The following is a 56,538-nucleotide window of genomic DNA, read 5'->3' as shown; positions in this document are numbered from 1 at the left end:
CGGCTGGGGCTGCTGCTGTGCGCACCCGCCGCGATCGTCATGCTGGCGGTCACCGCGTACCCCATCGGGTACGCCGTCTACCTCTCGCTGCAGCGGTACGACCTGCGGTTCCCGCAGCAGGCCCACTGGGTGGGGCTCGCCAACTACGGCGCGGTGCTCAGCTCGCCGTTCTGGTGGCAGGCCCTGTGGGTCACCGTGCTGATCACGGTGGTGTCGGTGGCGATCGAACTGGTCCTGGGCATGGCGCTGGCCCTGGTGATGCACCGCGCGGTCTTCGGACGCGGCACCGTCCGCACCGCGGTCCTGGTCCCCTACGGCATCGTGACCGTGGTCGCGGCCTACTCCTGGCAGTACGCGTGGACGCCGGGGGTCGGCTACCTCGCGGCGCTGCTGCCCGAGGGCAGCGCCCCGCTGACCGACCAGTGGCAGGCGATCGGCCTCATCATCCTGGCCGAGGTGTGGAAGACCACCCCGTTCATGGCCCTGTTGCTGCTGGCGGGCCTCGCCCTCGTGCCCGACGAGACGGTCCGGGCGGCGATGGTGGACGGCGCGACCTTCGGGCAGCGCATGCGGCTGGTGGTCCTGCCCCTGATGAAGCCGGCCATCCTGGTCGCCCTGCTCTTCCGGACCCTGGACGCCTTCCGGATCTTCGACAACATCTACGTGCTGACCGGTGGATCCAACGACACCGGATCGGTGTCGATCCTGGGCTACGACAACCTGTTCACCGCCCTCAACCTGGGGATCGGGTCGGCGATCTCGGTGCTGATCTTCATCTGTGTGGCGATCATCGCCCTCGTGTTCATCAAGGTCTTCGGCGCGGCCGCGCCGGGTGGCGAACCGGAGCGCCGATGAGCGGCAGGTCCCGCACCCTGACCGGCTGGGGCGTCGCCAACCTGGTCGTCGTGCTCTACGCGCTGTTCCCGGTGTGGTGGATCGTGGCGCTCTCGTTCAAGGAGCCGAGCACCCTCACCGACGGCGACTTCATCCCGCGCGAGTGGACGTGGGAGAACTACCGGGGCATCTTCCAGACCTCGGAGTTCACCCGCGCCCTGGTCAACTCGATCGGGATCTCGGTGATCGCCACCACCATCGCCGTCGTGCTCGGCACCATGGCGGCCTACGCGGTGGCGCGGCTGCGGTTCCCGGGGAAGCGGCTGCTGATCGGGGTGTCCCTGCTGATCGCGATGTTCCCGCCGATCTCGCTGGTCTCCCCGCTGTTCAACATCGAGCGGGTGCTCGGCATCTTCGACACCTGGGCGGGCCTGATCATCCCCTACATGACGTTCTCCCTCCCGCTCGCGATCTACACCCTGTCCGCGTTCTTCCGGGAGATCCCGTGGGACCTGGAGAAGGCGGCGAAGGTCGACGGCGCCACCCCCTGGCAGGCCTTCCGCCTGGTCATCGCCCCGCTGGCGGCCCCCGGGGTGTTCACCACCGGGATCCTCGTCTTCATCTTCTGCTGGAACGACTTCCTGTTCGCCATCTCGCTGACCTCGACGACCTCGGCCAGGACCGTACCGGCGGCGATCGCCTTCTTCACCGGGAGCTCCCAGTTCCAGCAGCCGACCGGCTCCATCGCCGCGGCGGCCGTGGTCATCACCATTCCGATCGTCATCTTCGTCCTGCTGTTCCAGCGCCGCATCGTCGCCGGCCTCACCGCCGGCGCAGTCAAGGGATGAGTGCGCCCCACCGGGCGGACCAGGAAGGCGGACCGTGGCCGAGATCGTCCTCGACGGCATCACCAAGCGCTACCCGGACGGCGCCCTCGCCGTCCGCGACTTCAACCTCACCATCGCCGACGGAGAGTTCGTGATCCTGGTCGGCCCGTCCGGGTGCGGCAAGTCCACCACCCTCAACATGATCGCGGGACTGGAGGACATCACCGAGGGCACCCTGCGGATCGGCGGACAGGTCGTCAACGACCGCGCCCCCAAGGACCGGGACATCGCGATGGTGTTCCAGAGCTACGCGCTCTACCCGCACATGAGCGTGCGGGAGAACATGGGCTTCGCCCTGCGCCTGGCCAAGGCCGACAAGGCGACGATCGCGGCCAAGGTCGAGGAGGCCGCCCGCATCCTCGACCTGACCGAGCACCTCGACCGCAAACCCGCCAACCTCTCCGGTGGACAGCGCCAGCGCGTCGCCATGGGACGCGCCATCGTCCGGGACCCCAAGGCGTTCCTGATGGACGAGCCGCTGTCCAACCTCGACGCCAAACTGCGGGTCCAGATGCGCACCCAGATCGCCGCGCTGCAACGGCGGCTCGGCACCACCACCGTCTACGTCACCCACGACCAGGTCGAGGCCATGACCCTCGGCGACCGGGTGGTCGTCATGCGCGGCGGCGTCGTCCAGCAGGTCGGCAGCCCCCAGCACCTGTACGACGACCCCGTGAACCTCTTCGTCGCCGGCTTCATCGGCTCGCCCGGCATGAACTTCCTCGCCGCGACCCTGGAACGGAGCCTGCTGCGCACCTCGCTGGGCGACCTCCCGCTGGACGACCGGAAGCGGCAGGCCCTGGAGCGGGCGGACGCGCCGCGCGACCTCATCGTCGGCATCCGCCCCGAGGACTTCGAGGACGCCTCCCTGATCGACGACCACGGGACCGGCGTCACCAGCACCGTCACCGTCGACGTCCGGGAGTCCGTCGGCTCCGACGTGTACGTCCACTTCGCCGAGGAGGGCGGGCCCGCCCGGACCGAGGAACTCGCCGAGCTCGCCGCCGACTCCGGCCGGGCCGACACGGGGATGCGGGAACACCGCGTGGTCGCCCGGCTGAGCACCGCGACCCGGGCCGCCGAGGGCGCGGCCCTGCGGCTGTGGCTCGACACGGCCCGGATCCACGTCTTCGACCCCCGCACCGGGGCCAACCTGACCCGGCCGGACCGGTCGGGAGCGGGCGGCGGTACGGCATGGCGGTGAGGCGACCGGGGCCCCACCGCCCGGTCGGGCGGGGCCGTTCGCCGGGGGCGCGTGGCGGGTCGGGTGCGTCGGGGGCGGGCGTCCGGGGCGTGTCGGGGGCGGGCGGCGCGGGGCCGGTCCTGCGCCGCCTGTCGGACTACGCGTGGCGGCTGCTGGTCGTCGCCGCGGTGGCGTACCTGGTGTTCATGGTGCTGGGGCGGTTCCACCTGATCACGCTGGCCGGCTTCCTCGCCCTGGTCGTGACGTCGGTGGTCCGGCCGGTGGTGGACCTGGCCGCCCGGGTCCTTCCCCGCGCGCTCGCCGTGGTGGTCGGTCTGGCGGTGGCGCTGCTGGTGCCGGCCGGGCTGCTCGCGCTGATCGGCGAGAGCGTGGCGGACGACGTGTCCCGCCTGGCCAAGGAGTTCCAGGGCGGCCTGGACCGGCTGGAGAAGCTGCTGGAAGGAGCACCCTTCCACCTGGAGCCGACCACCTTCGACGACCTGCAGAAGAAGGTCTCCGACTACGTGTCCTCGCACCGTTCGGCCCTGATCAGCACCGCCGTCAGCGGCGTCGGCCGGGTGGCGGAGCTGGCGACGGGCGCCGCGCTCGCCCTGTTCATGTCGGTGTTCTTCCTGCACTCGGGGGAGCGGATGTGGCGGTGGACGGCCGCCCAACTGCCGCCCGCCGCCGCGGACCACCTCGACCGCGGCGGGCGGGCGGCGTGGCGGACCTTCGCGGGCTACACCCGCGGCATCTTCATCGTCGCCGCGAGCAACGCGATCATGGTCGGCATCGCGCTGCTGTTCCTCGGGGTGCCGCTCGCCCTGCCGTTGACCGTGCTGGAGTTCCTCGCGTCCTTCGTGCCCCTGGTCGGCTCACCGATCGCCATGCTGATCGCCTCCCTCGTGGCGCTCGCCGCCAAGGGCCCGGTCATCGCGATCGTGGTCCTGCTGCTGATCGTGGTCATCGGCCAGATCGAGGGCCACCTGCTCCACCCGCTGGTGATGAGTTGGGCGGTCAGCCTTCACCCGGTCGTGGTCGCGGTCTCCGTCCTCGCCGGGAGCATCGCGGCCGGCGTGATCGGCGCCGTGGTCGCCGTCCCCGCGGTCTCGGTGCTCTGGTCGGTCCTCGTCGAGCTGCGCGGCCCGCGCCCGCCGGCCCCGCCGCGCTGAGTGCTGTCCGGCGGGTCGGAGGCGGCCGGCGGGCCGCTGCGGGGACGCTCGGCCGACCCGTGTCAGCCGGTGGCGACGTGCCGTCCGGGGTGGTCGTCGGCGGGGGTGGTGAGCGGCTGACGGGGGGTCGTCGCAGGGGGCGCTGCGGTGGCCTTGCGGGCGTGGAGGACGGCGGCGTCCAGGGGGAGCGGCGTGTGGCCGGTGAGGGTGAGCCCGGCCTCGTGGAGGAGCCGGGCGTAGTGGTCCGCGTGGCGCTCGCGGCCGCCGACGTTGCACATCATGTGGAGGTCCCACGCGGTGGCCAGCGAGGGCGTGCCGTCGGTCGGCAGGAGCCGTTCGACGATCAGCAGGTCGGCGTGCGGGGGCATGGCGCGGGCGCAGTGGCCCAGGATCTCGCGGCAGCGGTCGTCGTCCCAGTCGTGCAGGACCCGGGAGAGGACGTACACGTCGGCGCCGGCGGGCACGTCGGCGAAGTCGCCGGCCCGGTAGCTGCAGCGACTGCCGTGGCCGGCGGCGTCGAGTGCGCGGCGGGCGGTCTCGACCACGTGCGGGCGTTCGAGCAGGACGCCGTGCAGGCGGGGATGGGCGGCCAGGATGCGGCCGAGGAGCTCGCCGTTCCCGCCGGCGATGTCGACGACGGTCCGGGGGCCGGCCGCCGCGGCTGCCGCGGTGATGACCGGGTGGGCCGGGAGCGGCTCGAACATGCGCGAGCTCGCCGCCATGGACCGGTCGAACAGGTCGGCGAGCTCGGGGTGGCGGGCGAAGTGCTCGAAGTGGTTCTCGCCGTAGAGGTGGTCGAAGGCGGTCTCCCCGGTCCTGACGGTGTGTTCGAGGCCGGCGAAGGAGTGGTAGAACGGGCCGCCGTACATCAGGGCCAGCGGCCGCATCGACCCGGGGGAGTCCGTGCGCAGGAGCGCGCCGAGTTCGGTGAGCCGGAAGCCGTCCGGGTGTTCGGTGACGACCTCCTGCATGGCCAGGTAGCGCAGGAGCGTCGCGAGGCTCCGCGGGTGGGCGCCGACCGCCTCGGCGAGCGACCGGGCACCGGTCGCGGTGCGGGTGTCCATGGCGTCGGGCAGCCGCAGCCGGGCGCAGACGGCCAGGGCCTGGGTCGTCCACGCCCCGGTCATCAGGCGCAGGAGCGTTTCGGCCGGCTGCCGGGTGCGGGGTTCGTCCGGCTGGGCGGTCGGGGTGGTGGCGGCGGTCGGGGTGGTGGCGGCGGTCGTGGCGGTCGTGGCGGTCGCGGCGCCGTGGTGGTCGACAGGATGCGAGGAGGGATGCGAGGAGGGGCGCGAGGAGGGGCGCGAGGCGAGGTGGGAGGCGAGGACGCTGTCGTGGTGGCCGGGGACGTGGAGCTCCACCCGCCGGTAGCCGGCCGTCGAGTCGGCGGGGGCGGTGAAGTAGAGGACGGTGGCGTCCTCGTGCGGGTTGTACCCGCCGCCGTCGGGGGCGGCTCCGTGGCGGGCGAAGACCGCGCACAGTCCGCGCAGGACGAGCGGGTCCGGGCGTTCGACCTCGAAGGCGAGGTGCGCCTCGTGCTGGTGGGCCCGTTCGTGGGCGGCGAGCTCCGTGAGGTCCGAGCCCGGCGGCACCGTGAGCGTGAACACCTCCACCGTCCGGGGTGCCCCGTCGGGGCCGTGGACGGGGGGACGCAGGATCCGCACGTCGAGCCGCGCCGCATCGCGCCGGTGGCGCAGCGCCAGCCGCTGCCGGACGACGACGCTGGGGTGTGCGTCCGCGTCGGTGGCCAGCCCGCAGGCGGCCAGGTCCGCCCGCAGTGCCCGCCGGTCCGGGGGGAGGACGAGCAGGGCGGCGTGCGCGAACCGGCAGTGGCCCGTCAGTGCCCGCCGTTCCGCGGCGTCGAGACCGGGCAGGAGGAGCGGCAGCAGGGAGGCGGTGTCGTGCCGCCTGACGAAGTCGGCGGCCGCCCGCAGGCGGTCCGCGTCGCTCGGTGCGGCGGCCGCGTCGCTCGGAGCGGCAGCCGTGTCGTTCGGGGCGGCCGTGTCGTTCGGGCAGGCGAGATCGGGGGTCGTAGTCATCGGGAGGGGCCCTCGTTCGGTTGGGGCGGGAGGGGGAGGTGTCGTGCGGAGACGGGTGCTCGTGCGAGACGGCCGTCGTGCGAACGGTTCTTCTGCGGGGCGGTGTCGGTGTGTGGGGGGCGGTGCCGGTGCGCGGGGCGCGCCGGCCGCCGGGTCTCAGACGCCGACGTAGTTCTCGGCGAACCAGTCCTGGTGCGTGCGCGAGGTGCGCAGCGACTCGATGCGGGCGCGGCGCAGCCGGCGCTGGAACGGTGACTCGTCGTCCGGTCCGGACGTGTCGTGCAGGAGCTGGATCATCCAGTGCGAGAACTCCTGCGCGCGCCAGATGTGGGTCAGGCACTGCGCCGAGTAGCGGGCGAGTGCCCGGGAGTCGCCACGGGTGAGGTCGTCGATCAGGGCGTCGGCGAGGAGTTCCGCTTCGAGCACGGCGAGGTTCGCGCCCTTCGCGGCGGACGGGCTGATCAGGCTCGCCGCGTCGCCGGCCAGCAGGAGTGCGCCGTGGCGCAGCGGTTCGAGCACGTCGGAGCGCAGGTCGATGACGTCGCGCCGGAGGATCGGGCCCTGGTGCAGCGGCCCGTGGTCGGCGGCGCGCATCCGTACGGCGAGTTCGTGCCAGATCCGTTCCTCGGACCACGCGTCGGCGGCGGTGCCGGGCTCGCACTGCAGGTAGTAGCGGGTGACCTCGGGGGAGCGGGCCATGTGGCCGGCGAAGCCGCGGCGGTGCAGGGCGTACCCCACGGCGTCGAGGCTCGGCGGGGCCTGGGCGAGCACGCCGAGCCAGGAGACGCCGTGGTCGCGGTGGTGGCGGCGGACCGAGCCCGGTGGGAGTGAGCGCCGGGTGGCCCCGTGCCGACCGTCGCAGCCGGCGACGTACCTGGCCCGCCAGAGCCGGGGGCGGCCGTCGGCCTCGCGCACCGAGACCGAGGGCCGCTGACCGTCCGCGCCGAGCACGGCGAGTGCCTCGGTCTCGAACCGGATCCGGCCGCCGGCGTCCAGGAACCGGGCCAGCAGGTCGGAGACCAGCTCCTGCTGCGGGTAGACGGTGTGCTGCTCGCCCCGGCCGAGGCCGCCGTAGTCGAGGCGGAAGCTGCCGTCCTCGGTGCGGAACTCGCAGCTGCCGTGCGGCCGGCCGTGCCGGTGCAGGCCCCCGGCGAGGCCGTGCCGCTCCAGGATCCGGACGGTGTTGGCGGCGAGGAAGCCGGCGCGTGCCCGGGTCTGGACGTGGGTGCGGGTGGCGCGTTCGAGGACGACGCAGTCGACGCCGTTCGCGTGCAGGAGGTTCGCGAGCACCAGCCCGGCCGGTCCCGCGCCGAGGATGACCACGTCGGCCGTGTCACGTGCTGTTCTGGGTTGTTGACGTTCCGTCACAGGAAGTGGATCATAATCGCCGCGAGATACACGGACCGGCGAGAATCACCCGAATGGACGCGGGGGTGTGTCGGGGCGATCCGGGGGCGCGGGCGCAGGCGCAGGATCCGGCGCTTGGCGCGTGGGCGCCGGCGCGGGATCCGCGGCGTACGTACGCGTGCGCCGGTTCAGGGCGCGGTGGCGAACGGACCCTCCTCGGTGAAGCGGCGCAGGGCGCGGGCGAACGCCCGGGCCTCGCCGGGAGGCCAGGTGGCGAGGGTGTCCTCGATGCTGGCGGCCAGGCGGTGGCGCATCACGGCGACGGTCCGCTCGCCGTCCTCGGTCAGGGCGAGCAGGGTGGCACGCCGGTCGTCGGGGTCGGCCGTGCGGCGCAGCAGGCCGGCCTCTTCGAGGCGGGTGGCGCGGCGGCTGACTCCGGAGCGGTCGAGGCCGATCTCGGCGGCCAGGTCGGCGGCGCTGCGCGGGCCGGTGCGGGCGAGGCCGCTGAGGACGGGGTAGGTCACGTCGTCCACGGCCTCGCCCAGGCCCTCGGTCAGTCGGCGGTGGAGCGCGGCGCGGGTGCTGCGGCGCAGGAGGGTGCCCAGGGCCTCGGCGACGGCGTCGCCGAGATCGCCGGCGGGGGGCAGCGGGCCCGAGGAGGCGGCGGGGGGCAGCGGGGCCGAGGAGGGGGCGGCGGGGGAGGGGGCTTCCGGGTCGCTCGGGGAGATGGCGGATTCGTTCACCGCCTCATCGTAGCGTGCGCAACGCACGCATCCTGGGGTATGGTTCCTGTCATGAAGCGTGCGCCGCGCACGCATCTCGTTTCGGGAGGAGCCCGCCATGTCCGTTGACACCCCCACCACCCCCCGCACCACCATCACCGCCGCACTGACCGATCTGCTCTTCACCCCGGGGCTCGACCTCGACACCGCGATCGAGCGCCACTTCACCCCGGACTACCGCCAGCGCACCGACGGCAGCTGGGCCGACCTCGCCGGCTTCACCGAGCACATCCGCCACCTGCGCGCCGTCGTCGCCTCCGGCCGGGTCGAGGTCCACGACGAGCTCGCCGTCGGCGACCGCAGCGCCGACCGGCACACCGTCGAGGTCGTGAAGACCGACGGTGCTCGGGTGCGCATGGAGGTCTACCTGTTCGCCGAGCACGGCCCCTGCGGGCGCTTCCGGCGGATCGAGGAGACCACCCTGCTCCTCGACGGCGACGAGGCCGACCGCGACCTCGGCTCCGCCCGCTGAGCGACCGTCACCCCGTCGGCGTCGGGGCCACCCGTCCCGGACCGACCGCCGCTCCCGGCGGCGGCCGGCCCGGGGCCGTGGTCGCGTCAGGGCCGGTGGCCGCCGCCGCGGGAGCCCCGCCGCCGGGTCAGGGTGAAGCGGCCGACGGGGACGAGGTCGCCGTACGGGCCCCGCACGGTGGCTTCGGCCGCACCGAGCAGGCCTCGACCAGCACCTGTCGCGACGCCGCGTCCGGCACCGCGGGGCGGGTCCACCACGCCCGGCTGACCAGCCTGGTCCCGGACACCGACTACGTCTACGCCGCGGTCCACGACGGGACCACGCCGGAGCCCGGCACGCTGCGCACCGCTGACGGGGGGGGGTGTCCACTGAAGCGGTCTTGACGGCCAGCCTGGCCGGGCGAAGGTGAACCGCGTGAGGCCCCCGACGTGAACTCCCCACCGACGAGGCCCGGGCAGGCCCCGCCCGTGCCCTCGGGAATACGGATGCGCGCGGCCGGGAAGGTAGGACGGTATGACCGCTGCCGGGAACGGGTGTCCGCCAGCGGATATCTCGACACCGAACGGCACCACACTCCGAAGGGGGGCGATCAGTGCATGACCACGGCTGAGAGCGCGCGGCACGACTACGACGTCGTCATCAGCGGGGCCAGCCTCGCCGGCTGCGCCGCGGCGATCCTGCTCGCCCGGCGCGGTGTCCGCGTCGCCCTGCTGGAACGCCGCTCGGACCCCGGCGCGTACAAGGCGCTCTGCACCCACTCCATCACGGCCAACGCCTACCCGGTGCTGGACGAGCTCGGCCTCGTCCCCGCCCTGGAGAGGGCGGGAGCCGTCCGCAACGAGGCCCGCTGGTACACCCGCTGGGGGTGGATCGAGCCGAGGCCCGCGCCGGCCGGCCCCGAGCTGCCGTACGCGTACAACGTCCGGCGCAGCACCCTCGATCCGATGATCAGGTCCCGTGCGGCGGAGACCCCCGGCGTCGATCTGCTCCTCGGCCACCGGGTGACCGGGTTGGTCCGGGAGGCCGGGCGGACCGTGGGGGTGCGCGCGTCGACACCGCAGGGCGAGCGCGACCTCCGGGCCCGGCTGGTGGTCGGCGCCGACGGCAAGGACTCGGCCGTGGCGAAGCTCGCCGGGATGCCTGCCCGGCGGTACGAGAACGCGCGGTTCGGCTACCTGGCGCACTTCCGCAACCTTCCGCTGCACGGCGGGATCGGCCAGACCTGGTTCCTCGAACCCGACATGGCGTACGCGTTCCCGAACGACGGCGGGGTGACGGTCCTCGCGGTGCTCCCGGGCAAGGAACGGCTGCCGGCCTTCCGGGAGGACCTGGAGGGCAGCTTCCTCGCATTCGTCCGCGGCCTGCCCGACGCGCCGCCCGTCGACTCCGCCGAGCGCGTCACGAAGATCACCGGCGCGGTCGACTACCCGCTGCACAGCCGCAGGCCGACCGCACCGGGCATCGCGCTCATCGGGGACGCCGCCCTGACCGGCGACCCCCTGTGGGGAGTGGGATGCGGGTGGGCCCTGCAGTCCGCGCAATGGCTGGCGGAGGAGGTCGCCGCGGCCGCGGCCGGCCGGGGCGACCTGGACAGGTCGCTCGCGGTGTACGCGCGCGGACACCGGCGGCGGCTGAGCGGTCACCAGTACCTGGCCGCCGACTTCGCCAAGTGCCGTCCGTTCAACCCCCTGGAGCGGCTGATGTTCGCGGCGGCGGCGCGCGACGAGTCGGTGGCGCGGCACATGCACCTGTTCGCCTCCCGGCTGATCGGTCCGTCGCGCTTCCTGAACCCCGTGGCCCTGGCCAGGGCCACGGCCGTCAACCTCAGGCATCGCGGGGCGTGAACGACGCCGTCCGCGGAACTCTCCCGAGCGTCAGGGGTGATCCGGCAGGCCCTCGCGGACGGTCGTCAGGAGGTGGGCCACCAGGGGGTTGGGGTCGTCCTCGCGCCAGGCGACGGCGACGCGGGTGCGGGCGGTGGCGGGCGTGATGCCGCGGAAGGCGACGCCCTTGAGGCGGATGCGGCGGATGCTCGCCGGGGCCAGGGAGACGCCCAGGCCGGTTTCGACGAGTGCGCACACCGTCTGCCACTCCACCGCGTGCTGGGCGACCCGAGGGGTGAAGCCCGCCGCCGTGCACAGGCCGGTGATCCGGTCGTACAGGTGCGGGCCGGCGGCGCGGGGCAGCAGCACGAACGGTGAACCGGCCAACTGCGCCACCTGAACGGTCCGTTGGGCGGCGAGTGGGTGGGCGGCCGGCAGCACGGCCACGAAGGGCTCGGTGAGTGCGGTCAGGAAGCCCAGCCCCGTCTCGGCGTCCGGGGGTTCGCGCAGCAGGCCGATGTCGATGGTCCTGTCGTGCAGGGCGGCGAGCTGTGGCGCGGTGGTCATTTCGAGGATGTCCAGGTGCGCGCCGGGATGGCGCTGCCGGAAGGTGCGCAGCAGACCGGGCAGGACGGTCAGGGCGAGGGACGCCGAGAAGCCGATCCGCAGGCGGCCGGCCCGGCCGCTGCCGACGGCCCGCGCCGCGGCCAGGCCGTCCGCCAGGCCGGTGAGGGCCTGCCGCGCGGCGGGCAGGAGTTCGCGTCCGGCCGGGGTGAGCGAGACGCGGCCCGGTTCGCGGGTGAACAGCGGGTGGCCGACCTTCTCCTCCAGACGGCGGATCTGCTGGCTCAGCGGTGGCTGGGCGATGCCCAGCCGGGCGGCGGCGTGGCCGAAGTGGAGTTCCTCGGCGAGCACGACGAAGGCGTGCAGCTGGGGGAGGGGCAGTTCGGGGCGCTCCATACGCCAAGGGATATCAGATCATGCCGGAACGTGTATTAGACGTATCGGCGCTGGTCACCTAGCGTTCCGCGCATGACAGAGCGATACGCGATTCTCAGCGGCTCGACCTTCGAGGAACAGATCGGCTACGCCCGGGCCGTGGTGGACGGCGACCTGGTGCACGTGTCCGGCACGACCGGGTTCGACTACGCCACCATGACGATCTCCGACGACGTGGTGGAGCAGGCCGAGCAGTGCCTGCGCAACATCGGCGCCGCGCTGGCCGGGGCGGGGTGCACCTTCGCCGACGTGGTGCGGGTGCGGTACCTGCTGCCCGTGCGCGAGGACTTCGAGCCGTGCTGGCCGGTCCTGCGCCGCTGCTTCGGCGACGTCCGGCCGGCGGCGACGATGCTGGTGTGCGGTCTGGCCGACCCGCGGATGAAGATCGAGATCGAGGCGTACGCCCGCCGGCCGGCCGCCTGACCGCCTGAGGCGGGCGGCAGGGGCCGCGCGGGTGAGGAGCCCGCCCTCCCGGGGCGCGCTGGGGGAGGGGACTCAGCCGAAGTCGGGGATGGGGTGGTCGGGGGCGAGGGCGGCGGCGATGCGCTGGGCGATCGTGTGGGCGGTGTGGCCGCCCGGGGCGCCGGGGCCGTCGGTGGTCGAGACGGCGATGGCCAGGTGCTCGCAGGGGAGGTAGTTCTGGGAGGCGGAGTAGCCGAAGAACAGCGGGTGCTGGGAGACCCAGTCACCCAGGACCAGCAGGCCCATGCCGTAGTGGGTGGCCCGGGTGTTGGGCAGGCAGAACCTCGCCGGGCACTTGTCGGTCGGGTGGCCCAGGCCCACCGTCCCCGGGTCGAGCAGCTCCCGGTAGGCGGACGGGGACAGCAGCTCGCCCGAGCCGATGCCGACGGCCCCGCGGGCCAGGTCGCAGATGTCCGTGGTCTCCACGGCGCCGGGTGCGGTGGTCCACGAGGGGTTCCAGAAGGTGGACTCCTCGTACCTCCCGCGGTCGGCGGTGAAGGCGTGCAGGACGGGGGTCGGGATGTCGGGGGTGAAGCTGTTGCGGGTCTCGTGCAGTCCGAGCGGGCCGGTGATCCTCTGCCGGAGCAGCACGTCCAGCCTGGTCCCGGTGATTCTCTCCAGGGCGGCCCCGAGGAGGACGAAGTTGGCGTGCGAGTAGCTCCAGTTGGTCCCGGGGTCGTACCAGAGGTCCTTGCCCGTCGAGATGGCCACCAGCTCCTCGGCGGTCCACTGCCGGAACGGGTCGGCGTAGACGGTGGGGCCGAAGTCGGGGGTGGTGACGTAGTCGACGAGACCGCTGGTGGAGGCGCCGAGCATGCGCAGGGTGATCCGGTCGCCGAGGTCGTGCGGCAGGTCGGGCAGCCAGCGGCCGACGGTGTCGTCGAGGCTGACCGTGCCCTCGTCGACCAACCGCAGGAGCGCCGTGCCCATGTAGCTGATCGCCACGTTGCCGTTGCGGAAGTGCATGTCGGGCTCGGCCGGGACGCCCGTCATCGACTCGCCGAGCGCGGTCGTGATGAGCTCGCGGCCGTCGACGGTGACCCGCAGGATCACGGACTTGAGGTCCATGTCCGCCTTGGCCTGCTCGGCGATCCGCAGGACGTCCAGCGCCGGGCCGTCGTCGGGCAGCCGGGAACTGACGCAGGGTCGGCGGTGGCCGCTGTCACTCGCCGCACCGCTGGCGGCCGTGACCGGCGTGCTGAGGGCGAGCAGCGCGGTGACCGCGGCGAGGCGCAACAATGACATCCGGCGGGTGAGTCTCATGCCCCGCAGTATCGACAGGGCCTGCCCGGGCACCGGCCCGGGCGGCCGCCGACCCGCACGAACATCACCCATCGGGCCCGCACGGACCGCCTCAGCCGGGCCTTCACGGCGCGGTGCGGGTGGGCCGGCGAGGGGGAGGGCACGGGATGCCGCTCGACGAGACCGCTGAACGGGTGATCCCGCTGCCCACCGACGCGGTGGCCGCGTACGCCATGGACTGGCGGCACGACCACGAGTGGACCCAGGGCATCCGGGTCGCGCAGCTCACCCGGGAGGCGCCGGTCGGCGGGTTCGGGGTCGGGGCCGAGGTGACGCGCACCGCCCGCTTCCTCGGGAAGCGGATCGACTACGTGCTCAAGGTCGCCGCGTACGAGCCCGGCCGGCTGCTCGACATGGTCGCGGTGGCCGGTCCGATGCCGATGCACGTCACCTACTCCTTCACGCCGCACCCGGCGGGCACGCTCGCCCGCATCCGCGTCCAGGGCGACGCGAGCGGTTACTACCACCTCGCCGCTCCGCTGGTGGCCCGCCAGGTCCGCGGCTCGATCACCAAGGACCTGCGCGATCTCGAACGCGAACTGACCACGCAGCCGGGCGCGAGCTGACCGGTCACCCGGACCCTGCCGGGTTGCCGCCCGCGTGGGGAACGCCCGGGACCGTGCCCCCGGCGTGACCCCTCCGTGCCCCTTGTCGTGTCCGGAACGCGGAACACTCGAAGGCATGGGGAGAACGGGGGAGCGGGCCGCCGTGCGTGCGGTCGCGCGCTGGGCGGGGCATCCGGGCACACTCGTCGCGGTCCTCGTGCTGCTGTTCAACGACCGTGCGGGCAAACGGATCTGGCCCGGCACCCTGGTCGCCGGGAAGCTCAGTGACCTGGCCTGGATGCTGGTCGCGCCGGTGGTGGTGGCCTTCCTGCTGACCCCGCTGCTGCGCCTGCGCGGCGACCGGCCGGCGCTGGTCGGGCTGGGCGTCACGGCGGTCACCTTCACGGTCGCCAAGTCCGGCCCGGCGGGCGGCGAGCTGGCCTCCCGGATCTGGTCGGCGAGCGGCGTGCCGAGCCGGATCGAGGGAGATCCGACCGACCTGGTGGCGCTGCCGTTGCTCGCGGTGAGCTGGTGGCTGTGGACCAGGGCGCGGGCGGCGCACCGGCCGTGGCAGTGGCTCGCGGTGGCCGGGGTGCCGCTGGCCGTGGCCGCGATGGTCGCCACCTCGGCGGTCGAGAACTGGTCGTCGCAGCTCTGGAAGAAGGACGGGGTGCCGGTGCTGGACACCCCCACCGATCGGTGGACCACCGCTGACGGCGGTACGACCTGGACCCCGGCGGCCCGGGCCCGGCACCCCGTCGCGGAGGCCGGCCGGGACCGCCCGGGGAGCGAGGCGGGCTGCGTCCCCGACGACCCCCGGCGCTGCTTCCGGCTGCTCGACTCCGCCTCGCCGATCGAGGCGAGCGAGGACGGCGGCCGCACCTGGCACGAGGCCTTCGACCCCGGCCCGTCCCGGCGCCGCCTGGTCCCGCCACCGAACAGACCGGAGCACATCACGACCCCGCCCTGGCCCCCCGAACCCTCCCCCTCACCGACCGTGGACCGTTCGCCGAACCCCGCCGAGCTGCTGCTCGTCGCCACACCGGACGGCTGGGCGGTGCTCGCCCACTACCCCGGGAGGGGACTGGTCCGCGGCGACCAGGACGGCACCTGGGCGCTCCAGCCGTACCCGGTGCGCCCGCCCGTCACCGCCTCCCCGCCTCCCGACGGGCCGCGCCACTGGCCGCTGGGCCTCCCGGTGGCGGTGGTCGCCGGCTGCGCGGCGGTCTTCGCGGCCACCGGCACCTGGCGGGTGGCCACCGCGGCCCGGCACGACCGGGCGCGGCTCGCCGTCGCGCTGCTGCTCCGTCAGGTTGTCTGCCTGCTCTGGCTCCTGCTCGCGGTCTGGCTGTGCGGTGGGGAACTCCTGTGGACGGTACCCGGGGTGCTGCCGGGCGCCGTGCTGACGCTGGCGCTGCTGCCGATCCTGGCCCTGGTGTGGCGCGGACCGCGACCGGCCGCGCGTACGGCGCTCGCCCTGGGCGTCCTCGGCGCGGTGTCCGGGGCGGCGGTCCTGGTGCCCTACCTGCTGTGGGGCACCGGCAGCATCCGGACCTGGTCCCACGCCTCCGATCTGGCCGTCGTGTGGGCGCTCGCCGGTACGGCGGCCGGCGCGCTGCTCGGTGCCGCCGTCAGCGCGGCCCCCCGAGCCGCGGCCCGCGCCCGAGCACGGCGACACACCTGACGCCGGTCGGGCCAGGGACGTGGAGCGTCCGGCCGTCGGCCCCGGTGGGCGCTTCACTCGCGAGGAGCAGAGCCGAGCGGCCCGTTACGGCTGCGCCCCGCAGGTGGACCGGAACCCGTACCGGTGGCGGATCCCGCGGCCGGGCCCGGGTCGGCCGGTGCCCGTCGCGCCCGTTCCCCCGACGGTCCGGTGCTGCACGACGGGGTGCGCAGGTACAAGCTGGCTGTGGCCCCGGCCGGGTCGCCGGGACAGCCGTCGCGGACGGCGACCGTGCCCCCGAAGTCGTACCCGGGGGCCAGGTGCGTGCTCCCGTGCCCGTGCCCGCGAGCGTCGCGGCCCCCGGGACCGGGACGATCCGGCTCGCCGGCCCGGGCCACCTCCGTGTAATCCGAGGGAGAACCTCATGACATCACCCATCCAGCCCGAAGCCGATGCCGCCCAGCCCCAGAACCTCCGCCTGGAGGCCCACGAACGCCTCGTGCTCTCGCCGGACTCACCGCGGTTCGCCGCCGGCTACCGCCAGGTCCGCCCACGGTCGATCGACGAGGTGCGCAAGCTGCTCGGCCCGACCAACGTCCCCGACCACGCCGTCCGCGCCGACCAGCTGCGGCTGCGAACGAGTGAGCTGACGAAGCGTCTGCTGCGCCCCGAGGACCTGGACGTCAAGGACCCGATCGCCCGCGGCGAGGCGCGCAAGGTCGTCTACCTGGCTGCCCGCGAGTACGTCCACGCCGCGAGCACGGCGGCGCTGAAGCAGTGGCGCCCGGCGATCGACCGCTGGCTGGCCGACGTGAAGCCGATCATTCACATCTTCACCGCCGGGGACATCGACATCGCGGACGGTGCGACGCTCACCCTGTCGGCCAACACCCAGGGGCTCGTCGCCCGGCGCATCCGGATGCACGGGCGCGGCCGCATCGTCTGCCTGTCGAACGTGAAGATCAGCGCCGTCTCGGTCGAGGGCACGCCGGCGTAGCGGGGAGGCCGTGCGAGGTCGCGGTGCCGTGCCGCGTGACGGTGCCGCACCCCGGTGCGGGGCGCCACTCGGACCGGGAAGTGAACAGCGAGAGGTGAGGAACCATGCCTGACATCAACAGCGGCGGCACGGACGGGGTCGACGGACTCGCCGGGACTGCCGGGGGCACCGGCGCGACCGGCCAGGTCGGTGACGCCGGAGTCGACCACTGGGTCGGCAGCGATCCGCCGGGCGACGGCGGCAACGGCGGCAACGGGGTGGACGGGGCCGACGGCACCGCCGGCGGCGACGGCAGGAACGGCAGCAACATCGTCCTGGAGGTGGACGACTTCGTCGTCGGCTTCAACGTCAACACCGGTGGTGGCCGGGGCGGCCGCGGCGGCGACGGCGGCCGGGGCGGTGACGGCGGCCGGGGCGGCAACGGCGGGGAGCCCGCCCACGACGGCGACCTGGACGCCGACGGCGGCAACGGAGGCCGGGGCGGCAACGGCGGCAACGGTGGTCGTGGTGGCGACGGCGGCAACGGCGGCAACATCACGATCGTGGCCAACACCATCACCACCGGTACGGTCAGCGGAACCTCCGCCGGCGGCCCGGGCGGACTCGGCGGTGCCGCCGGTGCCGGCGGCACCGGGGGAGACCCCGGCACCGGCAACAACGCCGGCGCCCAGGGCGGTCCCGGCGGCACCGGCGAGACCGGGGCGTCCGGCATGAGCGGGGTGGACGGCTCCGTCGCCATCATCGAGCGCGTCCCCACCCCCTGACGCGTCCCCACCCCCTGACAGGAGGGCCATGCCGGTCCTGACCCCCACGACGACCCGGCTGGACCGGCTGGTCGGCGGGCAGCTGCGGTCCCTCGCCGCGGCTGCCCGCCTTCCGCGGCCGACGGCCGAGCGGCTCCGGGAGGTGTTCGACGTCCTGACCCGTGAGTCGCTCGACCGCGAGACCGCCGGGGCCTATCCCGGCCTGTCCCGGATCAACGCCAACGGCCTGCCCTTCCAGTGGTCGACCTGCTTCAGCACGGCGGGACGGCCGGCGTCGGTCCGCTTCCTGTGCGAGTCCGGCACCGCGGGAACGGGAGCCGGCGACCGGCTGCGGGTGTCGCTGGACCGGCTCGGGGAGGCCTGCCGCATCCTCGGCCTGCCCGGTGTCCCGCGCTGGTTCGAGCAGGACCTCCTCCCGGCCGTCCTGCCGGACGGCGACGACCTGCCGGCGCACTGGCGGAGCGCCCTGTGGACCGGGGTCGGCGCGGCGGGTGCCACCGTCGCGCTCAAGCCCTACCTCAACCTCTGCCGGGACCGGCCGCTCGACCGGTGGCGGCGGGTCGGCCGGGTCCTCGACTCACTCGGCCGGGCCCGCGCCCTGGAACGCCTGTGCGAGCTCTCCTCGCAGGTGTCGGCCGGGTCGTGGCCGGTCGGCCTCGCCGTCGACATCACGCCCACGGGCGAGCCGGGACGCGTGAAGACGTACTTCAGATCGGAGCGGGTCACCGCGGCCTGGCTGCAACGCTGGTACGCCGCGCTCGACGCACGTGCCCACCTGTCGGCCGTACGCGAGCTGCTCGACGCCTTCCCCCATCCGGACCGGGTCGCCTACCCCGACGGCGCGTTCGTCCTCACCCTGGAGGCACACCCCGCCGACGGCGTGCTCAGCCTCAAGACCGACCTCGCCGTCACCCGGTGGACCACGGGTGACGCGCCCGTCGCGCGGGGCACCGCCCGGTTGCTCGGCCGCCTCGGCCTCGACCCCGCCGGACTCGACACCACGCTGGCCGCCCTCGGCACGCCGCCGCTGGCGCCGGACCGCAGCGACCTCGTCCGCTTCGTCGGGCTCGGGTACGAACCGGACGGCTCGCGCCACGTCAACCTCTACCTCGAACCGCCGACGACGGGTCCGGCACCGGAGCCCCGGTACGACCGGCCGCCGGGCAGCGCACGCCGGCCGGGGGCCGGGCAGCCGTCCGCGACCGACCCGGCCGCGGCGGTCCGGCGCGGCCTGCGGTGGCTGGACGGCGTACAGCAGCAGGGCTGTTGGAGCGACTACACGCTGCCGGTCGGCACCGCCGACGCCTGGGTGACGGCGTACGTCCTCGCCCAGCTGCCGGGCGCTCCCGCCGGGCCGGCCGGGCGTGCCACCGACACCGCACTGCGGTGGCTGCGCCGGGCGCGCACCCCGGGAGGCGGCTGGGGCTACAACCGGACCTGCGACGACGACGCCGACTCGACCGGCCTGGCGGTGCGGGTGCTGCGCTCGCGCGGCCTGCCCGTCCCGCCCGAGGCCCTGGCCGTGCTCCGCCGGTGCCGCCACCCCCACGGTGGGGTCGCGACCTACCCGCCGGGCTCGCTGCCCGGCGGGGCATGGGCCGAGCCGACCGCCGACGTGACCGCGACAGCGGCGGCGGGCCTCGGCACGGGTCTGGCCCGGACGGCCGACTGGCTCCTCGGGCAGCGCGACGACGACGGCCTGTGGCGTCCGTACTGGTGGCTGACTCCGCTCTACCCGACGGCGTCCTCCCTCGATCTCCTCACCGGCCCGCACGGCCGTCCCGGCGCGGACCGGGCCCTCGACCCGACCCGGGAGGCGGTGCGTCACTTCGTCCCCGACGGCGCCTTCGAGACCGCGCTCCTGTTGCGCTGCCGGACGGCGCTGCGCGCCCCCGCACCCGCCCGGCACGAGCTGCTGCGGGAGCTCCTCGACCGGCAGAACCGCGACGGTTCCTGGCCCGCCTCGGCCTTCCTGCGGCTGACCACGCCGACCGTGCACGAGCCGTGGAACACCGTGGACGCCGGCACCGTCCATCTCGATCACCGGGGCATCCTCACCACCGCAACCGTCCTCGGTGCCCTGCTACCCCTCTGCCGTTACCGATTTCCTTAGGTCGGCCGGCGGAATCGAAAAGGGGCTGTTCGGCCCGGGCTCGCCCGGAACCGCCGGGGTTGAACGGGGCGATCGAACAGCGGCAGGATCCACGCCGTGAACGACCCCTGGAAGAGCATCAAATCCCCTGCACATGAACTGAGTTCACTCACGGGGGAGGCAGCGGCTTGAACACTCCCACCGACACGAGGGCCGGAGTCGCCGACGGAATCGACGACGTCAACGGCATCGACGACTCCGCGATGATGGAGTGGCAGCCCCCGGGCAGCGACGCGGAGATCATCGACGGCACCAAGACCACCCTGCGGGCCACCGCCCGCGCCCTGCCCCGGCTCCTCGCCCTCGCGCTGCGCCTCGGCCGGCGGGCCGACCGGCCCGCCCTGATCGTGCTCCTGGCCTGCGCCGTCGCGTCGGCCACGGCATCGGCGTTCGGCCTGCTGGCCACCACGGGCATGATCACCCACCTGGTGGCCGGCACCGGATCCATCGCCGACCGGCTGGCCCGCTCGGTCCCGTCCGTGGCGTTCCTCGCGGCGATGTCCGGGGCGGCCGCCCTGCTGCGCATCGCGAGCGAGTGGGCCGCGGACCGGATCGGCCCCAAGATCTCCCGGGCCGCCGAGGTGGAACTGATCGACGCCGCCACCCGTGCCGAGCTCGTCGCCTACGACAACCCCGCGTTCCAGGCCGCCTGGGACGCCGGCGACCGGGGTGCGACCGCCACCCGGGACCTGCTCTCCCAGACCCGCGACGTCATCGGCTACACCGCCAACCTCACCGCCACCGGCATCGTGATCGGCACGATCCACCCGGTCCTGCTCCCGCTGCTCGTCCTCGCGGTGATCCCGCAGGCCCTGGCGCGCACGGCGGCGGCCAACGCCTTCTACCGGGCGATGATGTCGACCTTCGGGGCGGCCCGCGCGGCCAGCGTCCTGCGCTGGCACCTGTGCGACCGCCGCAACGCCGCCGAGGTCCGCTCCAACACCATCTCCCCGTTCCTGCTGCGGATCCACCGCCGGGCCGCCGCCAAGGTCACCGACGCCACCGACGCGGCCGCCCGGCGCGGCGCCGTGCTCGGCGTGTACGGGGCCGCCGCGTCCGGCGTGGGCGCGTTCCTGGTCTGGGGCGGCCTCGCCTGGCTCCTCGCCGACGGCCACGTCACCCTGGCCTCGGCCGGCACGGCGGTCATCGCGCTGCGCTCCGCCGCCGGCGACCTCCACGCCGCCGCGAACTACAGCGCCGCCGTCCACCGCACCGGCCTGTACGTCGGGGACTGGCAGAAGTTCATCGCGATGGCCCGGGCGCAGCGCCTCGACCGCGGTGCCCTCGCGCCGCCGGCCACCACGGCGGTGATCGAGGCGCGGGCCGTCACCTTCACCTACCCGGGCGCCGATCGGCCCGCCCTCCGGGGCGTGGACTTCCACGTCCGCCGGGGTGAGATCGTCGCCGTGGTCGGTGTGAACGGGGCGGCGAAGTCCACGCTGATGAAGCTGCTGTGCGGCCTCACCCTTCCGGGCGGCGGGGACGTGACCTGGGGCGGCGTCTCCACCCGCGACATGGACCCGGACCTGCTGTGGCGGGAGACGGCGCTCGTCCAGCAGGACTTCACGCACTGGCCGCTGACGGCACGTCAGAACATCACCCTGGGGCAGCCCGGGGAGCGGGGCGACGCCGCCGTGCTGGAGGCCGCCGCCGCGACCGGCGCCGACGAGGTGATCGACGAACTGTCCGCCGGCCTGGACACGCTGCTGGCCAAGGAGTTCTGGGGTGGAGCGGAGATCAGCGAAGGGCAGTGGCAGCGGATCGTCACCGCCGCCGCCTTCCACCGGGCACGGACCGGCACGCTGCTGATCCTCGACGAGCCGACCAGCGCGATGGACCCGCGTGCCGAGCACCGGATCTTCACCGGCCTCGCGGAGATCGCGAAGAACTGCGCCACGGTGCTGGTCACCCACAACCTGGAGAACACGAGGGTGGCGCACCGGATCGTGGTGCTCGACCACGGCCGGGTGATCCAGGAGGGGACGTTCGACCAACTGGCGGCAGTGCCCGGGACGTTCGCCGACCTGCGGGCCCTGCAGCACGACCGGGGCCCGGGCGTCCCCGCACAGCGGGCGGCGGACGTCACCGACCGGCCGTAGGGCCTGTCCGGCGGCCGAACACGCCGAGCCCCGAGGGCGGTCGATCCCGCTCCTCGGGGACGGTGCCGGACCGGTGGCGTGCCTGAACCGCCCTGGACGGCGCGGTGGTTCAGCCCGCCGGCACGGCACCCGGCCCGGCGGGCGGATCGTTCTCGTTCACGATCCGCAGCATCTCCGCCGAGGGGCGGTGCTGCTCCGTCACGATCTGCGGGCAGCGCCGGCAGAGGGCGGGCCCCTCCTGGTGGAACCACCGGCACCGGGAGCGGATCGGACACCGCGGCAGGTCGTCGACCACCGCGTCCAGCAGCACGGCGCTGCGGGCGGCGATCTGGCAGGCCGAGTCCTTGAAGTGGACGCAGCGCGACGCGTGGCAGGCCCCGGCGAAGCGGAACACCTCGCCCGGTGAGGCGGGCCGCGCCAGTTCGATGATCTCCAGGGTGACGGGCACCGCCTGCGTGGTCGGGACGACCCGCGGGGCGGCGGCCGTGCCCGAGACGACTCCGATCAGCACCGATCCGGCGGGGTCGGCCGGCGCACTCGGGCAGAGCAGTCCCTGGCCGTCGTCGGCCTCGTCAGGCGCCATCGCACGCTCTACCGGGCGTTGAACGGCTGGACGTTCTTCACCGCGAACTGCCCGTCGACCTGCGCCAGGGTGACTTCGAAGAGCTCCGACGGGAACCGCCCGGCGATGATCGGCTCGGAGAGGTCGAACTCGCCCGGAAGGTCGCGGGCCGCGAGGGCGATCGCGACACCCTGGGCCGCGGCCGTGGCGAGCAGGTGGGGTTCGATGCGCTTGCTGTTCATGGGGTTCTCCCGTGGGTGACGCCGCCTCGGTCGGCAGGCGTAGCAACGGTGGCACGGGGCCACCCCTGCCGCACGGCCACCGGTCTGTTCGAGTGCGCATCCTCCCTCTCGACGTGACCACCCGGGCGGCGGCGTGACCTGCGGCCGGTCCCGTCCACCCCGGTTGCCCGGTGGGGCCTCGGCCGATGTGCTGCTTCCGGACCTGCACGGGCACCGGCTGGAGTAGCGTGACGAGTCATGGACGCCGGACTGCTCTGGACGGCCGGGGGAACGCTCGCCGGATGCGTCGCGTTGGGGCTCACCAGTTGGCAACTTCGAATCCAGCTGCGCCAGCACCGGGCCGGTCCGGTGTCCCCGGAGCCCGTGCAGCGGGCCCTGCTGGGCCCGGCGGCGACGGTCCCGGTGCTGCCACCGGTGCGGAGCCTGCCTGCGGAGGTCCGCGGCCGGCAGGAGCAGCTCCGGGAGCTCGTCACGATGGCCGGGCGGTCCACCGGGCGGGTCGTGGTCCTCGCCGGCATGGGCGGCATCGGCAAGTCGACGGTCGCCGCGGCCCTCGCGGAGCGGGTCCAGCAGGGGATCCGCCGCCACGTCTGGTGGGTCTCCGCGACCGAGCCCGGCAGCCTGCTCGCCGGGATGCTGGCGATCGCCCGGGCCCTGGGAGCCTCGGCCGCCGAACAGGACGCGATCGCCTCCGGCACCCCGCAGTCGCCCGACGCCCTGTGGGCCGTCCTGGAGCGGACGAAGCACCGCTGGTTGCTGATCATCGACAACGCCGACGCCCCGCAGGAACTCGCCCTGCCCGGTGCGCCGGCGGGCTCGGCCGGGGTCGCCGACGGAACGGGCTGGCTACGGGTACCGCGCTCCGGACTGGTGGTCGTGACCACCCGTCACACGGACGCGGCGACCTGGGGCCGGGACGTCACGGTCCGCCGCGTCGAGCGGCTCGGCGCGGCCGACGCCGGCCGGCTCCTGCGCGACCTCGCGCCGCAGGGCGGCAGCGAGGAGGAGGCCGAACGGCTGGGCGAACGGCTCGGCGGCCTGCCGCTGGCGTTGCACCTGGCCGGCAGCTACCTCGGCTCGGACTTCGCCCTGACCAGGAAGTTCACCGACTACCAGGCGGCGCTCGACGCGAGCCCGCAGTCCGTCGACCTGCTCGCACCCGACCCTGACCTGCGCCGCGCGGCCCGCTCCACCGTCATGTACACCTGGGAGACGTCGCTCGACGCGCTCGCCCGCAACGGGGTGCCCCAGGCGCGGACACTGCTGAGGCTGCTCTCCTGCTTCGGCGCGGCGACCCCCGTCCCCGACAGCCTGCTGGACCCGGAGCTGCTCACCCGGCTCACCCCGGCGGAGGCGGCCACCGCCACCGAACGGGTCGTCTGGCTCGAACAGGGCATGCGCGGTCTCCTCCGGCTCGGCCTGGTCGGTCGGCTCGCGGCCGCGCCGGGGGAGGGCGGAGCCGACGCGCTGGTACTGCATCCCGTGGTCGCCGACGTCGGGCGGGCGCACCTGGCCGCCGATCGCCGGGCCGGCAACGCGGTGGCCGAGGCGATCGACCTGACCGCCGTCGACCTGGTCGCCGAGGCGCTGGAGCGGCTCGCACCCGACCGGCCGGCGGACTGGCCGGCCTTCCGCCTGCTCGCACCGCACTTCCGCGCCCTGCTGAACACCACGGCGGGCAGCCTCGACCCGGCCGGCCTCGCCCGCGTGGCCCGCTCGGCGAGCGCCCTGACGGACTTCTGCGAGTGGAGCGGTCCGGCCGCCTCGGGCGAGGAGGTCGCGTCGGCCGCGCTCGCCGCGGTGAGCGGCCTTCCGCCCGGCCACCGCGACGTCCTGGACGTCCGGTACTGGCTGGGCCGCTGCATCGCGCTGCAGGGCCGCTGGCCGGAGGCCGAGGACGGACTGCGCCGCCTGCACGCGGACCAGACGGAGAGCCTCGGCGCCGAGGACCCGGACACCTTGCGGACCGAGAGCATGCGCGCGTCCGTCGTGACGGTGCTCGGACGCTACGCGGAGGCCGGAGCCGCACTCCGCACGGTCCTCGACGCCCAGCGGACCGTCCTCGGGGAGCGGCATCCCGAGACCCTGACCACCTACCACACCATCGGCCGGGTGGAGGCGAACCGCGGACACTGGGCCGAGGCCGAGGCGATGTACCGGACCGCCTGCACCGGCCGGGCCGCCGTGTTCGGGATCGACCATCCCGTCACGCTGGCCAGCCGCAACCGACTGGCCTGGACGATCGGCGAGCAGGGCAGACCGGCGGAGGCGGCAGCCGAGCTGCGGAAGGTCCTCGCGGTACGCCGCGACCTGTTCGGCGGCGAGCACCACGACACGCTCGCCACGACCGAACGGCTGGCCTGGGTCCTGGCCCTGGACGGACGGCTGGACGAGGCGGAACGCGAGCTGACCGCGGTGGTCGGGGCCAGGACGCGACTGCTGGGCCCCGACTACGTCGGCACGCTGAGCTCCACCGTCCTGCTCGCCCGGGTCGTCGCCCTGCGCGGCCGGCCGGCGGATGCCCGGGCGATGCTCACGGACGTCCACCGGCGGCAGGTGCAGCTCTTCGGCCCGCAGCACCCGCAGAGCCGGGAGATCGGTGACCTGATCGAGACCCTGGCCTGACGCGGCCCCGGCCCGGCCCGACCGGGGCCGAAGACGTCCGATGACTGCCCTGCGAGAGAGGCCCCTGAGCTCGTCCGGTCGGCGCCGGAAGGTGCCGGCCCGGGGCTGGAGGCGTCCTTCCGGAACGCAGCCCCGGCCGTACCCGATAAGGCGGCGCGTTGGCCGTGGGTGAGCAGGGGGAGGGCGCGGGAGTTGGCGACAGCGGGGGTGGCGGGGCGTGTGTCGAAGTGGCTCCCGCTTGCGCGGATGTCATGCCCGTCCGTGATTCCAAGGACCCGAACGGCCCCGCCCTGTGCTTCCCCGCCGACGCCTGGCAGCAGTCCTTCGTCACGGCGGTCCGCGCGGGCGAGTTCGGAACCGTCTGAGCAGTACGCGCCGAGGCCTCGCCGCCCCCGTGCCGGGAGCGGCGAGGCCTGCTGCGCTCCGCTCAGCGGCCGTGCTCCCGCAGGAAGGCTCCGGCGTAGGCCGCGGCCTCCTCCCTGGCCTCATACCGGGTGTCGCCGCCCGCCGCGCCGTGCGCTCCGTCGGCGCCCGTGCCCGTCCACGTCCAGCCGCCGGACGACGGGTCCTGCGTCAGTCGGGCCTCCCCGCCGAAGAGTTGAAGGGTGATCGGGGTTGCGGTCGACGGGCGGCCGACGGCGTCGGGCCACTTCTTGCGGGCGCCCTGCCGGGTGATGCCCCACGCCGCGCCCAGCTGTTCGTAGCTGGCGCCGTAGGAGCCGGCGGTCCCGGCGGCCATCGCCGTCAGCCGCTTGACCTCCGCGTCCACCACCTTCCAGGCGGCGAGGACGGACAGGGCCACCTCGGCCGGGTCCGCGTTCCACATCTGGTGCTCGGGAAGTCCGGTCGCCCGGGAGCGGAGCGCGGTGGCGAGGGGATTGAGGGCGTCGAGGAGGGACTTGCCGAGTTCGGCCTGCTCTTCGGGGGTGATCTCAGACGCTGTCATGTGACAACCATAGTTAACGAAGGCCGTTCGCGGAAACGTGGCAGTCTGTGTGCTCGACCGGGTGCGCTCCCGTCAGGTGACGGTTGGTCCGCGTGGGTGCGTCCCGTCACCGCATCGGCGTAGGGGGGCCGGTGACCGGTGACCCGACCCGAGCGGGCTGGGCGAGGCTGCGACCATGGCTTCCATCCACCGTTTCCTCACACGCGTGCGCCGCCGGGCCGGCGCGGTCGCGCTGCCGTGCACCGTGCTGTCGGCCCTGGTGCCGGCCCTCGCCCTCGGCCCCGGGGCGGCCACCGCCGCAGCCGCCGCACTGCCCGGCGGGCTCGGGCCCTGCATACCCGGCGACTGCCCCGCGACGTATCCGACGGTCATCAACAACGGCCCGATCGCCGGCCGGGACAACGGCATCAACCTCTTCGTCGGCGGCGACTTCCTGGTGCGCGGCCGAGCCGCCGAGGCCGAGGGCCGCCTGGTCGTCCTCGGCGGCTTCGACCAGAACAAGGACGCCACCTCCGGTGGCCTCTACAACGTCGGCATCGTGGGCGTCGGCTCCCGGGTGCCCCCGCCGGACGGCGCCGACTTCCTGACCACCGGAGCCGGTGTCACCGTCGCCGCCGGGCAGCGCCTGTCCGCCGAGGGCGGCGCCGTCCGCCACGCGGGGGCGGTCAGCGGGACCGTGCTCGGCACCCTCGTCCAGGACGCCGCCGCCGTACGGCCCTTCAGCGCGCTGCGCGGAGAGCTCTCCGCCGCCTCCGACTGCTACGCCCGGGTCGGCGGGGCGCCCCGCACGCCGACCGGCACCGCGGTCAACCAGGGCGGTCAGACCCTGTTCACCGGCGACGGCGCCTCGGCCCTCCAGGTCTTCAACGTCGACTTCGACCTGACCGGTCCGACCGGCGGCCAGCAGGGCATCGTGTTCGCCGGCATCCCGGCGAACGCCACGGTCCTCGTCAACGTGCTGGGCTCCGCCCGCACCCTGAACACCTACAGCGGCGCCATCGACGACGCCCACGACCCGCTCAACGCCTACCGCCAGCGCCTGCTGTGGAACTTCCCCGACGCGACCTCGGTCACCCTCGCCGGCACCGGCCAGTTCCAGGGCAGCTTCCTGATCGGCGAGCAGACCTCGCAGACCACGGTCACCCTGCCCGGCATCAACGGCCGCTTCTTCACCACCGGTTCGCTCACCCACACCAGCCTCGCCACCGGGGGCGGCGGCCAGGAGTTCCACGCCTATCCCTTCACCGGTGACCTCCCCGCCTGCGACACCACCCCGGTGACCGGCCAGGTGCGGGTGCTGAAGACGGACGCCGACACCGGCAAACCGCTGGCGGGCGCCCGGTTCGAGCTGTGGCGGGAGACCAACGGCGCGCCGGGGCTGCAGACCACGGGCGCCAACCCCGACACCGGCGTGGGCACGGCCTGCACCACCGGCGCCAACGGCCTGTGCGCACGGACGGTGGAGACCGGGACGTACTACTGGCGGGAGACCGGCGCGCCGCCCGGCTACCAGCTGCCCGCCGACCCGGTGTTCGGCCCGCTGCTGCTCACCGCCGCCAACGCCCGGGCCGGTGTGCAGGTGACCGCCGCGGACTGCCCGACCCCGGCGCCCCCGCCCGGCGGCTCGATCCACCTCACCAAGAAGGACGCCGACGACTGCGCACCGCTGGCGGGCGCCCGGTTCGAGCTGTGGCGCGAGACCAACGACGTCCCCGGCCTGCAGACCGGCGGCACCCGGCCCGACACCCGCACCGGCCCGGCCTGCACCACCTCCGCCACCGGCGGCTGCGACTTCGACCACCTGCCGGACGGGACGTACTACCTGCGCGAGACCGCCGCTCCGGCCGGCCACCAGCTGCCGCAGAACCCGGTGACGGGCCCCTACACCGTCGACTCCACGAGCGGTGGGGACTGCGTCACGGTCGTCCTCACCAACAAGAAGAGCGACGACTGCTGACCCCCGGGAACGCCCTCGACGTCAGGCCGCCACGACCGGCCTGACGTTGCGTCCGGTCCCAGGCCCTGCCCCGGCCGGTGCCCCCGACCGACCCCGGCGGCCCGGTCGGGGGAGAGGGCTTCCCTTCCCCGGGATCATGGCCGGGCCGAACCGGGCGTGCGCTGCTCCGCCCGGTGTGTCACCGCCGCGCGGATGACGCGGGCACGCTCGGCGGGCGCCGGCAGGCGATTCGGCAGGGCGGCACAGGAGTTGTTCATCGCGCAGCCGGTCCTCGGCCGAGGCGCGGCGGATCACCGCGCCGCCCGCAGCGGTGAGTGCTGCCGTCAGGACGGGGCGTGGGGGCGAGGGTGCCAGGACGAGGGTGCCAGGACGAGGGCGTCAGGACGACGGCGTCAGGACGGGGTGAGGACGCTCGCCCGCGTCGGCCGGCGCCTTCGGCAGCTCGCGCATCCCGCGTAGCGGTGAGCAGAGCACCGGGAGGACGGCGAGCAGCTCTCCCAACGCACCGACCCAGAGCGCCTGCCGGACGCCGAGGCTCTGCCCCAGCACCCCGCCGAGCAGCGCGCCGAGCGGCATCACGCCCCAGACCAGGAAGCGCACCGTCGCCGTCATCCGGCCCAGCAGCGGCTTCGGGCAGAGCCGCTGCCGGAAGGCGACCGAGGTGATCTTGAAGGTCATGAAGACCACCCAGCCCAGCGCCTGCAGCAGCACGGCCAGTGCGAGCCGGGCGTTGGCCCGGAACAGCGGCACCGCCAGCAGCCAGAGCACGGCGCTCCCCGCGACCGCCGCGCACATCGCCGGCCCCTGGCCGAGCCGCGTGGTGAACCGCACCGTGAGCAGGCTGCCGACCAGGCCGCCGACCGCCTCCGCGGTGAACACGAGCCCGCACAGGAACGGCGACAGGTGCAGCTCGCCGGCCAGCAGCACCAGCAGCATCGAGGCGCCGATCGTGCCGCACAGGTTGGAGAGGGCCGCGGTGAGCGTGACCGCCCGCAGCAGCCGGTCGCCGAGGACGAAGCGCAGCCCCTCGGCGATCTCCGCCCGCAGGTTCGCCCCCGGCAGGGCCGCGGGCCGGGCCTCGGTCCGCCGGATCCGGCTCAGCAGCAGTGCCGAGAGGCCGAAGCTCACCGCGTCCACCGCGAGCGCCACCGGCGCGGTCACCGCCCCGACCAGCGCGCCGCCCGCGCCCGGCCCGCCGACCTGGACGGTGCTGCGGCTCGCCTCGATCCGGACGTTGGCCGCCACCAGTTGTCCGTCCGCCACCAGGTGCGGCAGGTAGCTCCCGTACGCCACGTCGAAGAACGCGGTGCAGACGGACATCCCGAAGGCCACCGCGTACAGCTGGGGGAGGGTCAGCACGCCCAGCCAGGAGGCGGCCGGCACGGAGACCAGCAGCACGGCACGGACGGCGTCCCCGGCGATCATCACCGGCCGCTGCCGCACCCGGTCCACCCAGGCGCCCGCGGGCAGTCCGATCAGCAGGAAGGCCAGGTACTCGAAGGCCACCAGCAGCCCCGCTTCGAAGGGTGTGGCGTCCAGTGTGCCGATCGCCACCAGGGGGAGCGCGACCAGGGTGACGGCCGAGCCCGCCTGGCTCACGGTGTCGGCGGCCCAGAACCGCCGGAAATCGGCATGGCGGAACAGGGCGGTGGGAGGAGGTGTCATGCCGGCCAGCATCCCGACCGTCGTCCCGGTGCGGCCATTGTTTTAGGCTGGGCGAAAACATCGACGAGGGGTGGGGATGGGCGAACTGCGCTTCGGGGTGAACGACCTGGGCAACCTCAGGTTCGCGATCTCCCCGCTCTGGGAGACCGTGGCCGGGCTGCGCGCCGTCGCGGATCCCGGCCGGCACGTGGTGCACCTGCCGTGGATCCGCCGGGCGTCGGCCCTGCGTCAGGACGGTGTGCTCGCCGCGCGGATCGCGGCGCTGGAGGCGCCGGCCGGCCCACCCGACCGGGTGGCGGGCCGGCTGGTACCGGCTCCGCGCTGCCCGCTCGCCGAGATCGAGGAGGAACTGTCGGCCCTCCTGGGCGTCCCGGCCGAGCGCGTCCGTGACGGTCTCGCCGCCCCGGCCGAGCGAGCCCGCGACGGTCTCGCCGCCGCGAGCCGGCCCGCGGCGACCGGCGTCGAACGGCGGGCGGCCGAGGACCCGGAGCACGCCCTGCCCCAACCGGCCGGGGCCCTGCACGCCTGGTGGCAGGCGGCCATCCGGCCGCACTGGCCGCGGATCCGCGCTGTCCTGGAGGCGGACATCGCCCACCGGACGCGCCGACTCGCGGAGGACGGCATCCACGAGGTGCTGGCCGGGCTCCACCCCACCCTGCACTGGACCGGGGACCGCCTGGTCTCACCCGACCTGCCGGACGACGGCTCCGCTCTCGGCGGCGCCGGACTCACCCTCACCCCGAGCGCCTTCGCCGACCGCTGCCACCTGCTGACGGGCCACCAGGACACTCCGCCCGCCCTGGTCTACCCGGCCCGGGCGCTGGGCCTGCTCTGGGAGCGCCGGGAGGGCGCCGGCGACGCACTGGCCCGCCTGCTCGGCCGCAGTCGCGCCCGGCTGCTCGACTGCACCGGCTCCCCGGCCACCACCACCCAGCTCGCCGCCCGGACCGGCCTCAGCCTGGGCGCGGTGTCCCAGCACCTCGCCGTGCTGCGCGACGCAGGCCTGGTCACCGGCCACCGCTACCGCCGCGAGGTGCACTACACCGCGACCGACCTGGGCAAGGCCCTGCTCGCCCAGACGTAGGGCCGCGGCCGGCACGGCCCGCCGCGGCCCGTTGGGTCCGCCCCGCTCCACCGAGTCGCGGGGGGATGACGTGACAGGCGGTGGTGCCGCCTGCCACCGGGTGATCGAGCGCACGCCGAAAGGACGGCCGGGGACGGCGTCCGTCGGTGTCCGAGACGAACACGAGAACCGAACCGGCCGCAGCCACGGCATGTTTGGGGCTTCCGCCAGTACGCCGCCCCGGTCGGCGGGAGGGAGACTTCCGGCCAGGCGCCGCGGCCCGTCCGGAGGGCCGATGCCAAGGACAGAGGGGGGACACCACGATGAGTGGTCAACTGTACGACGAGATCGGCGAGGCGTTCGAGGGCTTCAAGACCCTCCCGCTCACCCGCTACGGGGAGGTGCCCGGCTTCCTCGCCCTCGTCGGTGACGTGAAGGGCAGGTCGATCCTCGACCTCGCCTCCGGAACCGGCTTCTACAGCCGTGAGTTCAAGCGCCGCGGCGCGTCCCGCGTCCTCGGCGTGGACATCTCCTCCGCGATGGTCGACGCGGCCCGGGCGATGGAGGACGCCGACCCGCTGGGCGTGCAGTACGAGGTCGGAGACGTCGCCGACCTGCGCCCTTTCGAGGAGCCCTTCGACATCGCGCTCGCGGTCCAGCTGTTCAACTACGCCGAGGACGTCGCCACCATCGAGCGGATGTGTCGCACCATCCACCGCAGCCTCGCGGCCGGGGCCGGGTTCTTCGTCTTCACGCAGAACCCGGACTTCCGGTTCGACGGGCCGTCGCTGTCCAAGTACGGGTTCCTGTGCGAGTCGCTCGGCGAGGAGACCGAGATCGGGCCGCGGGTGAGGATCACCGCGCTCCTGGACCCGCCGATCTCGTTCGTCGCGAACCCGCCCAGCCGCGAGGCCCTCGAAGAGTCCCTGCGGGCGGCCGGGTTCACCGAGCTCACCTGGGTTCCGCTGGAGATCTCCGAGGCCGGGTTGCGCGAGCACGGCAAGGAGTTCTGGGACGACTTCGCCGGCAACCCCCCGCTGACGATGCTCCGCTGCCGCGCCTGACCCCGAGCGGCCCGCTCCCGGTCCAGCCGGGATGCCGTTGGCGGAGATGACCGGCCGACCGCGATAGGTGACGTCGGTCTCCGGGACCGGTCCCGGAGACCGACGTTCGCCGTTGCGGGGGAGCGGCGTGTCGGTGCGGGTCGGGGGAACCCGGGAGGTGCCGGCGGAGGACCGCCCGCGGCCGGCGGATCCGATGCGTGGCACCGCCGAATGGCCTCGCCCGTCCGTGCGGAGCACAGCGCCCGCGCGGCTGATTTCCGAAAGGCCGTCGGCCGCCCGCGGAGGGTGGCACTCCGGGCGCCCAGTCCTGGACGGGCGGGCCGGACACGGACTCGCGGGTGTGCTCGGTGATCCGCCGTTCGGACGCCCGAGGCCGTCATCCGAACGGGAACGAGCCATTCACGTCACCACCGTGCCGGTTCGATGACTTGAGAGCGACCGAACCACCGGCCAGGTCGGCATCCGGGGCGATCCCGGCCGCCCGATGGCCCTCCGCTCTTCGAGGAGTACCCGTCCATGCGCCTGTTCGCGGCTCCCTCGGGTGTCGAGCCGTTCCGCCGTACGAGTGGTCCGGCGACCGCGCCGACCACCCGTTCCCTTCCTCCCCGCTCGACGCCACCCCCCGGAGGAGCCGTGCGACCGACCGGGCGCGGGCCGGCCCGCCGTGCGGCGATGACCTTGACCAGCGCGATGGCCCTGCTGGTCGGAGGCCTCCAACTCGCCACCGCCCCACCGGCGTCGGCCCTCGACAACGGCCTCAACCGGACCCCGCAGATGGGGTTCAACAACTGGAACGCCACCCGCTGCGACGACCGGTTCAACGAGGACATGATCAAGGGCATCGCCGACCTCTTCGTCAGCAAGGGCCTGAAGGCGGCCGGCTACCGGTACGTCAACCTCGACGACTGCTGGGCCCTGCCGGAGCGCAACGCGGCCGGGGACCTCGTCCCCGACCCGGTCCGCTTCCCGCACGGGATCAAGGCGCTCGCCGACTACGTCCACGACAAGGGCCTGAAGTTCGGCCTCTACTCCAGCGCCGGGACCATGACCTGCGACGTCAAGGGCTTCCCGGGCGGGCTCGGCCACGAGCGCCAGGACGCCAACCTCTGGGCGTCCTGGGGCGTCGACTACCTGAAGTACGACAACTGCAACAACCAGGGCGTCGACGCCAAGACGCGCTACCAGGCCATGGGCGACGCGCTGAAGGCCACCGGCCGGCCGATCCTCTACAGCATCTGCGAATGGGGCACCACCGGCCCCTGGAACTGGGCCGGCCCCGTCGGCAACTCCTGGCGCACCACGTGGGACATCGGCGACACCTGGCAGAGCATGATCTCCATCGCCCAGGCCAACCAGGGCACGGCCGCCTACGCCGAACCCGGCGCCTTCAACGACCCCGACATGCTGGAGGTCGGCAACGGCGGCATGACCGCCACCGAGTACCGCACCCACTTCAGCCTGTGGGCCGAGATGGCCGCCCCGCTGATGATCGGTACCGACCTGCGCACCGCCGGACCCGAGACCTTCGAGATCCTCACCAACGCCGACGTCATCGCCGTCGACCAGGACCCACTGGGCCGGCAGGGCTCGGTGGTCTCCAGCCAGAACGGCCTGGTCGTGATGAGCAAACCGCTGGCCGACGGCGGCCGGGCCGTCACCCTGACCAACGAGGGCTCCTACGACGCCGTCATCAGCACCACCGCCCAGACCCTCGGCATCGGCGGCGCGCCCCTCTACACGGTCAAGGACCTGTGGTCGAAACAGACCGCCATCAGCAGGGACGCCATCAGCGCCACCGTCCCCGGGCACGGCACCGCGATGTTCCGCGTCACGCCGGTGGCCCCCTCGACCGGGACCGCCCAGTGAGCGCGAGGGGGCCGGGTGGGGGACCGTCGGCCTGTCGCGGCGCCGTCCGTGACGCGGGTGCCACCAGACTGCTCTGACGATCCGTCATTCTTCAGGGCTCCCGCAGGAGGATTTGTGCTCCGCTTCCGCTCCGCCGCCTCCGCCCGGACGCGGGCCGCCCTGGTGCTCGGTGTCGCGGTGCTCCTCGTCGGGCCGGCGGCGCCGGGCGCGGGTGCGACGGGTCGGGCGATCGGGCGGCCGACCCCGGCGCACGTGGTCGTCGCGGATCCCGCGGGCTACGTCAACCCGTACGTCGGAACCCGGGCCGACGCGCCGGACCGGGGGCATGGCGGGGGCGCCGGCAACACGTTCCCCGGGGCGTCGGCGCCGTTCGGCATGCTCCAGTGGAGCCCCGACACCGTCACCTACCAGCACGGCGGTTACGCCTACGACGACCCGCGGCTGAGCGGCTTCAGCCTGACCCACATCTCGGGGGCGGGCTGCGGCGACTACGGGACGACCCCGTTCATGCCCGTGCTCGACGGCGTGCCCGTGGCGTTCACCGGGTTCTCGCACAACGACGAGCGGATCGCCCCCGGCTCGTACGCCGTCGACCTCGCCAACGGGATCGGCGCCGAACTCGCCGTCACCCAGCGGTCCGGGATCGCGCGCTTCACCTATCCGGCCGGGCACACCGCCTCGCTCACCGTCGACGCGGGCCGGGCCTTCAACGCGGCCGCCGGGGAGGTCACCGTCGCGGGGAACACCATCTCCGGTCACACCGACAGCGGTGGCTTCTGCGGTACGGGCAACCGCTACCGGCTCTACTTCCACGCCGAGTTCGACCACCCGTTCAGCCACGTGGACCTCGGGGGCGCGGGCGGCCGGCCCGCCGGGGCCGGTGCCCCCGGACGCGCCACCGCCACCGGTCACAGCGCGGGCGTCGCCCGGGAGGACGCCCCCGGCGCCGAGCCGGGGGCCGACCAGGGCCGGGGGCCGGCCGCGCCGTCCCGCCACCGGCCGCCCGCCGCCTCCGACTCCCGTTCCGCGGCCGCCCCGGCCGCCCCGGACGCGCGGGTCGTGGCCGCCTCCGAGCCTGCGGCCGGGGCCGCCTCGGACGCCCAGGTCGTGGTGTCCTTCGACACCGGCGCGGACCGGGTGGTCACCGCACGGGTCGGGATCTCCTTCGTCAGCGCCGACGGCGCCCGCGCCAATCTGCGGGCCGAGCAGCACGGCGCCGGGCTGGACGAGATCCGCGACGCCGCCCGCGCGCGGTGGAACTCCCTCCTGGGCCGCATCGCCGTCTCCGGCGGTACCCCCACCCAGCGGCGGGTCTTCTACACCGCGCTCTACCACGCACTGCTCCACCCGAGCGCGCTCAGCGACACCGACGGCCGCTACCCGGGCTTCGACGGGCAGATCCGCACCACCCGCCCCGGCCGGATCCAGTACGCCGACTACTCCGGCTGGGACGTGTACCGCTCCCAGATCCAGCTGGTCGCGCTGATCGCCCCCCACGAGGCCACCGACATCGCCCAGTCGATCGTCGACCAGGCCGCCACCGCCGGCTACTTCGACCGCTGGACACTCGCCAACGGCGGCACCGGCGTCATGGTCGGCGACCCGCTGCCCGTCATGGCCGCCACCGTGCACGCCTTCGGCGGCACCGGCTTCGACGCCCACCGGCTGCTGCGCCTCGCCCTCGACGGCAGCCGCGACGAGCGCGAGCGTCCCGGACACCAGCCGTACGGCGCACTGGGCTTCGTCCCGGTGGGCACCGGCGGGGTCTGGGGTCCCGCCGCCACCACCCTGGAGTACACCACCGCGGACTTCGCCCTGGCCCAACTCGCCGGCCGGCTGGGGGACTCCGCCACCCACGCCGCGCTGCTGCGACGCTCCGCGAACTGGCGCAACCTCTTCAACGGCGACAGCCGTCACCTCCAGCCGCGCAACGCGGACGGCAGCTGGCCGCCCTTCAGCCCCGAACAGCAGGACGGCTACGTCGAGGGCAACGCGGCCCAGTACACCTGGATGGTGCCGTACGATCACCGCGGCCTGTTCGACGCGATGGGCGGCAACGACGCCGTCGCCGCCAGGCTCGACGACTTCTTCACCGATCTCAACGCCGGAGGCGGGACGCCCCACGCCTACCTCGGCAACGAACCCTCGCTCAACACCCCCTGGGCGTACGCCTACGCGGGCCGCCCGCACCGCACCCAGGACGTGGTCCGACGCGCCCTCACCACGCTGTTCGCCGACACCCCGGGCGGCGAGCCGGGGAACGACGACCTCGGCGAGCTGTCCTCCTGGGCCGTGTGGGCCGCGCTGGGCATGTACCCGCAGGCCCCGGGAAGAGCGGAACTCGTTCTCGCCAGCCCGCTGTTCCCCGCCATCACCGTGTACCGGGGCAACGGCGCAACCATCGACGTGGACGCCCCCGGCGCCTCCGGGACCGTCCGCTACGTCCACGCGCTGAGCACCGACGGCCGGCCGACCCAACGTCCCTGGGTGAGCGAGGACTTCGTCCGCCACGGCGGCACCCTGGCCTTCACCCTCGCCGACGCCCCCGACCCCACCTGGGGCGCCGACCCGGCCGACGCCCCGCCGTCCTTCGCGGCGGGCCCGGCCGACGCACCGCCGTCCTTCCCGGCTGGCCCCGCCGACGCCGCGCCGTCCGTCGCGACGGGCCCCGCCGCCACACCCGCCGAACGGGGCTGACCGATCAGCCCGGCGGCGGCACCGCCGGGAGCGCCCGGATCCGCGGACGTCTCGCGGCCCCCGCCCGGCAGCTCCCTCCCGGGAGGGAGGCGCAGCCCCTCCGGGGCGGGATCCGTGCCGGAGGGAGCCGCGATTGACTGTGAGGGTCATCGACGAACGGGGAGGAAGACCCATGCTGCGCAACCGAATCGGACGGAGGCTCGCCCAGGCCGCGGCGGCCTTGGTCGTACTGGGCGGACCGGCCGCGGTGCCCGCCGCCGCGGCCGGCACCACGGACGGACCGGCCGACATCCGGGCCGCCATCGAGGCGGCCCCGGGTTTGCGCATCGTGGAGGAGAGGCCGGCCGCCCCCGGGTTCCGCTTCTTCGTCCTGACGCTGCACCAGCCCGCCGACCACCGGCACCCCGAGCGGGGCGGATTCGAGCAGCGCCTCACCCTCCTGCACCGCGGCACCGACCACCCCACCGTGCTGTACACCAGCGGCTACGCCGTCTCCACCGCCCAGTACCGCTCGGAGCCGGCCGAACTGCTGGACGGCAACCAGGTGAGCACCGAGCAGCGGTTCTTCGGCACCTCCCGGCCCGAACCCGCCGACTGGAACGACCTCGACATCCAGCAGGCCGCGGCCGACCACCACCACGTGATCGAGGCGCTGCGCGCGGTCTACCGGGCACCGTGGATCTCCACCGGCGGCAGCAAGGGCGGCATGACCACCGTCTACCACCGCCGGTTCTACCCTCAGGACGTGGCCGGCTCGGTCGCCTACTCGGCGCCGAACAACGTCGACGACCGCGACGACCACGCCTACCTCGACTTCCTGCGCACGGTCGGCACCCCCGAGTGCCGCAGCGCCCTGCGGGCCGCGCAGCGGGCCCTGCTGGAGCGCCGCACCGCCCTGGTCGCCCGGTACCAGGCGTGGGCGGAGGCCAAGGGCGACGCCTTCCGGCTCGTCGGCAGCGCCGACAAGGCGTTCGAGATCGCCGTACTGCGCGCGCCGTTCATGTTCTGGCAGGGCCGCGGCCAGGCCGCGTGCCCGGCGGTGCCGGCCGCCGACGCCTCCGACGACGCGCTGTACGGCTGGCTCTTCGAGGTCGCGCAACTACCGGTCTACGCGGACTCGGTGGCCGAGCAGTTCGTCCCGTACTTCTACCAGCTCGGCACCCAGCTGGGGTACTTCCCGGTCGAGACGGCCCACCTGACCGGTCTGCTCCACCACCCCGGCGCCACCGAGCCGCGCACCTTCGTGCCGGCCGACATCCCGTTGCGGTACCGGCCGCAGGCGATGCGCGACGTCGACCGGTGGGTGCGTACCCGTGGCGAACGGCTGATGTTCGTCAACGGCGCCGCCGACCCTTCGGTCGCCGAGCCGTTCCGGCTGGGCGACGGCTCGCGGGACTCCTACCTGTTCCAGGTCCCCGGCGGCACGCACTCCGCCCGGATCGCCCAACTGCCACCCGCCGACGCCGCGGCGGCAGCCGCAACGCTGCGCCGCTGGGCCGGTGTGTAGGGCGGGCGTGCCCCGAGCGGGTGCCGTCGTCGAGGTCGACGGGTCGTCACGTCGTCGGACGCGGTGTTCCTGTCGGCAGGGCGGGAGCCCGCACGAGGTCTCGCCGGTCGGCGGGCCAGTCGGCCAGCGCGAGGATGCCCATGATGACGAGGTGGGCCGGCGCGGCCCGGCTTTCCGCCGCCGGGTCGTGGTCGACGAGGTGAGTGGCGACCGCGGCGGGGAGCACGAACACCAGCGTCGCGGCACCCGGGAACCGTGGTCAGCCCCGCAGGGTGGCGATGGCCTTCTCGATGCGCCGTTGGCGCGTCTCGGGCTTCTTCGCGCTCTCGATGGCGCGCACGTGCTCGCGCTTGTGGCTGTGCGCAAGGCCGTCGTACGCGGCGCGGGCGACCGGGTCGTCGTCCAGCGCCCGGGCGAAGTCCGCGGGCTCGACGACGACGCGCGGCTCGGTGTCGAGCTCCAGCTCGACCTCGACCTCCTCGCCGATCGCGACACCGGCGGCCCGCCGGTTGGCGTTGCTGAGGCCGATCAGACGGCGGCCACGCAGGATGGCGACCCGGCTCTTCCAGGAATGCCCGTTGACCGTGATGGTCACCGGCGGCCGCGGACCCCCGCCGAGCGCCTCCACCACCTCGGGCGGAACCTCCAGACCCCGCATGGGCTCGGGCGGCTCGACGAGAGTGTGGAACTTCATGGCGTGCTCCTTGTCGATCGGTGCGGGTCGGTCGTCCGAAGCCCTTCCGTGCTCACGGCGACGGGGGTGGGAGTCACATCGGCTCGGTCGGTGCGGCCGGTGTCGGCCACGAGTAGAGCTTCTCCCAGCTGCGGCGGGCTCACATCCGTGCCGGCCACGGAGGCCACCACGGAGCCGCCCGTACGTGGGGGGCCGAGGCCGAGGTGGTGCTGACCCTGGGGGAGGGGGGAGCGGCCTCCGCTGTCGCTGGCTACGGAGCAGCCAAGAACCCCTCGACCTCGCATCTCAGGGCAGGCGGCACATCGGCCAATGCCGACACGATCAGGCGGACCTCCCCGCGGAGTCCGGGGAACTCGCGCCAGACCTCCGCACTCCTGGTGAGCACGGCGGCCAGCAGATCGCCCTCGTACAGGTCGCCTTCCGCCAGTGGGGCGAGCCGAAGCACCTCCACCGCCAACGGCAGGAGATGGGCAAGGCCCACGTCCTGCCTGATCAGCAACCGCATGTCCTCGACCGTCAGGCTGCCGATCGGCTTGCACCGAAGCTCGCGCACGGTCGCCATCAGCCGGGTTTCGCCGCCGGACGAAGCCGACCAGTGGTCGCGCTCGAGTTCCTCGAGGGAGCGGTCTGGGTTCACGAGTCGAGTCACCGACCGATCGTCCCACGCCAGATCTCACCCGCAGCGAGCACCCGCATGGCCTTCCTCAGCTGCGCCGCGACCTCGTCACCGAGCGAGGCGGGGAACTCGCGCTCGGCGCTCTCGCGGGCGTCCTCCGCACCGGCCGCCCGCCTGCCGTGCTCGGTCAGCTGGACGACGTCGCGGCGTCGGTCCTCCGGCCAGCCCGTCCAGTCCGCGCGCTCGACGGCGGGACGCGGTACGGGCGCGGTCCCCGCCGGAGGCTCGTGTGGCAGTGGCGGGGAGTGCCGAGGCCTCCCACGTTCGCCTACGGCGTGGTCAACCGCAGGTGCCACCACGGCCGACTCGGCGGGTCGAACCACTGGCTGCCCAACCGTTCCGACGCGTACGGATCCGGCAACGTACGCCGCTCGAACTCCGCATCGAGCCGGGTCACGATCTGACTCAGTTCGCGGCGCGCGGCCGACGGAAGCGCGTCGAGCATGGCCTGCAGGTTGTCCCGACCACCCAGCACATCGTGGCACGGACAATCCGCCAACGGCACGTAGAGCCACCGACCGGGCCGGCGCAAGAACCGCTCGTACTGGCCGATCGCCTCGCTCAAGAAGCCGGGCCCGAACCTACGAGCCTCAAGGCGCCTGACTGCAGCTTGGGCACCTCGTCGCAGGCCCCGGACCTGACTGAACTGTCGGGACCGGCCCCGAACCAACCGCGTCTGGGCGCGCACGGCGCCGGGCGACTTACGCGGCATCGCCCCTTCGGATCAACGTCATGACGCCATCCTGCCACGCCACGGGCAGACCGACCGCCGAATTTCCTCCAGAACGGACGCCCTACCGGAGGCCCGCACCACCCCTGACGCTCGTGCACGTCCGGCCGCACCCGAGAGCGTCCCGGGTCGCGTCCAACCGGCCCCGCCCCGCCGTGCATCGCGGTGAACGCCGATCTCTCGGGCCTCGGTTGATCATCCGTGAGATCGACCGCACCGGGTGGCGCGTCCGCGAAGCCACCGGCCGAGCTCTTGCAAGATAGTCGTCGCGGAGATAATCTGTGCGTAGAGCAAATCGCTCGGCGAGAACGAGGGGGACGTCGTCATGTGGAGCCACGAGTACACGGGTGAGACGGTCGCAGCGCCGGAGGCGGTCTGGGCGGTGCTGAAGGACCTGGACGGCTGGGCGCGTTGGGACTCCTCGATGGAGTCGGTCTCGCTGCTGGGGCCGTTCGAGGTGGGCAGCAAGGTGTCGATGACGCCCACGGGCCAGGAACCGATCGTCTCGGTGATCACCGCGATCGAGGAGAACGTCCGCTACGCCGACGAGACCGAGTTCGAGGGCGTGGTGCTGCGGTTCAGTCACACGCTGAGCCCGCACGGCGACGGCGGCACCCGGGTCGTGCACCGGCTGGAGATCTCCGGCCCGGAGGCCGACCGGGTGGGCCCGGAGCTCGGCCCGGCCATCACCGAGGACTTCCCGGAGGCGATGGCCGCCCTGTTCGCCCACGCGCTCGGCACCGACGGCGGCGCCCGGTGAGCGAGGTGCGGCCCGCCGGTGGGGGCGGGCCGGACAGCGCGGGCTTCTGGCTCTGGCACGCCACCTTGCGCTGGCAGCGCGAGATCACGGCCGCGTTGGCGCCGTTCGACCTGACGCACGCGCAGTTCGTGCTGCTGGCCTGTGCCTGGTGGCTCAACGAGCACGGCGAGGTGCCCAATCAGCAGGAGCTGGCCCGTCAGGCGGGCACCGACGTCAAGATGACCTCCCAGCTGGTCCGCAAGCTGGAGGCCAAGGGGCTGCTGGACCGGGAGACCGACCCTGAGGACACCCGGGCCCGCCGGTTGCGGATCACCCCGCGGGGCGCGGAACTGGCCCGGTCCGCCGTGGTCGCGGTCGAGCGGGTGGACGCGGCGTTCTTCCGCCCGGCCGAACAGGCGGCCGGCCTGGACGAGCGCACGCTCAACTCCCTCCTGCGGCACCTGGCCCAGGCCGACGGCGCCGGCTCGCCCTGACCGGGCGGGGCGGCCCGCCGGCCGGCCCGCCCGTGGTGGCAGGCCGGACGGCGGCCGGTTGCCCACCGCTCCGGCCCGGGGAGGCAAGGCCGGCCCGGGGGGCGCCGGGGTTCGGAGCCGCGGCGGGGCGGGCATGGCCCTCGGCATGACGACACGCTCGACCAAGTACCGTTGCGGCCACTGCGGCCACTGCGGCTACTGCGGCCTGAACGGGCCCGCCGTCCCGGGCGAGCACAAGGGGCGGGCCAGCGCACCGACGCGCACCACGTGGCACGAATCCGCCTGCCGCACCTGGAGCCGACCGTGACCGCCCCCACCGCCGCCGGCCCGGGCGCGGCCTTCACCCCCGGCGCCACGGTGGTGCGCCGCGACGTCCACCTCGGCCGCGTCTGGTCGGCCCAGCCCTACCGGGCGCTGACGGACACCGGCACCGTCCTGCACCTCGCCTACTGGCCGGGCATCCGCTCCCTCGCCCCGACCACCTGGGCGACCGCGCTGCGCACCGGCGACGACACGGTGCGCAAGAGCGGCCTGCACGACCTCGCGGCCGGCAGCTGGGAGCTCGGCGCCTGGCATTGGCGCGACACGGTCGTCCGCTCCCGCTTCGAGACGAATGAGTGGTTCTCCCTGCACTGCTTCCAGGACCCGGTGACGGGCGAGCCGCTGCGCCTGTACGTGAACTTCGAGCGGCCGGTGGTCCGGACGCGGATCGGGATCGACACCCTGGACCTGCTCGTCGACCTGGTGGTGGAGCCGGACCTGTCCTCGGCGCGTTGGAAGGACGAGGACGAGTACGCCCAGGGCCGACGGCTCGGCTTCATCACGGACGCCGACCACCGCGTGGTCGAGCAGGCCCGGATGCGCGCCCTCGGCATGATCGAGACCCGCTCCGGCCCGTTCGCCGACCCGTGGCCCACCTGGACGCCGGACGCGTCCTGGCCGCTGCCCGTCCTGCCCCACGGCGCCGACCGGACCGGGACGGCCTGAGGGCGCGACCGGTGTAGTCCGGTGAAGAACGACCAATGAAGAACGACCAATGAAGAACGACCGGTGAAGAACGAGCGGTGAAGAACCACTGTGAAGGAACGACCGCTGAAGAACGGCCGGTGAAAAATCCGTGCCGTGTCCGCCCGGGCGGGGGCAGAATCGCCCCGTGGCGGACATGGGAGCGTTCCGGGATGCGGTCACCGACTGGGCGGCGGGTGGCCCCAGCGGGCCGGCGGGTGAGCTGGCGGTGCGACTGCGGGTGCGGACCGCCGTGCTGCTGGAGGGGCCGAGTGACGTCGCGGCGGTCGAGGCGCTGGCCGCGCGCTACAGCCGGGACCTGCCCGGCGAAGGGGTGTGCGTCCTGTCGATGGGCGGGGCGATGAACGTCGGCCGTTACGCGGGCCTGCTCGGGCCGCCGGGTCTGGGTCTCGGCCTGGCGGGACTGTGCGACGTGGGCGAGCGGCGGTTCTACGACCGCGGCCTCGAACGGGCCGGCGCGCCGGGCCGCGGGGTCTTCGTGTGTGCGGCGGACCTGGAGGACGAACTCATCCGCGCGCTGGGCGTGGCACGGGTCGAGGAGATCGTCCGGGCCGAGGGTGACCTCGCGGCCTGGCGGACGTTCGTGCGCCAGCCCGCGCAGCAGGGCCGGGCCCCGGAACAGCAGATGCGGCGCTTCCTCGGCACGAAGAAGGGCCGGAAGATCCGTTACGGCCGTCTCCTGGTCGAGGCCCTCGGCTCCGGGCGGGTACCCGCCCCCCTCCACGATCTGCTCGCGCACGTGTGACGGTGGCGCCGACCCGGAGGGCCGGCGGCGGACGGCAACGGACTGCGGGAGTCCGCCCCGTGAGCGCCCGTCGGGAGACAGCGAGCCGGGACGGCCGGCTACCGGCCGGGGGCGGCGTCGTCGAGGGCGGCGAGCAGGCGGGCGTGGACGGCGAGGGCCGCCTCGCGGGTGACCGGGTCGGGGTCGTCCAGATGCGGGGCGATCAGCTCGGCGGCCGCGGCGAGGACGGGGACGGGCACGTGTGCGGTGCGCAGGTGGAGGAGCTGGGAGGCGGCCCGCTCGCCGGGCGTGGCGGCCGTGCGGGCACCTGGGATCAGGGCGTTGATGCCCCGGGGGATCTGACTGCTGGTCACCTGCCCATTCTCCCGCGCGCGGATCGGTCGTGGTGACCACGGCCGGTCTCCCGGCGCGTCGGCGGGGCGCCGCGTCGGGAGTCGGCCCGAGCCGGGGCGTCCGGCGGGGGAACGGGGCGGGGGAGGGGGCGGTGAATTCCGTTGCCCGGTCTGCGTACTCCCGGCCGCGGCCGCCGGCACTGTCCGTTCCCCGAACGCCGCGGGAGCGGTCGTCACGAGCTCCGGATCGCGGAGTGCTCCCCGTCACCGGGCGGTCGGCGCTCGTGCGCGGCGAATTCGACGATGCGGTCCAGGGGCGGCGCCCAGCCCTGTGCGGTGTCCACGACCAGGCAGGGGACGTCGAGCGCGATCGGGACCCACGACTCGATGGGCCGCTTCCCCTCCGCGATGCGCCGCAGGAGATCGGCATCCGCGTGCACGGCGCGCGAAGGCGTCTCCGCGGCCCGGCGGGTGATGCGGTCGCGGGCGAGTTCGGGATCGACGACGCAGCGCACGACACGGATGCTCGCCAGGTCCGCGAGCGGCTCCAGGCCCGGACGCCACAGACGGTCCTGGAACGCGGCCTCCGCCACCACGCTCGTTCCCGACTCCAGGAGCTCGCCGAGGGTGTGGAAGAACGTCTCCAGCGTCCTCAGGTCCAGCGTCCTCAGGTCCACGTCGCCCGCAGGGTCCGCGCCGGTGGCGGCCAGGCGTTCCTTGATCTCGTCGCGGCAGACCGCCGGCCAGCCGAGTGCGTCGGCCAGCGCGTGCGCCAGCGACGTCTTGCCCGCCCCGGGCGGGCCACTGACGGCGACCAGTGTCGGGCGCTCCGTCATGCCGCCTCCCCTCGCTCGTTCACGGCACCATTCTCGAACCCGGCGCCGGTACGGACCGGGGCACCCGGTGGACGTCCCTGATCGGGTGCCGGTGGCGCTACCACGGCGAGCGGCGGCCCGCTGTCGATGATCCACCAGCCGCGGCCCGCTATCCGCGGCCTGTTCCGTGCTCGCGGAGGGTGCGGCGCGCGGCGCCCAGGACGAGCAGGACCCAGAGGACGCCGACGCCGGCCACGGCGTAGACGCCGCCGACGAAGGGCGTGTTCGGGTGCGTCGCGGCGGGCGGGGCCCACCCCTCCGGGTCGACGAGGACCGTGAGGGTGGTGCCGACGTCGGCCCTCGACGCGCAGCCCGAGCCGTCGTACGAGGCGTGCGGCAGTGGCTGTCCGTCGGCCCGGCGGATGCCGCACGACCAGCTCACCCTCCCGCTCCTGTCCTTCGAGGAGTGGGCCGAGGTGATCACCACCTGGGTCTCCACTCCGCGGTGGGCGATCAGCTCCGCGCGCAGGCTGGCCGTCGGTGTGACGACGAGGAGGATGCCCAGCAGGACGCCGGGCCAGAGCACCCAGCCGCTGGTGCGCACCACCATCAACCCGCCGAGCGCCCCGATGAGCACCAGGACGGCGAGGATCATGCCGGGGGCCTCGTAGTCAGGGTTGGTGGCGAGCGCCAGCAGCCCCACCAGCAGCACCGGGACGACCACCGCGGTCAGGAGCGCCGCTCGGCGGACGGTCCGCGGCGACGGCCGGCGGTCGTTGCCGCCACGCCTCCGCCCGGAGCGCTTGCCTCCTGACGGTTTCGCAGGCCGGACCACCCCCTCGGCCAGTGGTCTCTTCCGCTTCTTCGTCCGGCTCCCCGCCATGCCGCCCCCGTTCCGTCGTCGACCGACCGCGCACCCGCTCACCCGCGGACCGACCGCGCACCCGCTCGCCCGACCGCCCGACCGCCCGACCGCCCGTGCGCCCGGCCGCTCGCGCCACCACAGTCTGCCGCCGGCCCCGCCACGCCGGGAAGCCCGCGTACCGGCTCGGGGCCGCGCGACGGCGGCCGGTGGGCGTGGGGGACGAACGGCCGGCGACGGGAGCGACGCAGGTGGGACGGGCCACCGCTCCCGGGGCGGCGGCAGCCGGCGCCCCGGGAGCGGCGGGGAGTGCGGACTCCCGGCGTGCCGGAAGCCTTGTGCGGCCCGGTGGTGATCCCCATACTTCCCGTCAGCGCCTGTCAGGGGCAGATCACCCACCGTCGTTCCCCATGGGCGCCGGCGGGTGTCCGCGCACGGCCTGACCGCGCCTCACGGCCCCCCAACCCTCAGGGGCCTCTCACTCCCAGGAGGAGATCAGTGAGGATCAAGCGCACCGACTCCGGCCACGGCAAGGCCAGACGCACCCGCCTGCTCGCCGTGGCCGTCGGCCTGCTGTCCGCCACCGCCGTCGCCGCGCCGAGCGCCGTCGCCGCCCCCACCCAGTCCTTCGGCCCGGCCCGGCTGGCCGCGGTGAGCGACGCCGTCCTGAACACCGGCGTCGACGGCATCGCCTGGTACACCGACGCCGCCGCCGGCCGCGTCGTCGTGACGGCGGACAGTACCGTCTCCCCGGCCTCACTCGCCCGGCTCCGGCACGCCGCGGGTGCCGACGCGGCCGCCCTGCGGATCCAGCGCACCGCCGGCGTGCTGACCCCGCTGCTCGCCGCGGGCGACGCCGTCTACGGCGGCGGGTACCGCTGCTCGCTCGGCTTCAACGTGGTGAGCGGCAGCAGCTACTACTTCCTCACCGCCGGCCACTGCGGCAACGTCGCCAAGACCTGGTACACCAACTCCGCCCAGAGCACGCTGATCGGTGCGACCGTCAACTCCAGCTTCCCGGGCAACGACTACGCCCTGGTCCGGTACGACAACGGCGCGCTGAGCCACAGCGGCGGCTTCTCCTCCGCACCCGACGCCTACGTCGGTGAGTCGGTCAAGCGCACCGGGTCGACCAGCGGCACCCACGGCGGTACGGTCACCGGCCTCAACGCCACCGTGCGCTACTCCGGGGGCGGCACCGTCCGCGGCATGATCCAGACCAACGTCTGCGCCGAGCCCGGCGATTCGGGCGGCCCGCTCTACGACGGCAGCAAGGCGCTCGGCATCACCTCCGGCGGCAGCGGCGACTGCCGCACCGGTGGGACGACCTTCTTCCAGCCGGTGAACGAGGCCCTCGCCGCGTACCACGTGAGCGTTTACTGACCCGGACCGCCTCCGGATCCCGTCCGGTGGCCCGGCCGACCCGCCGCGTGCGGCAGCAGGCCGGCCGGGCCACCCGGATGGCAGCCCGACAACCGGGTGACGTCAGGGAGTTCACCCGCAGGAACCAGCAGCAGGCCGCCGGAACGCCCGACGGCCCGGAAGGAGCCACGACCCCCGTGCCGATCACCGACATTCCGGCAGCCCTCGGACGCGCCGGAAGCGCCCTCGCCGCGGCCTCGGCGGCCGCCGTCCTGCTCGCGGCCGTGACCACCCCCGCCGCAGCCGTCAACTCCTACAACGCCTCGCCCGCACCCGAGCGCACCGAGGTGGGCGCGCTGGTGGTGCAGTGGGACGACGACGGGAACCCCGCCACACCGGACCGGGTGGACTGGATGTGCTCGGGCACCATGGTGGACGGCGACACCTTCCTCACCGCCGCGCACTGCACCGGCGACTGGCCGGCCGGCGCCCGCTTCTACGTCTCCCTCGACCAGGACGTGCAGGCCGGACTGGACGCGGCCCGGGCCGCGCACCCCGGCGACCCGTCGGCCGTCGCCGCCGCGGTCGCCGTGGAAGGGTCCGCCCACCAGGACCCCGCCTACCCCGGCCCCGCCGCCGACCCGCACGACATCGCCGTCGTCCAGCTCCCGGCGCCGGCGGTCGCCGCGCGCTGGGCCTTCACCCCGGCCGCCCTCCCGACCGAGAACCAGCTCGGCGCGCTCGGGCCGCAGGGCCTCAACGCGACTCCGTTCACCGTCGCCGGCTACGGCACCCAGGAGGCGCAGCGCGGCCCCGGCGGGCTGACGCACCCGGGCGGCGGCGTGCGGATGAAGGCGCCGGTGACGTTCAACGCGCTCAACGCGCCGTGGATCCGGCTGGGGATGACCGCCCCGCAGGGCAACGGCGGCGCGTGCTACGGGGACTCCGGTGGCCCGAACTTCGCCACCGTCGGCGGGAGGTTCCTGCTGGTGGCGACGACCATCACCGGGGACGGGCCGTGCTACGCGACCAACGTCGCCTACCGGCTCGACACGCCGGTCGCCCGGGCCTTCCTCGCCCCGTTCGTGACGCTGCCCTGACCTGACCGCCGGCCCGTCGCGCTGCCCGGGGCGGAAGCGGAGCGATCACCCAGGGTGACGCGCCGTTCCGCCCCGCGGGCGCGGCGATTCCGGGCCGTCCGGGCCCGGTGATCACCGGCGAGGCCCCGGAATGGTCGAGCCGCCGTGGGTCCGGCGATACTGGACATGAACGCCGTGCACCCGCACGGCGGGGAGAAGGACATCGGTCATGGCTTCCGCTCCCCGAAAACCGACGGACGGCCGACGCGCCAGGATCGAAGCCCTCCGCAAGGAGGAGCGACGACACGAGCGCCGCCGCAAGATCATCTACGCCTCGGCGGCCGGCCTGATCCTGGCCGGGGTCGTCGCCGGTGGCATCTGGGCCGTGACCTCGGCCTCGGACAACGGCGGCAAGTCCGCGGCCGACATCGCCGGCGTCCAGACCTTCGGCCAGCTGGGCCGCACCCACGTCCAGACCCCGGTGAGCTACCCGCAGACGCCGCCCGTCGGCGGCGACCACAACCCGCTCTGGCTCACCTGCAACGGCAACGTGTACACCAAGCCGGTACCGAACGAGAACGCCGTGCACTCCCTGGAGCACGGCGCGGTCTGGATCACCTACAACGACAAGGCCGGTCCGGACGACGTCGCCGCCCTCGCCGCCAAGGTGCAGGGCAAGGCGTACACGTTCATGAGCCCCTACCCGGCCGAATCGGGGAAGATCACGCTCACCGCCTGGAGCACCCAGCTGGTGGTGGACAGCGCGAGCGACCCGCGCGTGGACGCCTTCCTGGCCGAGTACGTCCAGGGCCCGCAGACGCCGGAGCCCGGAGCGCCGTGCACCGAGGGGCTCACCCCGTGATCCCGTCACCCGCCGGCTGACCGGTTCGGCCGACGAGCGGCTCGGTGGCGTCCGGCCACGGAGCCTCCGCGAAAGCCTGTTGGCGGGCCACCGCGGCCACTGCTACTCGCTGCCCGGGATCGGGGGCCCGGTCGGATACGAGGGGGGAGTGATCTCCATCGGCATCCGGCTGGCGGTCGTCGAACCGCGCATCGTGGCCGCGGGCTTCTTCGCCGGGAGTCTCGTGCCCCGCACCATCATCGTTGAGGAGGCCCGCCGGGTCACCGTTCCGCTGCACGTCCTGCTGCAGTGGGACGACGAGGGGAACGACCGGCAGGCGGCCCTGGACCTGTTCGACGCCTTCGGCACCGAGGAGAAGACGCTGCACGCCAACATGGGCGGGCACACCGGCGTCCCGCAGTTCGAGCTCGACCCGGGCGCCCGGTTCTTCGCCCGGCATCTGAGGTGAGACCGGGCCGTCAGGCCGGCAGCGGGCGGTTGGCGGTGTCGGCCACGCCGCTCATCGAGGACCGGCCCCGGCCGCCCTCGATGAGCGGTGGCCGGCGGCCACGACCTTCGGCCGCCGACCGAGGTCCCCTTCACCGGGACGGTTCGGGGAACACCTGTGATGCGGGGACACCTGTCAGGGGTGCCTAGTGGGACCGTCCGGCCAGCGCCTTCACCGGGGCGGTCACCCCACCGCGCGGCTCGGCCGCGCGCTCGCCGCCGCTCGCGCCGAGCCAAACGGCGAACGCGACGACGAACAGGGCCTCCACGACGAGGGCGAGCGGGCCGTACGGCACCTCCCACTCGTCCTCCTGGTAGCCCGGCAGCCCGACGGTACGGGACAGCAGGAACCCGACGATCATGCCGATGCTGGTCGCCGACCCGACCAGCCAGGCGCCGATCGGCCGCCGCAGGAGCAGGAGACCGGCGGCAACGGCCAGCATCACCACGCTTCCGACCACGAAGAGGACACCGACGTAGGGCTTCTCCTCCAGATGTGAGGGGACCAGGATGAGGTGGACCACGGCGTTCGCCACGGCACAGGCCACCGCGGTCCCCAGCATGGCGTTTCGGACGAAGTGGGAAGTCATCACGATTCCAGGGGTAGCGCGACGACCCCCCGCCGCCGCTGCCTCTCCGCCGTTCGCGAGGGCGTGCCTCCCCTGGATACGTGTGCGGCCGCCCGAGCGTTCACCGCCCCGCGGATCCCGCTCTCGTGGGTCGACCGCGCCCCGGTACCGGCCCGCACCCGGCCCTGGCCGCAGTCACGCCCGGGCCGGCGCCCGCTTCGGCCCGATTCCCGTTGATCCCCGTGGCTGGGGGGTGCCAGGATCATCAGCCCGGCAACCGGGTGCGAGAGGGTGAAGAGGGTGGAGACCGTGGAGACGGCGGAGCGGGGGACGGGCTGGACGGGCGTGCGTGAGCAGGTCCTGGCCCTGCGGGACGCGCCCTTCGCGGGGGAGGTCTTCGGTGCGCGCTGGCAGGGGTTCGGGCACGGCTTCGCGCTGGAGCCGCCGCTCGGCGAAGCCGAGCTGGCGGCGGCCGAGTCGGCGCTCGGCGTCGCCCTGCCCGCCGACTACCGCGGCTTCCTCCTGGAAGTGGGCGCCGGCGGGGCCGGGCCCCACTACGGGCTCTTCCCGCTGCGGCGGGACGACCAGGGCTGGCACTGGGCCGAGGGCGGCGGCGTACGCGGTGACACCACGCTGCTCGGGCAGGCGTTCCCGTCGGCGGAGGAACGCGCGCGTCGGGAGGCGGAGCTCGACGCCCGCGAGCCCGTCGAAGGGGACTTCCCGGACGAGCAGTCGTTCCGCGCGGCGTTCCGCGCCTGGGACGAGGAGTGCGAACGGCTCCAGGAGGCGATGACCGCGGGGGCGGTGTGCCTCAGCCACGAGGGGTGCGGTTACTACACCTGGCTCGTCGTCACCGGGCCGGACAGCGGCACGCTGTGGTTCGACGGTCGCGCGGCCGGTCTCCCGCTCCGGCCGCTCACCGCCGGGGAGGAGCGCGTGGGCTTCCGCGACTGGTACCTGGACTGGCTGGCCCGGGCCACCTGCGAGGCGCACGGGGGGTGAGCCACCGCCCACCCCGGTGGTGGACGGGGGCGCCGCCCACCGGCCCCGACCACTCCGGGCCGGCACCCGCGCCCCGGGCGCGGGGCCGGGGACGGCGCCGAGGGCGGGGACGAGGGCGCGAGAGCGCGCGGCGGTCAGCCGGTGAGGACGCCGGTCAGCTCGGTGACCGCGGCGGTGATCCCGGCAGCCGGCGCGCTGACCTTCACCGGCTTGCCGAGCTGGGTGAAGCTCACGGTGGTGACCGAACGGACCGGGTTCATGTCCAGGACCAGCCGGACCTTCACGACCCGTCCCTCGGCGTCGACCCACACCTCGGCCGGGATCTGGACGCCGGTGCCGCTCACGGCCCGGAACTGCTCCGTCTTGCCCCGCACCTCCGGCGTCAGGCGCAGGGTGACGGCCTCGTCGGACAGGAACCCGCTGTACCGCGCGGCGCGCACCCCGTTCACGTCCTCCTCGGCGCCCCGGGTGACCCGGGTGAGGGTGGCGATCTGCTGGAGGAAGTGCTCCGGGTCGTTGACCGGGGCGCGGAGCAGGGCGTGCGCGACGGTCCTCTCCCGGTCGATCGCCCCCCACGTCCCCTTGGGGAGGCCCGCGGACCCGCGCACGTACACCTGGCCGTCGGCGAAGATCTCGTCGACGTGGCTGATCCCGCCCCCGGGAAGGTCGACGCCGAGCTGACCCCGGTCCGCCGCCAGGTCGAAGTCCCCGGCGACGGTCAGGTGGTACGTCGTCTCCCCGTCGGTGAGCTCCACGTTCTGGTCGACCCGCGCGCTGGTCCGGCCGGTGGCCTCGGCCGCCGCCCGTACCGCACGGGCGTGGTCGGCCGCCGGCGTCGGCGTGCCCGTCGCAGCTCCGGCCGTCGCACTTGCGGCCGTCGCGCTCGGCGCCGTCGTGGCCGACGCGGGGGCCGCGGAGACGCTCGCCGTCACCGTGGCGCCGGCCGAGGGCCGTGCCGAGGTGACGGCGGAGTCGTTCGAACAGCCCGCTGCGCACAGCAGCGCGAGCGTGGTGCCGACGAGAACGGTGGAACGGCGCACTTCTCCCCCTGAACCGATGGTGACGGCCGGCTCGCCGCACTGCGGCGCCCCCTCCGGTGGCACGTGTCCTGACCACGCCCGGCCACCTCGACCCTACCTCCCGTACCCCACCTGACCTGCACGGGGGCCTGCACGGGGGCCGACGCACACCCTCCCGGCGGGCCGTGGGGACGGCCCCGTGGGCATCGTCGGCGGGCGGCCTCCGACGGCGCCGGCGCCGTCCGTGACCGGCTACGACTCCACGGGCATGCCGCCCCGGGCCGTCGCCGCCTCGCCGACCGGCGCCTGCGCCGCCTCCTGCTCGGCGGCTCCCGCCACCGCTCCCGCCACCGTCTCCGGCGCCGCTCCGGCTTCCGCCTCGTCCGGACCGGCCGGAGGCGGGGGCGGCGGCCCGGGCTCGTCGTCCACGGCCAGCGGCGCCGAGGGCTCCCCGTCGGGGCCGCCGATCGCGGCGGGGAGCGGCTGCTCCGTCCAGATGATCTTGCCGTGGGGGGTGTACCGGGTGCCCCAGCGTTCGGTGAGCTGCGCCACCAGGAACAGGCCCCGCCCGCCCTCGTCGGTCGTCGCCGCGTAGGTCAGGTGCGGGGAGGTGTTGCTGCCGTCGGACACCTCGCAGATCAGGCTGCGGTCGCGCAGCAGCCGCACCCTCACGGGCGGCGAGCCGTAACGGATGGCGTTGGTGACCAGTTCGCTGAGGGCCAGTTCCGCGCCGAACGCCAGGTCTTCCAGGCCCCACTCCTCCAGCGTCGCGGTCGCCCAGGCACGCACGTCGCCGACGGCGGCCGGGTCGGACGGCACGTCCCGGTCGGCGACGTGCTCCGGACCGAGCACCCGGGTCTTCGCGATCAGCAGCGCCACGTCGTCCTGCGGACGGGCCGGCAGCAGGGCGTCCAGCACGGCCCGGCAGTGCTCCTCGGGCTCCCGGTCATGGCCCGAGAGCGCCTGGCGCAGGAGCTCCATGCCGACGTCGAAGTCCCGGGTGCGCTCCTCGACCAACCCATCGGTGTAGAGGACGATCTGGGTGCCCTCGTCCAGGACCACCTCCGCCGTCTCGAACGGCATTCCGCCCGTTCCCAGCGGCGGGCCGATCGGAAGCTCCGGGAACCGGACGCCGCCGTCGGGACCGACCAGCGCGGGCGTGGGGTGTCCGGCCCGCGCGATGGTGCAGAGCCGGGAGACCGGGTCGTAGATGGCGTACAGGCACGTGGCTCCCGTGACGCCGGTGCCGGTGCCGCTGTCGGTCTCCTCCTGGTCGATGCGGTTCACCAGCTCGTCGAGGTGGCCGAGCAACTCGTCCGGAGGGAGGTCGAGGGCGGAGAAGTTGTGCACGGCGGTGCGCAGCCGCCCCATGGTGGCCGCGGCGTGCAGCCCGTGGCCGACGACGTCGCCCACGACGAGGGCGACCCGGGCGCCGGGCAGCGGGATCACGTCGAACCAGTCGCCGCTCACGCCGGACTGCGCGGGCAGGTAGCGGTGCGCGACGGTGAGTGCGCTCTGCTCCGGCAGGGCGCGCGGCAGCAGGCTGCGTTGCAGCGTCACGGCCATGGCGTGCTCGCGGGTGTACCGGCGGGCGTTGTCGATGCTGACCGCGGCACGGGCGACGAGCTCCTCGGCCAGCGACCGGTCCTCGTCGTCGAACGGCTCGGGTTTCCGCGACCGCCAGAAGTTGGCGACGCCCAGGATGATGCCGCGGGCCTGCAGGGGAGTGGTGATGAGCGAGTGGACGCCGTAGTCCATGATCTGCCGGGCCCGTTCCTGGTCCTGGGCGTGCCAGCCGTGGGCGACGGACAGGTCGGGGACGACCTGCGACCGGCCGCTGTCGAAGCCCTGGGCCTGGGGGGTGGAGGGGATGAAGGCGATCAGCCTGCCCCGCGGGTAGAAGGGGTGGTCCTCGCGGATCCCGTGGACGGCGGCCCGGCGCAGGTCGATCGCGGTGCCGGTGGGCTCGTCCCCGCGCAGCACCGGGTCGGCGAGGTCGACGGTGACGAAGTCCGCGAAGCCGGGAACCGCGACCCGGGCCAGCTCCTCGGCGGTGCGCACGACGTCCAGGGTCGTGCCGACGCCGACGCCGGCCTCGTAGAGCAGGGCGAGGCGCTTGCCGGCCACTTCGGCCCGGCCGGACAGCGCCCGCAGCTCCGTGGAGTCGCGGATCGTGGCGACCGTTCCCGCCGCGCCGCCGTGGCGGTCGGTCGGCCGCTGGTTCACCGCGAGCAGGCGGCCGCGCGACTGGTGCACCTCGTCGGTGGCCACGCGGCCCGACTTCAGCAGCTCGGCGGTGCCGGGGTCGAGGCCGTCCAGGTCGTCGAGCTTCCGGCCCTCGGCGTCGTCCGGCAGTCCCAACAGCTCCTTCGCCTCGTCGTTCGCCAGCAGCAGCCGTCCGTCGGGCGCGACGATGACGACGCCCTCCCGCACCGCGTGGAGGACGGCGTTGTGGTGCTCGTGCACGCGGGTCATCTCGGTCGGGCCCAGGCCGCGCGTCTGGCGCTTCAGCCGCCGGAAGACCAGGGCGGTTCCGGCGGTGGCGAGCGCGAGTGCGGCGGCGCCGGTCCCCAGGATGACGGGCAGCTGCCGGTTGCCGGCCGTGGTGACGTTCGCGACCTTGAGCCCGGCGGACACCAGGCCCACGACCGATCCGTCGGGGGCGGTGACCGGCACGACCGCCTGGACTTCGTGGCCGAGCGGGCCGTGCACGCTCTCCGTGTAGACGTGGCCGGCCAGGGAAGGGCCGATCGTGCCGACGAACTGTTTGCCGATCCGGTCCGGCAGGGGGTGCGTGTACCGGATCCCGTCGGTGTTCATGACCACGATGAAGTCGACGCCGGCCGGTCCGCGCGTCTCCTCCGTCAGCGGTTGGAGCACGGCCGACGGATTCGGCGACGCCAGTGCGTCACGGAGGCCGGGGGAGTGGGCGAACGCCTCCGCGACGGCCACCGACCGGTTGCGGGCCTCGGCTTCGCTAGACTTCCGCGATTCGAGGACGAGCGCCAGGATCGCCCCGAGGACGAGCAGCAGCACGACCGCGATCTGCAGCGCGAAGACCTGGCCGGCAACGCTCCGAGGGCTCCTGGGGAGGAGGCTCTTCGCGAACAGTGTCGGCTTCGGTACGCTCCGGGACGGGTCGGCGTGTTCGACCATGCGTCCTTTTTAACACCGCCGCGCGAGTGACCACGAGGCTTCGGTAGCCGTACGTAGTGGGCGGCCCCAAGGCCACTTGCCGCGGATTGGCCCTGGTCCTCGATCGGATGGCCTCCTAGGCTCGACAACGGTTCCGACGTGAGGGAGTTGTGATGCAGGTTGCCGTGGTCACGTTCGACGGGTTCAACGAACTCGACAGTTTCATCGCGTCCGCGCTGATCAACCGGTGCCGCAAGGACGGCCTGGAGGCCTTCATCACGACACCGACACCGATGGTCACGTCGATGAACGGCGTCGACGTCACCGGGCAGCGCCCGATGGAGTTCGTGACCGAGGCCGACGTCGTGCTGATCGGCAGCGGGGTGAAGGCGCGGGAGGTGATCGCCGACGACCGGCTGGTCTCCAGGCTGCGGCTCGACCCGTCGCGACAGCTGATCGGTTCGCAGTGCTCCGGCGCGCTGGTGCTCGCCCGCCTCGGCCTGCTGGACGGCATGCCGGCCTGCACCGACACGAAGAGCCGGCCCTTCGTCGAGGCCCGCGACGTCACGGTGCTCGACGCGCCCTTCCACGCCGAGGGGAACATCGCCACGGCGGGCGGCTGCCTGGCGTCCCAGTACCTCGCCACCTGGGTGATCACCAAGACGCTCGGCGAGGACGCCGCGCGCGGCGTCCTCGACTACGTGGCGCCGGTCGGCGAGAACCGCGCGACCGTCGAGCGCGCCCTGCGCGCCGTCAGCACGGGCCAGGCCGCGCTGCACTGATGCCGGGAGCGTGCCGGGCCGCGAGACCGCGGCCCGCGGTCCGGCCGTGCCCCGCGTGTCAGTGCCGGGGGGATGTGTTCTCGGCCATGGTGACAGCGGTGTTCGTCGGTGAGACGACTTCAGGTGCCCGACCGCGGCCGGGTCGTGTGCCGGTGGCGGAACCGGGCGGTGGCGGGTCCGCCTCCGTCGGCCTCGAACCGCAGGGCGGTCGCCACGCCGGGGCCCGAGCCGGCGGACTCACCCGCGCCGGACTCGAGCGGCTCGCCCTTCCCGGCTGAGCCCGGCCCGCGCCTGCCGGAAGCCACCGTGACCACCACCGCCCGGGCGCTCCGGCAGACATCGGTGCCCGGTGCGTGCGGTCGTCAAGCGGGCACCAGGCGCACCAGCAGGAACGCCGAGTCCTCGTCAGGCTCCACGGTGAGGGACTGGGCGCGGTATCGCCCGGGCACCAGGTCCACCGGAAGGTACTCGCCGCTGGAGACGATCCGCTCGCCCTCGTACGAGGCGTCCGTCAGCAGGTACCGCCCACCGCTCAGCTCGACGGTGACGGCGTCCGCCCAGCCCGCGTCACCGGCGGTCGCCGCCGCGACGGCGGCCGCGAGCCCGGCGTCGTCGTCCGCGTAGCACCAGCGCGCGAAGACCAGGTGCCCGGGCAGCCACGTGATGGCCAGCGGCTCACCGCCGAGCGTCAGCACGTCCCCGTGCCCCGGTAGCGCAAAGGCATCCGCGTACTCCGTGGTGTGGGGCAGCGCCTGCTCCCAGCCGGCCCACCCGGCCAGCGCCCCCTGGGGGACCAGGGCGTACCGGGCGGTGTCGGTCGATTCGAGCCACCCGTCGACCGGCTCGCAGGAGGGCCAGTCGGGGCGGGCCGAGCGCTCGTCCGTCGTGCGCGGATCATCGTTCACACCCGGGATCATCGCACTCGCCGCCGACAGTCGGTGCTCAGCGGTCCGGGGGCCCTGTCCGGAAGGGGCCTCCCGTCCCGGGCCGGAACCTCTCGGCGCCGGTGATCCACTCGCCGCGGCGCATGACGGCGACGAGGTCGTACGTGGTGGAGTCGACGACGACCAGGTCGGCGAGCTTGCCGGTCTCCAGTGAGCCGATCCGGTCGGCCAGGCCGAGCAGCCGGGCGGGGGTGGCGGAGAGCGACTCGGCGGCCTGGTCGAGGGTCAGGCCGTTGACGGTGAGGGCGCGTTTGAACGCCACGTCCAGGGTGAGGGTGGAGCCGGCGATGGAGCTGCCGTCGGTGAGCAGGGCGACGCCGTCCTTGACGTCGACCTGGAGCGGGCCGAGCGGGTAGCGGCCGTCGCCCATGCCGGCGGCGCCCATCGCGTCGGTGATCAGCGCGACCCGCGCGGCGCCGGCGGTGCCGTACGCGAGGTCCAGCACCGACGGGTGCAGGTGCACCCCGTCGTT

The 56,538-nt window shown here is 74.2% G+C and carries 51 protein-coding genes and 2 pseudogenes (1 of these 53 only partly in view); 32 read left to right on the top strand and 21 right to left on the bottom strand.

Features of this window, described 5'->3' with window-relative positions; genetic code table 11:
- The 4 genes in view from ACFVHB_RS28890 to ACFVHB_RS28875 are tightly spaced (at most 34 nt apart) and all read left to right on the top strand, a layout consistent with a single transcriptional unit that may run on beyond the window.
- A protein-coding gene (locus tag ACFVHB_RS28890) for a sugar ABC transporter permease (protein ID WP_360198823.1) crosses the window boundary here: on the top strand, nt 1-855 show its 3' portion. Its footprint begins 78 nt before the window's first position; 855 of the gene's 933 nt are visible here — the last part of the coding sequence; its start codon lies beyond the left edge, outside the window; it ends in the stop codon at nt 853-855.
- Nucleotides 852-1,682 (top strand): carbohydrate ABC transporter permease, encoded by an 831-nt coding sequence (locus tag ACFVHB_RS28885; protein ID WP_380328070.1) that lies wholly within the window; start codon nt 852-854, stop codon nt 1,680-1,682. The genes ACFVHB_RS28890 and ACFVHB_RS28885 overlap by 4 nt, the downstream gene beginning before the upstream one ends.
- A gap of 34 nt (nt 1,683-1,716) precedes the next feature.
- Nucleotides 1,717-2,925, top strand: a complete 1,209-nt coding sequence (locus ACFVHB_RS28880) for an ABC transporter ATP-binding protein (RefSeq protein WP_380328068.1) — start codon at nt 1,717-1,719, stop codon at nt 2,923-2,925.
- Complete coding sequence (locus ACFVHB_RS28875) at nt 2,916-4,076, top strand: AI-2E family transporter (RefSeq protein WP_380328066.1); 1,161 nt, start codon at nt 2,916-2,918, stop codon at nt 4,074-4,076. Before ACFVHB_RS28880 ends, ACFVHB_RS28875 begins: the two co-directional genes overlap by 10 nt.
- 62 nt (nt 4,077-4,138) lie before the next feature.
- Here ACFVHB_RS28875 and ACFVHB_RS28870 read toward each other — a convergent pair whose 3' ends face one another.
- From ACFVHB_RS28870 to ACFVHB_RS28860, 3 genes are all read right to left on the bottom strand, one after another.
- Entirely contained in the window at nt 4,139-6,112 is a 1,974-nt protein-coding gene (locus ACFVHB_RS28870) for a methyltransferase (RefSeq protein ID WP_380328064.1), read from the bottom strand.
- Between the two features lie 156 nt (nt 6,113-6,268).
- Nucleotides 6,269-7,435 (bottom strand): 4-hydroxybenzoate 3-monooxygenase, encoded by a 1,167-nt coding sequence (locus ACFVHB_RS28865; protein ID WP_380328085.1) that lies wholly within the window; start codon nt 7,433-7,435, stop codon nt 6,269-6,271.
- A gap of 212 nt (nt 7,436-7,647) precedes the next feature.
- Complete coding sequence (locus ACFVHB_RS28860) at nt 7,648-8,106, bottom strand: MarR family winged helix-turn-helix transcriptional regulator (RefSeq protein ID WP_380328083.1); 459 nt, start codon at nt 8,104-8,106, stop codon at nt 7,648-7,650.
- A 193-nt stretch (nt 8,107-8,299) separates the two neighbouring features.
- Between ACFVHB_RS28860 and ACFVHB_RS28855 the strand changes: the two genes are divergently transcribed.
- From ACFVHB_RS28855 to ACFVHB_RS28845, 3 genes are all read left to right on the top strand, one after another.
- Nucleotides 8,300-8,713 carry a nuclear transport factor 2 family protein gene (locus tag ACFVHB_RS28855; protein WP_380328062.1) on the top strand — a complete coding sequence of 138 codons (414 nt, stop codon included), beginning with the start codon at nt 8,300-8,302 and terminating at the stop codon, nt 8,711-8,713.
- A 95-nt stretch (nt 8,714-8,808) separates the two neighbouring features.
- Nucleotides 8,809-9,096, top strand: coding sequence for a fibronectin type III domain-containing protein (locus tag ACFVHB_RS28850; RefSeq protein WP_380328061.1), 288 nt, complete (start codon nt 8,809-8,811; stop codon nt 9,094-9,096).
- Nucleotides 9,097-9,309: 213 nt separating this feature from the next.
- Nucleotides 9,310-10,557 (top strand): NAD(P)/FAD-dependent oxidoreductase, encoded by a 1,248-nt coding sequence (locus tag ACFVHB_RS28845; RefSeq protein WP_380328059.1) that lies wholly within the window; start codon nt 9,310-9,312, stop codon nt 10,555-10,557.
- A 30-nt stretch (nt 10,558-10,587) separates the two neighbouring features.
- Here ACFVHB_RS28845 and ACFVHB_RS28840 read toward each other — a convergent pair whose 3' ends face one another.
- Nucleotides 10,588-11,496, bottom strand: a complete 909-nt coding sequence (locus ACFVHB_RS28840) for a LysR family transcriptional regulator (RefSeq protein WP_380328057.1) — start codon at nt 11,494-11,496, stop codon at nt 10,588-10,590.
- A 72-nt stretch (nt 11,497-11,568) separates the two neighbouring features.
- On the opposite strand from ACFVHB_RS28840, the gene ACFVHB_RS28835 reads away from it, so the two are divergent.
- The gene (locus tag ACFVHB_RS28835) at nt 11,569-11,958 is read left to right on the top strand and encodes a RidA family protein (protein ID WP_380328055.1); all 390 of its coding nucleotides are present in this window, start codon (nt 11,569-11,571) and stop codon (nt 11,956-11,958) included.
- A 72-nt stretch (nt 11,959-12,030) separates the two neighbouring features.
- On the opposite strand, the gene ACFVHB_RS28830 is transcribed toward ACFVHB_RS28835, so the two are convergent.
- Nucleotides 12,031-13,260, bottom strand: coding sequence for a serine hydrolase domain-containing protein (locus tag ACFVHB_RS28830; protein WP_380328053.1), 1,230 nt, complete (start codon nt 13,258-13,260; stop codon nt 12,031-12,033).
- 146 nt (nt 13,261-13,406) lie between these two features.
- Between ACFVHB_RS28830 and ACFVHB_RS28825 the strand changes: the two genes are divergently transcribed.
- From ACFVHB_RS28825 to ACFVHB_RS28800, 6 genes are all read left to right on the top strand, one after another.
- On the top strand, nt 13,407-13,865 hold the full coding sequence (locus ACFVHB_RS28825; RefSeq protein ID WP_380328051.1) for an SRPBCC family protein: 459 nt from the start codon (nt 13,407-13,409) through the stop codon (nt 13,863-13,865).
- A gap of 115 nt (nt 13,866-13,980) precedes the next feature.
- Nucleotides 13,981-15,528 carry a hypothetical protein gene (locus ACFVHB_RS28820; protein WP_380328049.1) on the top strand — a complete coding sequence of 516 codons (1,548 nt, stop codon included), beginning with the start codon at nt 13,981-13,983 and terminating at the stop codon, nt 15,526-15,528.
- Between the two features lie 403 nt (nt 15,529-15,931).
- Nucleotides 15,932-16,504 (top strand): hypothetical protein, encoded by a 573-nt coding sequence (locus tag ACFVHB_RS28815; RefSeq protein WP_380328047.1) that lies wholly within the window; start codon nt 15,932-15,934, stop codon nt 16,502-16,504.
- A 104-nt stretch (nt 16,505-16,608) separates the two neighbouring features.
- Nucleotides 16,609-17,268, top strand: a complete 660-nt coding sequence (locus tag ACFVHB_RS28810) for a hypothetical protein (RefSeq protein ID WP_380328045.1) — start codon at nt 16,609-16,611, stop codon at nt 17,266-17,268.
- 28 nt (nt 17,269-17,296) lie between these two features.
- Nucleotides 17,297-19,381 carry a hypothetical protein gene (locus ACFVHB_RS28805; protein WP_380328043.1) on the top strand — a complete coding sequence of 695 codons (2,085 nt, stop codon included), beginning with the start codon at nt 17,297-17,299 and terminating at the stop codon, nt 19,379-19,381.
- Between the two features lie 167 nt (nt 19,382-19,548).
- Nucleotides 19,549-21,519: an ATP-binding cassette domain-containing protein gene (locus ACFVHB_RS28800; RefSeq protein ID WP_380328041.1), complete on the top strand. Its 1,971-nt coding sequence runs from the start codon at nt 19,549-19,551 to the stop codon at nt 21,517-21,519.
- 109 nt (nt 21,520-21,628) lie between these two features.
- On the opposite strand, the gene ACFVHB_RS28795 is transcribed toward ACFVHB_RS28800, so the two are convergent.
- Together ACFVHB_RS28795 and ACFVHB_RS28790 are read right to left on the bottom strand one after the other, a co-directional pair.
- Nucleotides 21,629-22,102: a hypothetical protein gene (locus ACFVHB_RS28795; RefSeq protein WP_380328039.1), complete on the bottom strand. Its 474-nt coding sequence runs from the start codon at nt 22,100-22,102 to the stop codon at nt 21,629-21,631.
- An 8-nt stretch (nt 22,103-22,110) separates the two neighbouring features.
- Nucleotides 22,111-22,323 (bottom strand): hypothetical protein, encoded by a 213-nt coding sequence (locus ACFVHB_RS28790; RefSeq protein WP_380328037.1) that lies wholly within the window; start codon nt 22,321-22,323, stop codon nt 22,111-22,113.
- A gap of 237 nt (nt 22,324-22,560) precedes the next feature.
- Here ACFVHB_RS28790 and ACFVHB_RS28785 point away from each other — a divergent pair, with 237 nt between their 5' ends.
- Nucleotides 22,561-24,948 carry a tetratricopeptide repeat protein gene (locus ACFVHB_RS28785; RefSeq protein ID WP_380328035.1) on the top strand — a complete coding sequence of 796 codons (2,388 nt, stop codon included), beginning with the start codon at nt 22,561-22,563 and terminating at the stop codon, nt 24,946-24,948.
- A gap of 164 nt (nt 24,949-25,112) precedes the next feature.
- Entirely contained in the window at nt 25,113-25,313 is a 201-nt protein-coding gene (locus tag ACFVHB_RS28780; protein ID WP_380328033.1) for a DUF397 domain-containing protein, read from the top strand.
- Between the two features lie 62 nt (nt 25,314-25,375).
- Here the strand turns inward: ACFVHB_RS28780 and ACFVHB_RS28775 are convergent, their stop codons facing one another.
- The gene (locus ACFVHB_RS28775) at nt 25,376-25,894 is read right to left on the bottom strand and encodes a hypothetical protein (RefSeq protein WP_380328031.1); all 519 of its coding nucleotides are present in this window, start codon (nt 25,892-25,894) and stop codon (nt 25,376-25,378) included.
- Between the two features lie 175 nt (nt 25,895-26,069).
- Between ACFVHB_RS28775 and ACFVHB_RS28770 the strand changes: the two genes are divergently transcribed.
- Nucleotides 26,070-27,851, top strand: coding sequence for a choice-of-anchor A family protein (locus ACFVHB_RS28770; RefSeq protein ID WP_380328029.1), 1,782 nt, complete (start codon nt 26,070-26,072; stop codon nt 27,849-27,851).
- 378 nt (nt 27,852-28,229) lie between these two features.
- Here the strand turns inward: ACFVHB_RS28770 and ACFVHB_RS28765 are convergent, their stop codons facing one another.
- Complete coding sequence (locus ACFVHB_RS28765; RefSeq protein WP_380328027.1) at nt 28,230-29,516, bottom strand: MFS transporter; 1,287 nt, start codon at nt 29,514-29,516, stop codon at nt 28,230-28,232.
- Between the two features lie 76 nt (nt 29,517-29,592).
- Between ACFVHB_RS28765 and ACFVHB_RS28760 the strand changes: the two genes are divergently transcribed.
- From ACFVHB_RS28760 to ACFVHB_RS28740, 5 genes and pseudogenes are all read left to right on the top strand, one after another.
- On the top strand, nt 29,593-30,600 hold the full coding sequence (locus ACFVHB_RS28760; protein ID WP_380328025.1) for a DUF5937 family protein: 1,008 nt from the start codon (nt 29,593-29,595) through the stop codon (nt 30,598-30,600).
- 302 nt (nt 30,601-30,902) lie between these two features.
- Complete coding sequence (locus tag ACFVHB_RS28755; protein WP_380328023.1) at nt 30,903-31,643, top strand: class I SAM-dependent DNA methyltransferase; 741 nt, start codon at nt 30,903-30,905, stop codon at nt 31,641-31,643.
- Nucleotides 31,644-32,315: 672 nt separating this feature from the next.
- Nucleotides 32,316-33,473 (top strand): annotated as a pseudogene (locus ACFVHB_RS28750) (glycoside hydrolase family 27 protein); the annotation flags it as partial.
- A 150-nt stretch (nt 33,474-33,623) separates the two neighbouring features.
- Nucleotides 33,624-36,206: a GH92 family glycosyl hydrolase gene (locus ACFVHB_RS28745; protein WP_380328021.1), complete on the top strand. Its 2,583-nt coding sequence runs from the start codon at nt 33,624-33,626 to the stop codon at nt 36,204-36,206.
- Nucleotides 36,207-36,378: 172 nt separating this feature from the next.
- Entirely contained in the window at nt 36,379-37,713 is a 1,335-nt protein-coding gene (locus ACFVHB_RS28740; RefSeq protein WP_380328019.1) for a S28 family serine protease, read from the top strand.
- Between the two features lie 46 nt (nt 37,714-37,759).
- Here ACFVHB_RS28740 and ACFVHB_RS28735 read toward each other — a convergent pair whose 3' ends face one another.
- The 4 genes from ACFVHB_RS28735 to ACFVHB_RS28720 form a co-directional block, all read right to left on the bottom strand.
- Nucleotides 37,760-37,939 carry a hypothetical protein gene (locus ACFVHB_RS28735; protein ID WP_380328017.1) on the bottom strand — a complete coding sequence of 60 codons (180 nt, stop codon included), beginning with the start codon at nt 37,937-37,939 and terminating at the stop codon, nt 37,760-37,762.
- Between the two features lie 33 nt (nt 37,940-37,972).
- Nucleotides 37,973-38,407, bottom strand: coding sequence for a YdeI/OmpD-associated family protein (locus tag ACFVHB_RS28730; protein ID WP_380328015.1), 435 nt, complete (start codon nt 38,405-38,407; stop codon nt 37,973-37,975).
- Nucleotides 38,408-38,657: 250 nt separating this feature from the next.
- Nucleotides 38,658-39,056: a contact-dependent growth inhibition system immunity protein gene (locus ACFVHB_RS28725; RefSeq protein WP_380328013.1), complete on the bottom strand. Its 399-nt coding sequence runs from the start codon at nt 39,054-39,056 to the stop codon at nt 38,658-38,660.
- A gap of 295 nt (nt 39,057-39,351) precedes the next feature.
- Nucleotides 39,352-39,648, bottom strand: coding sequence for a hypothetical protein (locus ACFVHB_RS28720; protein ID WP_380328011.1), 297 nt, complete (start codon nt 39,646-39,648; stop codon nt 39,352-39,354).
- A 490-nt stretch (nt 39,649-40,138) separates the two neighbouring features.
- On the opposite strand from ACFVHB_RS28720, the gene ACFVHB_RS28715 reads away from it, so the two are divergent.
- The 4 genes from ACFVHB_RS28715 (at nt 40,139) to ACFVHB_RS28700 (ending at nt 42,817) form a co-directional block, all read left to right on the top strand.
- A complete protein-coding gene (locus ACFVHB_RS28715; RefSeq protein ID WP_380328009.1) occupies nt 40,139-40,573 on the top strand; it encodes an SRPBCC family protein in 435 nt (144 codons plus the stop codon).
- Entirely contained in the window at nt 40,570-41,046 is a 477-nt protein-coding gene (locus tag ACFVHB_RS28710; protein ID WP_380328007.1) for a MarR family winged helix-turn-helix transcriptional regulator, read from the top strand. Before ACFVHB_RS28715 ends, ACFVHB_RS28710 begins: the two co-directional genes overlap by 4 nt.
- 267 nt (nt 41,047-41,313) lie before the next feature.
- Nucleotides 41,314-42,033, top strand: coding sequence for a DUF402 domain-containing protein (locus ACFVHB_RS28705; RefSeq protein ID WP_380328005.1), 720 nt, complete (start codon nt 41,314-41,316; stop codon nt 42,031-42,033).
- A 166-nt stretch (nt 42,034-42,199) separates the two neighbouring features.
- On the top strand, nt 42,200-42,817 hold the full coding sequence (locus ACFVHB_RS28700) for a TOPRIM nucleotidyl transferase/hydrolase domain-containing protein (protein WP_380328003.1): 618 nt from the start codon (nt 42,200-42,202) through the stop codon (nt 42,815-42,817).
- A 98-nt stretch (nt 42,818-42,915) separates the two neighbouring features.
- On the opposite strand, the gene ACFVHB_RS28695 is transcribed toward ACFVHB_RS28700, so the two are convergent.
- From ACFVHB_RS28695 to ACFVHB_RS28685, 3 genes are all read right to left on the bottom strand, one after another.
- Entirely contained in the window at nt 42,916-43,170 is a 255-nt protein-coding gene (locus ACFVHB_RS28695; protein WP_380328001.1) for a hypothetical protein, read from the bottom strand.
- A gap of 212 nt (nt 43,171-43,382) precedes the next feature.
- Nucleotides 43,383-43,985 (bottom strand): AAA family ATPase, encoded by a 603-nt coding sequence (locus tag ACFVHB_RS28690; protein ID WP_380327999.1) that lies wholly within the window; start codon nt 43,983-43,985, stop codon nt 43,383-43,385.
- 148 nt (nt 43,986-44,133) lie between these two features.
- The gene (locus ACFVHB_RS28685; RefSeq protein WP_380327997.1) at nt 44,134-44,688 is read right to left on the bottom strand and encodes a hypothetical protein; all 555 of its coding nucleotides are present in this window, start codon (nt 44,686-44,688) and stop codon (nt 44,134-44,136) included.
- Nucleotides 44,689-45,324: 636 nt separating this feature from the next.
- Between ACFVHB_RS28685 and ACFVHB_RS28680 the strand changes: the two genes are divergently transcribed.
- The 4 genes and pseudogenes from ACFVHB_RS28680 to ACFVHB_RS28665 form a co-directional block, all read left to right on the top strand.
- Nucleotides 45,325-46,209, top strand: coding sequence for a S1 family peptidase (locus tag ACFVHB_RS28680; protein ID WP_380327995.1), 885 nt, complete (start codon nt 45,325-45,327; stop codon nt 46,207-46,209).
- A gap of 176 nt (nt 46,210-46,385) precedes the next feature.
- Entirely contained in the window at nt 46,386-47,288 is a 903-nt protein-coding gene (locus tag ACFVHB_RS28675) for a trypsin-like serine protease (protein ID WP_380327993.1), read from the top strand.
- A gap of 208 nt (nt 47,289-47,496) precedes the next feature.
- Complete coding sequence (locus tag ACFVHB_RS28670; protein WP_380327991.1) at nt 47,497-48,129, top strand: DUF3105 domain-containing protein; 633 nt, start codon at nt 47,497-47,499, stop codon at nt 48,127-48,129.
- A 106-nt stretch (nt 48,130-48,235) separates the two neighbouring features.
- Nucleotides 48,236-48,577: pseudogene (locus tag ACFVHB_RS28665) on the top strand (alpha/beta hydrolase); the annotation flags it as partial.
- Nucleotides 48,578-48,761: 184 nt separating this feature from the next.
- Here the strand turns inward: ACFVHB_RS28665 and ACFVHB_RS28660 are convergent.
- A complete protein-coding gene (locus tag ACFVHB_RS28660) occupies nt 48,762-49,205 on the bottom strand; it encodes a hypothetical protein (protein WP_380327989.1) in 444 nt (147 codons plus the stop codon).
- 279 nt (nt 49,206-49,484) lie between these two features.
- On the opposite strand from ACFVHB_RS28660, the gene ACFVHB_RS28655 reads away from it, so the two are divergent.
- On the top strand, nt 49,485-50,186 hold the full coding sequence (locus tag ACFVHB_RS28655) for an SMI1/KNR4 family protein (protein ID WP_380327987.1): 702 nt from the start codon (nt 49,485-49,487) through the stop codon (nt 50,184-50,186).
- A gap of 134 nt (nt 50,187-50,320) precedes the next feature.
- Here the strand turns inward: ACFVHB_RS28655 and ACFVHB_RS28650 are convergent, their stop codons facing one another.
- Nucleotides 50,321-51,226, bottom strand: coding sequence for a hypothetical protein (locus ACFVHB_RS28650; protein WP_380327985.1), 906 nt, complete (start codon nt 51,224-51,226; stop codon nt 50,321-50,323).
- Nucleotides 51,227-51,457: 231 nt separating this feature from the next.
- Nucleotides 51,458-54,361, bottom strand: a complete 2,904-nt coding sequence (locus ACFVHB_RS28645; protein WP_380327983.1) for a SpoIIE family protein phosphatase — start codon at nt 54,359-54,361, stop codon at nt 51,458-51,460.
- A gap of 152 nt (nt 54,362-54,513) precedes the next feature.
- Between ACFVHB_RS28645 and ACFVHB_RS28640 the strand changes: the two genes are divergently transcribed.
- A complete protein-coding gene (locus ACFVHB_RS28640) occupies nt 54,514-55,122 on the top strand; it encodes a DJ-1/PfpI family protein (RefSeq protein ID WP_380327981.1) in 609 nt (202 codons plus the stop codon).
- 362 nt (nt 55,123-55,484) lie between these two features.
- Here ACFVHB_RS28640 and ACFVHB_RS28635 read toward each other — a convergent pair whose 3' ends face one another.
- Nucleotides 55,485-56,027, bottom strand: a complete 543-nt coding sequence (locus tag ACFVHB_RS28635; protein ID WP_380327979.1) for an Imm21 family immunity protein — start codon at nt 56,025-56,027, stop codon at nt 55,485-55,487.
- A gap of 37 nt (nt 56,028-56,064) precedes the next feature.
- Nucleotides 56,065-56,538: amidohydrolase family protein (locus tag ACFVHB_RS28630; RefSeq protein WP_380327977.1), on the bottom strand; the 474-nt coding region annotated here is incomplete at its 5' end.

This window comes from Kitasatospora sp. NPDC127111 (assembly GCF_042677465.1).
In the GTDB taxonomy this organism is placed as follows: Bacteria; Actinomycetota; Actinomycetes; order Streptomycetales; family Streptomycetaceae; genus Kitasatospora.
The sequence above is the reverse complement of the archived record's forward strand: the minus strand, read 5'-3'. Positions and strand labels throughout refer to the sequence as shown.

Bases quoted from the DNA above. Each gene is read 5' to 3' on its own strand.
- ACFVHB_RS28885 (WP_380328070.1), top strand. From the start codon at position 852: ATGAGCGGCAGGTCCCGCACCCTGACCGGCTGGGGCGTCGCCAACCTG.
- ACFVHB_RS28875 (WP_380328066.1), top strand. From the start codon at position 2,916: ATGGCGGTGAGGCGACCGGGGCCCCACCGCCCGGTCGGGCGGGGCCGT.
- ACFVHB_RS28870 (WP_380328064.1), bottom strand. From the start codon at position 6,112: ATGACTACGACCCCCGATCTCGCCTGCCCGAACGACACGGCCGCCCCG.
- ACFVHB_RS28855 (WP_380328062.1), top strand. From the start codon at position 8,300: ATGTCCGTTGACACCCCCACCACCCCCCGCACCACCATCACCGCCGCA.
- ACFVHB_RS28845 (WP_380328059.1), top strand. From the start codon at position 9,310: ATGACCACGGCTGAGAGCGCGCGGCACGACTACGACGTCGTCATCAGC.
- ACFVHB_RS28840 (WP_380328057.1), bottom strand. From the start codon at position 11,496: ATGGAGCGCCCCGAACTGCCCCTCCCCCAGCTGCACGCCTTCGTCGTG.
- ACFVHB_RS28835 (WP_380328055.1), top strand. From the start codon at position 11,569: ATGACAGAGCGATACGCGATTCTCAGCGGCTCGACCTTCGAGGAACAG.
- ACFVHB_RS28830 (WP_380328053.1), bottom strand. From the start codon at position 13,260: ATGAGACTCACCCGCCGGATGTCATTGTTGCGCCTCGCCGCGGTCACC.
- ACFVHB_RS28825 (WP_380328051.1), top strand. From the start codon at position 13,407: ATGCCGCTCGACGAGACCGCTGAACGGGTGATCCCGCTGCCCACCGAC.
- ACFVHB_RS28820 (WP_380328049.1), top strand. From the start codon at position 13,981: ATGGGGAGAACGGGGGAGCGGGCCGCCGTGCGTGCGGTCGCGCGCTGG.
- ACFVHB_RS28815 (WP_380328047.1), top strand. From the start codon at position 15,932: ATGACATCACCCATCCAGCCCGAAGCCGATGCCGCCCAGCCCCAGAAC.
- ACFVHB_RS28810 (WP_380328045.1), top strand. From the start codon at position 16,609: ATGCCTGACATCAACAGCGGCGGCACGGACGGGGTCGACGGACTCGCC.
- ACFVHB_RS28805 (WP_380328043.1), top strand. From the start codon at position 17,297: ATGCCGGTCCTGACCCCCACGACGACCCGGCTGGACCGGCTGGTCGGC.
- ACFVHB_RS28795 (WP_380328039.1), bottom strand. From the start codon at position 22,102: ATGGCGCCTGACGAGGCCGACGACGGCCAGGGACTGCTCTGCCCGAGT.
- ACFVHB_RS28790 (WP_380328037.1), bottom strand. From the start codon at position 22,323: ATGAACAGCAAGCGCATCGAACCCCACCTGCTCGCCACGGCCGCGGCC.
- ACFVHB_RS28785 (WP_380328035.1), top strand. From the start codon at position 22,561: ATGGACGCCGGACTGCTCTGGACGGCCGGGGGAACGCTCGCCGGATGC.
- ACFVHB_RS28775 (WP_380328031.1), bottom strand. From the start codon at position 25,894: ATGACAGCGTCTGAGATCACCCCCGAAGAGCAGGCCGAACTCGGCAAG.
- ACFVHB_RS28770 (WP_380328029.1), top strand. From the start codon at position 26,070: ATGGCTTCCATCCACCGTTTCCTCACACGCGTGCGCCGCCGGGCCGGC.
- ACFVHB_RS28765 (WP_380328027.1), bottom strand. From the start codon at position 29,516: ATGACACCTCCTCCCACCGCCCTGTTCCGCCATGCCGATTTCCGGCGG.
- ACFVHB_RS28760 (WP_380328025.1), top strand. From the start codon at position 29,593: ATGGGCGAACTGCGCTTCGGGGTGAACGACCTGGGCAACCTCAGGTTC.
- ACFVHB_RS28755 (WP_380328023.1), top strand. From the start codon at position 30,903: ATGAGTGGTCAACTGTACGACGAGATCGGCGAGGCGTTCGAGGGCTTC.
- ACFVHB_RS28740 (WP_380328019.1), top strand. From the start codon at position 36,379: ATGCTGCGCAACCGAATCGGACGGAGGCTCGCCCAGGCCGCGGCGGCC.
- ACFVHB_RS28730 (WP_380328015.1), bottom strand. From the start codon at position 38,407: ATGAAGTTCCACACTCTCGTCGAGCCGCCCGAGCCCATGCGGGGTCTG.
- ACFVHB_RS28715 (WP_380328009.1), top strand. From the start codon at position 40,139: ATGTGGAGCCACGAGTACACGGGTGAGACGGTCGCAGCGCCGGAGGCG.
- ACFVHB_RS28690 (WP_380327999.1), bottom strand. From the start codon at position 43,985: ATGACGGAGCGCCCGACACTGGTCGCCGTCAGTGGCCCGCCCGGGGCG.
- ACFVHB_RS28670 (WP_380327991.1), top strand. From the start codon at position 47,497: ATGGCTTCCGCTCCCCGAAAACCGACGGACGGCCGACGCGCCAGGATC.
- ACFVHB_RS28660 (WP_380327989.1), bottom strand. From the start codon at position 49,205: ATGACTTCCCACTTCGTCCGAAACGCCATGCTGGGGACCGCGGTGGCC.
- ACFVHB_RS28645 (WP_380327983.1), bottom strand. From the start codon at position 54,361: ATGGTCGAACACGCCGACCCGTCCCGGAGCGTACCGAAGCCGACACTG.
- ACFVHB_RS28640 (WP_380327981.1), top strand. From the start codon at position 54,514: ATGCAGGTTGCCGTGGTCACGTTCGACGGGTTCAACGAACTCGACAGT.